Below are 56,774 nucleotides of genomic sequence, written 5' to 3'. Positions count from 1 at the left end.
GCAACCCTGCCGTACGCCTCGAACTTCTGGCCGCTGTTGCCGGGCGTCGTAGTGCTGAGCATCGGCCAGGGCATGACCTGGACGTCGATGTGGATCGTGGCCGGGCAGGGCGTGCCGGCCGCGCAGCAGGGCGTGGCCTCGGGCATGGCCGCCACCGCGCAGCAGATCGGGGGTGCGCTGGGCCTGGCGGTGCTGGTGATGGTGGCCAATGCCGGCGCTGGTGCTCCGGGTTCGCCCAGCGCGCTGGCCGGGCTGGTGCGTGCCGAGTACGGCGCCGCGTTGTTCGCCCTGTTCGGCGTGATCATCGCGCTGGGCCTGCGCCCGGCACCGGTAGACTGCAGTTCCCTCGATGGCCAGGCCAACAACGCATGATCGAACTGCTCGACCTGCAACAGACCCTGCACGCGTTCGCTGCCTGCAACGACGACCATGCGGTGTATCAATCCTTCGGCTGGGTGCATGCCACCGACGGTGACCTGCTGCAGGCGCGCTTCTGGTTGCCACCCGACGAGGAAACCGCCTTCGACGATGACAGTGAGGTGCCGGCCGATGCGCGCGCGCTGGGGCTGTCGACCTACCTCGAACCGGCGACCTTCGCCGACGTGCTTGAGGTGCAGAAGCGGCAGCGTCCCCTGTCCAGCCTGGCCGAGTACGCGCAGGCGCTGGTGCATTACCACGAGTACGATGCGTTCCAGGAAGTGGAAGGCATCGACGAGGCGCTGGGCGAGGCGACTGCCGCAGATCGGGCGGCGGCGCGTGATGCCGGTGTTGGCGCAGGCATCTTTGCTTCGTTCGATCTACAGCTGCTGGCCTGCGCGGACGATCAGCTGAAGGCGACCGCACAGCGTGTGGCCCACCTGCACGAGGTACCAGTGGGTGAGGCGCTGGCACGCTGCCGAGCGTTGCCGCTGTTGCTGGGGCAAGCCCTGGATCGCAACCGCGCGCAGGCCATCAAGGATCAGTTCGAAGCCATCGGCGCGACGGTGCAGGTGCAGGGCTTCAAGGCGTTCGCGTGGATGGACGCGCCTACGCTGCGGTAGCGCCGGGCCATGCCCGGCGGCATTCCGTTGCGCCGCCGCGATGCGGCTCGCCGGGCATGGCCCGGCGCTACCGGGTTTGCTTCACCTAACCGCCAACAACGCCGGCTGCAACGCGCTGAAAATCCGCGCCAGGCGCTCGGCCCAGGCCTGCTGCCCGGCCACATCGGCAATCAGGTCCTGGCGGATCTCCAGTTCCACATGCACCAGGCCACGGCCTTCGCCATGCACTGGCACCGCGTAGTCGCTGGTGCTGCTGACCGAATACGGTTCGTTGTCGCCCACCACCAGGTCGCCCTCATCGCGCAGTGCCTGCAGCAGCGCCTGGGCGAAGCGGGTGTCCTGGTGGTACAGCACGCCGGCGTGCCACGGCCGCGGCGTGCCGTTCATTGCCGGGGTGAAGCTGTGCATCATCACCAGCAGGGTGGGACGGCCGCCATCGCGGCGCGCGTCCAGTTCGGCATCGATGCGCGCGTGGTAGGGCGCATGGATGGCGTCGATGCGCTGCTGCCGCTGTGCCGCCGAGAGCCCGGCGTTGCCCGGTACCACGGTGTGGTCACTCACTTCCGGGATCAGCGTGGGCGAGGCCAGCGGCCGGTTGCAGTCGATCAGCAGCCGCGAATAGGTCTGTTCGATCGCCCAGGCATCCAGCAGCCCAGCCAGCGCGCGGGTGGTGCCGGCGATGCCGATGTCCCAGCCGATGTGGCGGTCCAGTTCCGCCTGCGGCAGGCCCAGGCCGTTCAATGCGCGCGGCACCTGCTGGCCGGCATGGTCGGCCAGCAGCAGGAACGGTGATGCGCCCTGCGCGCGGTGGATCGTGTAGATCGCAGGATCGTCGGCGCCCAGCAGGGCCGGCACTGCATGCAGGCCGGCGTCAGCCACGCGGGCGTCCATCCAGGTGGTGCTCGATCATCCACAGGCCGGCCCAGAGCTTGGCGTCCAGTGCGTAGCCTTCGCCCATCTTCTGCACCAGCCAGGCGGCAGCCTGTGCACGCGGAATCTCATGCACGGTGATGTCTTCGCTGTCATCGCCGCCGCCTTCGCCGATGCGGCGCAGGCCAGTGGCGCGGACGAAGGCGATCTGCTCGCTGCTGGCGCCGGAAGATGTCGGGCCGATCATCAGCACTTCGGCGTGCTCGGCGGTCCAGCCAGTTTCTTCTTCCAGCTCGCGCACGGCCGAGACCTCGATGGACTCGCCCGCGTTGATGTCACCGACCAGGCCGGCCGGCATCTCGATGGTCGCCGACTGCAGCGGCACGCGGAACTGCTCGACGAACAGCACGTTGTCCTCGGGGGTGACGGCGATGATGATCGCCGCCAGGCCGCCGGCATGGGTGCGTTCGCTGTATTCCCAGCTGCCGCGCACGACCATGCGCTGGTACTTGCCTTCGTAGACGACGCGCGGGGCTTCGGTGTTTCTCTGGCTCATGCGGGCTCGCTGGAGGAGGGAAGGGGAGTGTCCGGGCCGGCCGCAGTGGCCGAACCGGGATCGTTCACGCCGGCGGCGCTGAACAGGCGGCGGCGCGTCAGCGGGCCGAAACGCAGCGCCTGGCACAGGCCGCCCAGCAGTTCGGGGTCGGCCGGCTGGCGCAGCAGGCCGGGCTGGCTGCCTTCCAGCGGCGCATCCAGCGCGATGGTGGTCAGCTGCCGCCAGAGCTGGGCGTGATCGCGCTGCTCGCGCAGGCGCACGGCCATCTGTGCGGCACCGCGCAGGCGCAGGAAGGGCACTTCGTCCAGGCGTTCGTACAGCGCGTCCATGCTGCCGAAATGGGCCAGCAGTACCGCGGCCGATTTGGCGCCGACGCCGCTGATCCCGGGAATGTTGTCCACCGCATCGCCACACAGCGCCAGGTAATCGGCGATCTGGTGCGCGTGCACGCCGTGCCGCGCCTTCACCCCGGCCACGTCCCAGCGCTGGTTGCGTGCGTAGTCCCACTGTTCGTCGTGGTCCAGCAGCAGCTGCGACAGGTCCTTGTCGGCGGAGATGATCAGCCCGCGATGGCTGTGCCGGTGCTGGTGCAGGGCACTGCCGATCAGGTCGTCGGCCTCGTAGTCATGGTGCGCCAGCACCACCAGGCCCAGCGCCGCGCACAGCGCCTTGCAGTGCACGAACTGGCGCTTCAGCGCCTCCGGCGCCGGGTCGCGGTTGGCCTTGTAGGCCGCGTACAGGCGGTGGCGGAAACCGCTGTCCAGCGCCTCGTCGAAGGCGATGGCGATGTGCCGGGGGCGCTCGCGCTCGAGCAGGTCGAGCAGGAAGCGGGCGAACCCGTGCACGGCATTGGTCGGCCAGCCCTGGTTGTCCTGGAACTCGTCCGGCAGCGAATGCCAGGCGCGGAACACATAGATGCTGGCATCCACCAGGTACAGCGGCGGCGGCAGCGGTACGGCATTCACGGCGCTCACTGGCCGGTCCAGTCCTGCAGCAGGGCCGCGGCATCGGGGCGCTCGCGCTCGGGTACCTCGGCCTTCGGCGTACCGATATGGATGAAGCCGGCGATGCCTTCGCCCTCGGCCAGGCCCAGGTGGGCATGCACGGCGGGGTCGAAGGCCATCCACGCGGTCAGCCACTGCGCGCCGAAGCCCAGCGCCTGGGCAGCCTGCAGCAGGGCGAAGCAGACGCAGCCGGCGGTCATCAGCTGTTCCTCCCCGGGCACCTTCGGGTCCGGGCGCGGGCTGGCCACCACCACGATCACCAGGGGGGCGTGGCTGAAGCGCTGGCGGTCCTTCTCCAGGACCGCCTCGCCGGCCTGCGGATCGCGCTGGCGGCTGCGTTCGACCAGGAAGTCACCCAGTGCGTGGCGGGCATCGCCGGCGATCTTCAGGAAGCGGAACGGGACGCGTTTGCCGTGGTCGGGCACGCGGACGGCCGACTGCAGCATGCGCAGCAGGGTGGCCGGGTCCGGGCCGGGCTCGCCCAGCTGCCGCGAGGGCACCGAACGGCGGGCGTCGAGGGCGAGCAGGGCAGCGGGGTCGGGCATGGAGTCTGAACCGGTCATCACGGGCTGAAGATTATAGTCGGGGCGGTTGGTGACGCTGTCTGCGTCGCGTTTGCCCTCTGAATATCAAACTGTGATGAACGTCATGCCACTGCCGGGTAACCGGCGAGCGCTTCCCCTCGCCTCGCAGGCCCCGCACGGCTTAGGATATCCGTCTTGCCGGGCCGCCGGTCGTGAGGTTTGAAGTGAGGACTGTTTCACTGTCCGTGACGGGCTGGCCGGCCTACCATCGACGTACCGGTACATGGGGTGTACCGGCCGTCGCGATGTCCATGATGTCTGTCGTACCAGAGAAGGTGGGGAGCCTTCCCGAATGATGAGCGCGCCCACTCCGATGGGATCGCCGGGTCGTGACCCGGCCCAGCTCCAGCTTGCACGGGACGCTGTCCTGCCCGCACTGTGCCAGGCCTTCGGCGCGGCGCTGGCGCGGTTTGACGACGCCCTGTTCGACCGTGCCGGCAATGCCGGCGCGTCGCAGTTGCTGTTCCTGGACGCCATGCGTGAACTGCGTCGGCGCCGGGACGAGATCACGGCGGCCTTTGCCGCCCACCTGGACCAGGCCTGGGCCGCGTTGGCCGCCGGCGATCCGCTGTCCGCCGAAGCCACCCTGTCCGGCCCGGCCGAGGAAGGCCTGAGCCTGATTCCTGAACATGTGCTGGAGTCGCGGCTGGCGGTGCGCAACTTCGCCACCGTGCTGCTGCGCGATTTCAAGCCGGTGCTGGCCCGCCTGGAGCGCCGCCTGGGCTGGCTGGCCGGCGGCATCGAGCTGGACGCCGACCTCGATCCGGTCAGCCCCGAGCATCTGGGCGTGGCCATCCACCAGGCGTTCGCCGGGTGCGAGCTGGCCCCGGAAGTACACCTGGTGCTGATCAAGCTGTGCGAGCGCGACATGCGCGCGCCGGTGGGTCGCATCTACGAGAAGCTGGACGAGCAGTTGGCTGCAGCCGGTGTGATGCCGCAGATGGGCGCCCCGCGGCGGCCGCTGTCGACGGCCCCGGCACAGCAGGCCCCGCACGGGATGGACGATCTGGTCGAACAGCGCCAGGCGCCGGGCTTCGACACCGATTTCAGCGATGAGGAACAGGCCGCACCCGCCTGGGCGCAGCGGTTCGCCGCGCGCTGGTCCGAGCGCCGTGGCCACATGCAGCAGCACCTGGCCGGCGAAGACGGAATGCCTGGCGGTGCGCCCGGTGGTTCCGGCGAAGCCTATTCCGGCCAGCAGGGCATGCTGCTGGAAGCACTGCACGAACTGCTGCAGCAGACCCGGCATGTCCGCGAGGATGCGACGTCGGCCGCGCAGGTGGCCGTGGGCCAGCACCGCCCGCTCAGCCAGCGCGAGATGATGTCGGTGCTGTCGCTGCTGCAGGCCACGCCCAGCGCGACCCTGCGCGCGGCCATCGGCGAGGACGGTGAATCGCTGGCGCAGCGGCTGAAGAGCGAAGTGCTGTCCAACGCCACCCGCCTCGGCGTGGACCCCGGCCAGACCCGGCTGGACCCGCAGGACGAGGATGCGATCGACCTGGTCGGCATGCTGTTCGACGTGATGCTGGACGAACGCGAACTGGAAGGCCGCTCGCGCGAGCTGATCGGCCGCCTGGTGGTGCCCTTCGTCAAGGTCGCCATGCTCGACCGCCGCATGTTCGTGCAGAAGACCCATCCGGCCCGCAAGCTGCTCAATTCGCTGGCCGAGGCCTGCGAAGGCAACACCGGCGAAAGCCAGGCCGAGCGCATGCTGATGGCCAAGGTCGAGGAGATCATCGAGCGCCTGGTCGCCGAGTTCAACGAGAACCTGGCGATCTTCCTGACCCTGGAAGAAGAATTCCGCGATTTCCTGCTGCAGCATCGCCGCCGCGTGGAAATCGCCGAGCGCCGCGCCGCCGAAACGCAGCGCGGCCAGGAAAAACTGGAAATGGCCCGCAACCGTGCCGGCGCCGAACTGGACCGCCGCATCGGCGATGCCACCCTGCCGCCGGCCATCGCCGGGTTCCTGCGCCAGCCGTGGCAGCACCACCTGACCCTGGCGCTGCTGCGCGAGGGCGAGGAAGGGGCGTCCGTGGCCGAGGCGCTGAGCCTGGGCGACGGCCTGCTGGAGGAAGTGGCCGAGGCGCGCCGGCACATCGTCGGCAAGCCGTGGCTGCAGGCCTGGCAGCCGGTGCTGGCCAAGGTGTTTGCCAGTGTCGGCGTGCATGGTGATGCGGCCTCGGCCGCCATCGATGCGCTGCACGGCACCCTGCAGGGCATCGCCGAATCGCGCCCGGAACTGCAGCGCGCGCTGCCGGAACTGCCGCAGGTCGCGCTGCCGACCGCACCGGTGCCCGAAGCGAGCGCGGTGGAACTGGCCGGGCAGGTCGAGACCGATGATTTCGACAATGCCGACGCCGACCGCTTCCGCCGCATGGAAATCGGCAACTGGCTGGACTTCGTCGACAAGGACGGCAAGGTCCAGGCCGGCAAGCTGTCCTGGATCAGCCCGATCTCCTCGCGCCTGCTGTTCGTCAACCGTCGTGGCGTGCGCTTCTGCGTGGCGTCGCCGGAAGAACTGGCGGTGATGGTGCGGCTGGGCCGCCTGCGCGCCCACGTCGACGATGGCGCCTTCGACAGCGCCATGCAGGGCGTGATCGACCGCCTGGACCCGGGTAACGCCACCCTGCACTGAGGGGTGGCTGCCTGCTAGGATCGGGAAAACTCACCGATCAGCGGGGACCTGCATGGCCGTGGCGTTGCTGGGGATGAAGGAGACCGCGCCGGGCGAACGGCGCGTGGCACTGACGCCGGAAACGGCGCGCAAGCTCGGGGCCTTGGGCATCACCGTCTGGTACGAAGCCGGCGCCGGACTGGCCGCAGGCTTCCCCGATGCCGCCTACGACGATGCGGGCGCGCGCGCCTTCGACGCCGGTCGCTGGAACGAGATCGACATCCTGCTGTGCGTGCAGGCGCCACCGGCTGCGGTGCTGGCCCAGCTCAAGCCCGGTGCCAGCGTGGTCGGCCTGCTCACACCGGCCAGCGACCCGTCGCTGGCGGCGCTGGCCGGCGATGACCGCCTGCTGTTGTTCCCGCTGCAGCAGCTGCCGCGTACCACGCGTGCGCAGGCCATGGACGTGCTCAGTTCGCAGGCCGGCATGGCCGGCTACAAGGCCGCGCTGATCGCCGCCGAGCGTGCGCCGCGCTTCTTCCCGATGCTGACGACGGCGGCCGGTACCGTGCGCCCGGCCAAGGTGCTGGTGATCGGCGCCGGCGTGGCCGGCCTGCAGGCCATCGCCACCGTGCGCCGCCTGGGCGCGCAGGTGGAAGGCTTCGACGTGCGGCCTGAAACCCGCGAACAGATCCAGTCGCTGGGCGCGCGCTTCCTCGACCTGGGGGTCAGCGCGGCGGGCGAGGGCGGCTATGCGCGTGCATTGACCGACGAGGAGCGGGCCGAGCAGCAGCGCCGCCTGGCCGACCACCTGCGCAGCGTGGACGTGGTGATCTGCACCGCAGCGGTGCCGGGCCGGCCGGCGCCCACCATCGTCACCGCGGCAATGGTCGAGGGCATGGCGGTGGGCAGTGTGATCGTCGACCTGGCCGCCGAGAGCGGCGGCAACTGCGCCCTGACCCAGCCCGGCCAGTGCATCGAACACCAGGGCGTGACCATTGATGGCCCTTTGAATCTGGCCAGCCGCGGCGCCACCCAGGCCAGCGAGATGTACGCGCGCAACCTGCTCAACTTCGTCACCCTGTTCGTGCAGGGTGGCCAGCTCGGGTTTGATTGGGAAGACGAACTGCTGGCGAAGACGCGCTGGCAGGCATGAAACGGTAGCGCCGGGCCATGCCCGGCGAGCGCAGCGGCCCGCGCAGGATCCGCCGGGCATGGCCCGGCGCTACCCCTTTACCGCGGCTTCGCCGGCGGCGGATTCTCCCGCACCCATTCCTTGCGCTGTTCCGGCGTCATCTGCGACCAGCGCTCGCGCAGTGCATCGCGCTGGGCCGGGCTCAGCGTGCGCATCTGGCCGAACAGCGCGCGCGCCTGCTCGCGCTGTTCCGGGCTCATGTGCTCGAAACGGCGCAGGCCACGGCGGGCCTTGTCGCGTTCTTCCGGGCTCATCGACTGCCAGCGTTGGCCGTGCGACAGCATGCGCTGGCGTTGTCCGGCATCGGCGCCGTTCCAGCGGTCGCGCAGCGGCGCCAGCAGCGCCTCGCGCTGGGCCGGGCTCAACTGTTCCCAGTTGGGCAGCACAGGGCCCGGTGCGGCGGCGGGCGCAGTGGTCTGTGCCAGCAGCGGCGCAGCCGGCAGCAGGACCAGGGCGAACAGCAGGGGCAGGGTGGGGCGTCGCAGCATGGTTCTCACTCCATCGCCAGGTCGGTGTCGCCCAGCCACAGGTACATGTCGGGATTCTCGTCGTACAGCGCGCTGTTGTCTTCCACCGCGGCAAGCGTCGGTGCCGGGGCCGGGCCCGTGTGCGTGCCCGGGCCCGGGCCGGTGAACTGCACGCCGATGCCCAGCGCCATCACCAGCGAACACGCGCTGGCCAGCCACCAGCGCCAGCGGCCCCGGTGCGCCGCATGGGCGCCATGGCGGGCCTGGCGCAGCCGCGCCAGGGTAGCCGGCGACAGCGACTGCAGCGACTGCGCGTGCAGGCTGCGCAGGGCGTCATCGGAAGGCAGGGAGCGGTTCACGGATGGTTCTCCAGGTAATCCTGCAGCGCCTGTCGGGCGCGTGCCAGATGGGTCTTTACCGCGCCTTCGCTGCAGCCCATGGCGCGGGCGGTGGTGGCCCCGTCCAGGTCCTGCAGCACGCGCAGGGTGAAGGCTTCGCGCTGGCGGGCGGGCAGCGTGCGCAGCGCCTGCACCAGTTGCTGGTACTGCTGGTGCTGCTCGTGTGCCTGCGCCGGGTCCGGGCCGGGGTCGGCCCAGTCGATGTCGGCGCCGTCGGCATCGTGGTTGTCGCGCCAGAACGGCAGGCGGAAGCGGCGCCGGCGCTGCAGGTCGATCACCCGCCGGCGCAGGATGCTCCAGAACAGCGGCGACCATTCGGCGGCCGGCTTGTCGGCGTAGTCCAGCATGCGCAGCAGGGCGTCCTGCACCGCGTCCAGGGCATCCTCGCGCTGGCGCAGGCCGGCCTCGGCGAAACGGAAGGCGCGCGGGCCGACGCTGGCCAGGAACGCTTCCAGCGACGCCGGCAGGGCATCGGCATCGGCGGTCTGGGGGAGAGGGCTGCTCACCAGCACAGGGTACGGTTCCTCACTCGGGGTCACCATCGACAACGCGTGAGCACGGCTTTGGTTGACCGGGGTGCGCGCGGGGTTCAGCCCGTGGTTATGATGGGGCGACGAAGACAGAGCGGGAGGCGTTGCCGATGAGTGACGGGTTCGTGGCGCTGTACATCTTCATGCTGGCCGCAATCGCCGGTCACGTGATCATTTCGCGGGTGCCGGTCATCCTGCATACCCCGCTGATGTCGGGTTCCAACTTCATCCACGGCATCGTGCTGATCGGCGCGATGGTGGTGCTGGGCCACGCGCAGACACCGCTGGAGAAGGCGCTGGGCTTCCTGGCCGTGGTGCTGGGTGCCGGCAACGCCGCCGGTGGCTACGTGGTCACCGCGCGCATGCTGGAAATGTTCAAGCCGAGCGCGCCCAAGGGCGACAAGGACGAACCGAAGGAGCCGCAGGCTTGAACATCAGCACCGTCGAACTGCTCGATTGGCTGGTCAAGGCCAGCTACCTGGTGGCCGCCACCCTGTTCCTGCTCGGCCTGCAGCGCATGGCCTCGCCGCTGACCGCACGCAGCGGCATCCGCTGGGCCGGGCTGGGCATGCTGCTGGCCACGGTGGCCACCTTCTTCCTGCCCGAACTGCACAACGTGCCGCTGATCCTGGTGGCGCTGCTGCTCGGCGCCGGCCTGGCCTGGTGGTCGGCCGGCAAGGTCGCCATCACCGACATGCCGCAGATGGTGGCCCTCTACAACGGCATGGGTGGTGGCTCGGCTGCGGCCATCGGTGCGGTGGAGCTGCTGCGTTATGCCTTCCTGGCCAACCGCGATACCAGCCACTGGAGTGCGCAGGCGCTGGCCGACCTGGCCGCGCGCCAGCCTTCGGCCACCGTGCTGCTGCTGGCGGTGGTCGGCGCGGCCATCGGTGCGGTGTCGCTGTCCGGCTCGGTCATCGCCTGGGCCAAGCTGGATGGGCGCCTGGACAAGCGCGTGACCTGGCCCGGCCAGCAGGCGCTGAACCTGCTGGTGGCGCTGGCCGTGGTGGTCCTGGCGATCATCGCCGCCAGCACGCTCAGCACCTGGTCCATCGTCGCCTTCTTCGTGCTGGCGCTGGCCCTGGGCGTGCTGATGACCCTGCCCATCGGCGGCGCCGACATGCCGGTGGTGATCTCGCTGTACAACGCGTTCACCGGCCTGGCGGTGTCCTTCGAAGGCTACGTGCTGGGCAACGAGGCACTGATCATCGCCGGCATGATGGTCGGCGCGGCCGGCATCCTGCTGACCCGGCTGATGGCCAAGGCGATGAACCGGCCGATCCGCAACGTGCTGTTCTCCAACTTCGGCGGCGGCGCCGGCGGTGAAGCGCAGGCGATCACCGGTTCGCAGAAGCCGATCGAAGCAGCCGACGTGGCGGCGATGATGGCCTTCGCCGAGCGCGTGGTGATCGTGCCGGGCTACGGCATGGCCGTCGCCCAGGCACAGCACAAGATCTGGGAACTGGCGCAGCGGCTGGGCCAGCGCGGGGTGAAGGTGAAGTTCGCCATCCACCCGGTGGCCGGGCGCATGCCCGGGCACATGAACGTGCTGCTGGCCGAAGCCGGCGTGCCCTACGACCTGATCGCCGACATGGACGACATCAACCCCGAGTTCGCCAACACCGACGTGGTGCTGGTGATCGGTGCCAATGATGTGGTCAATCCGGTGGCGCGCACCGATCCGGCCAGCCCGATCTACGGCATGCCGGTGCTGGACGTGGTCAATGCGCGCAACGTGGTGGTGATCAAGCGCGGCAAGGGCACCGGCTTTGCCGGCATCGAGAATGCGCTGTTCTACGCCGACAACACCCGCATGCTGTACGGCGATGGTGCCGAGGCCGCGGCCTCGCTGGTGAGCGAACTGAAGGCGCTCGACGGCGGGCATTGAGGCTGCACCGGTAGCGCCGGGCCATGCCCGGCGGACGGCTGCGGGGGGGCGCTGCGCTCGCCGGGCATGGCCCGGCGCTACCGGCATCCGTGTGATCAGCGCGCCAGCCAGGCGCCGACGAGCACGCCCACCGCCAGCCAGATCCATTCCATGGCGCCGTTGGCCAGGCTGGTCAGGGTCCAGGCCAGGTGCGGGCCCATCCGCAACACGGCATCCATCGGGTTCAGCCCCATCGAGCCACCCATCCAGACGCTGGCGATGCACCAGTAGGCCACCGCGCTCACCAGCGCTGTGCCCAGCACCACCAGCGCGACGCGCAGCCGGCCCGGGCCCAGCGTGCCCAGGCGCAGCATGAACGTGAGTTCCAGGGCGGTCACCACCGCCATCCAGCCGACCTGGCGGCCGGTCATCAAGGCCACCAGCACCCAGACCATCGGGGCGACAACCAGGCCCAGCAGCAACATGAAGGGCCAAAGCCAGGTGACGGTCCTGGCACGCGCGGCATTGGAGGACATCGAAGCTCCCTGAAGGACACCCACAGGATACTGTGGTTTGCCGCAGTGCACCGGCGGGGGCAGGGCGGCTGGGCTAGAATGCCGTCTTGCGTGGCTTCGGCCGCGGCCCCATATCGGTCCCCATGTATTCCCGTAGCAGCGAACCTGTCCACTTCGAACGCGATTGCGAGGCCGTGATGGTCCCGCAGGGCGACACCGTGACCCTGCCCGCCGGCAGCTATGGCTATATCACCCAGGCACTGGGCGGCAGCTATTCGGTGTTCGTCGAAGGCAACCTGTTCCGTATCGCCGGCAAGGACGGCGACGCCATCGGCAAGGAGGCGCCGGCCCCGCTGGAGCTGCCCGCCGATGCCACCGATGAACAGGTGGAACAGCTGGTATGGCAGCAGCTGCGCACCTGCTTCGACCCGGAAATTCCGGTCAACATCGTCGAACTGGGCCTGGTCTACGAAGTCGAGATCAAGCACCTGGACGAAGGCCAGCGCGAGATCGACGTGAAGATGACCCTGACCGCCCCCGGCTGCGGCATGGGCGACATCCTGGTCGACGACGTGCGCAGCAAGCTCGAGATGATCCCCACCGTGGCCCAGGCCGACGTCGACCTGGTGTTCGACCCGCCGTGGAACCAGCACATGATGTCCGAGGCCGCCCGGCTCGAAACCGGCATGCTTTGACCCACGGCCCGCTGTCCGGCGGGCCCGGCACTACCCGCAACCAGAACAGGAATCCTCCGGTGTCCCAGTCCATTCCCAGCTTCGCCGTCACCCGTTCGGACCACCCGCGCAGCGCTGAAGAGCGCGCCCAGATCCTGGAGAAGCCGGGCTTCGGCCTGCACTTCACCGATCACATGGTGGAAGTGCGCTGGGACAAGGACACCGGCTGGCACAACGCCAACGTGCGTGCCTACGGTCCGCTGCAGCTGGACCCGGCCGCCGCCGTCCTGCATTACGGCCAGGAAATCTTCGAAGGCATCAAGGCCTACCGCCACGCCGACGGTTCGATCTGGACCTTCCGCCCCGATGCCAACGGCCGCCGCCTGCAGCGTTCGGCGCAGCGCCTGGCGCTGCCGGAACTGCCGGTGGAGATCTTCGTCGAATCGCTGAAGCAGCTGATCGCGCTGGACAGCGCCTGGGTGCCGTCGGCCGACGAATCCAGCCTGTACTTCCGTCCGTTCATGATCGGCGACGAAGCCTTCCTCGGCGTGCGCGGCGCGCACAAGGCCGGCTACTACGTCATCGCCAGCCCGGCCGGCCCGTACTTCGCCAAGGGCGTCGCCCCGGTGTCGATCTGGCTGTCCACCGAATACGCGCGTGCGGCCAAGGGCGGCACCGGCGCTGCCAAGTGCGGTGGCAACTACGCCGCCTCGCTGCTGCCGCAGCAGAAGGCACAGGCGCAGGGCTGCTCGCAGGTGCTGTTCCTTGATCCGGTCGAAGGCAAGTACCTGGAAGAACTGGGCGGCATGAACGTTTTCCTGGTCTACAAGGACGGCACCCTGGTCACCCCGGAATTGTCCGGCAGCATCCTCGAGGGCATCACCCGCGAGAGCATCCTGCAGCTGGCCCGCGACCGCGGCATGAAGGTCGAAGAGCGCAAGGTCACCATCGACGAGTGGAAGAACGGCGTGGCCTCCGGCGACATCGCCGAAGTGTTCGCCTGCGGTACCGCCGCGGTGGTCACCCCGATCGGCCAGCTCAAGGGCGAGGGCTTCTCGGTGGGCGACATCAACGCTCCAGCCGGCGAAGTGACCATGTCGCTGCGCAAGGAACTGACCGACATCCAGTACGGCCGCCAGCCGGACCGCCACAACTGGCTGGTCAAGCTGGGCTGATCCGCCCGCACCAGGTCTGTAGAGCCGAGCCCACGCTCGGCTGCCGTACCCGGAAAGCCCGTCCCCGCGACGGGCTTTCTGCGTTTCAGGAACCATCCCCGGCAGCCAGCCTGCCGATGTCGGCAAAGACATGACGGGACAGTCAAAGTCCCGTTCATGTCCGTATAGGGCGGGTGAAAGTTCCTTCACCTTCACAAACCCTACACCCATCACGTCTCAGATCAGACATTTCATGTTCCTGAAAAGACGCTGAAAATCTTGTGGAGTCCGTTTCGGGCCATTAGCGTCAACAGCACGGCGGGTCGCAGGGGAATCCGCTGACTGACCGGACTTCGAGCCATGCGTGCACACCTCCATCGCGCGCTCGGGCCGGTGCTTCTGCCGATTCCGGCATTCACACCACTAGAAAGGGAAATTCCGATGTCCCAGGTTTCGCAACTGCGTCTGCGCAGGTCGTGGGTGGTTCTCAGTGCGTCCGTCGTCACCTCCCTGCTGCTGGCCGCCCCGGCCTTCGCTGGCGATGTCCAGCTCAGCGGGTTGAAGTCCGCGCCGGTGCACCAGCAATTCATCGTCAAGTACAAGGACGGCAGCCAGCTGGTGGCCAACACCACCGCACTGGCCTCCTCGCTGAAGACGGCCGCCGCCGGCCTGCCCAGCGCCCAGGGGCGCGCCCTTGGCCTGCAGCAGATCCGCCGCCTGGCCACCGGTCCGAGCGTGGTGCGCTCCGACCGCGCGCTGGACCAGGCCGAATCCGAGCTGCTGATGCGCAAGCTCGCCGCCGACCCGAACGTCGAGTACGTGGAAGTCGACCAGATCATGCGTGCCACGCTGACCCCGAACGATGCCCGCCTGAGCGAGCAGTGGGGCTTCGGCACGTCCAACGCCTCGATCAACGTGCGCCCGGCCTGGGACAAGGCCACCGGCACCGGCGTGGTCGTGGCCGTCATCGATACCGGCATCACCAGCCACCCGGATCTGAACGCCAACATCCTGCCCGGCTACGACTTCATCAGCGATGCCGCGATGGCGCGCGATGGCGGCGGCCGCGACAACAACCCGAACGACGAGGGTGACTGGTACGCCGCCAACGAGTGCGGCGCCGGTTATCCGGCCTCCAGCTCCAGCTGGCACGGCACCCATGTGGCCGGCACCATCGCCGCGGTGACCAACAACAGCACCGGCGTGGCCGGTACCGCCTACAACGCCAAGGTCGTGCCGGTGCGCGTGCTCGGCAAGTGCGGCGGCTACACCTCGGACATCGTCGACGCCATCACCTGGGCCTCCGGTGGCACGGTCAGCGGCGTGCCGGCCAACGCCAACCCGGCGGAGGTCATCAACATGTCGCTGGGTGGCGGCGGCAGCTGCTCGACCACCTACCAGAACGCCATCAACGGCGCAGTCGGCCGTGGCACCACCGTGGTGGTGGCCGCCGGCAACGAGTCGGCCAACGTTTCCACCTCGGTGCCGGCCAACTGCGCCAACGTCGTGGCTGTCGCTGCGACCACCTCGACCGGCGCCAAGGCCAGCTTCTCCAACTACGGCACCGGCATCGACATCTCCGCACCAGGCGCGAACATCCTCTCCACCCTCAACACCGGCACCACGGTGCCGGCCAGCGCAACCTACGCCTCCTACAACGGCACCTCGATGGCGGCGCCGCACGTGGCCGGCGTGGTCGCGCTGATGCAGTCGGTGGCACCCTCGCCGCTGAGCCCGGCGCAGGTGGAGAGCATCATCAAGAGCACCGCACGTCCCTTGCCGGGCGCCTGCTCGGGCGGCTGCGGCGCAGGCATCATCGATGCCGATGCAGCGGTCACCGCGGCCATCAACGGTACCGGCGGCGGCAACCCGAACCCGGGTGGCACCGTGCTGCAGAACAACGTGCCGGTGACCGGCCTGGGGGCCTCCAGCGGTGCTTCGCTCAGCTACACGGTGCAGGTGCCGGCCGGCCGCTCGCAACTGCGCGTGGCGATCAGCGGCGGCAGCGGTGATGCCGACCTGTACGTGCGCCAGGGCAGCGCCCCGACCGACACGACCTATACCTGCCGCCCGTACCTGAGCGGCAACAACGAAACCTGCACCATCAACAACCCCGCCGCCGGCACCTGGCATGTCCGGGTGAAGGGTTACAGCACCTTCTCGGGCGTCAGCCTCAACGCCCAGTACTGAGCCCAAGTCCCTCTCCAAGGGCACGCCCCGGCTTCGGCCGGGGTGTTTTTCTGGGGCCGAACCCACGCTCGGCTGTCAGGGAGCTGCCGAGCATGGGCTCGGCACTACAGGTTCGTCAGACCGACTCGAACCGGTTGGCCGCCACGTTCTTGCGCACATGCTGCGGATCGAAGATGCGGCCGTTCATCGCGATGTACACACCGGTCGGCAGCGACTGCACCGCACCGATCGCACAGCCGATGTTGAACTCCGCATCCGAGCCACGGAAGCGTGCCGGGCTCAGCGCGCCGGTCATCACGATGGTCTTGTCCGGGATCGTCGCCAGCACCTGGCCGGTCTGCACCATCGAATCAGTGCCATGGGTGACCAGCACGTGCCGGGTCGCCTGCGCGGCGATGGTCGCGCGGATCAGCTCGCGGTCGTCGTCGTTGATGTGCAGCGAATCCTTGCGCAGGATCGGAATCACGTTGAAGCGGAAGGTCACACCGAGCTCCCGCAGGATCATGCCGATCTGCGGATCACCGATCTGGTAGTCCGACTTGTCGTCGAAGTAGATCTTGTCGATCGTGCCGCCGGTGGTGACGACCAGGAGCTCTTCCATCATGTGCATGCGCGAAACCAGGACAGGTACAGCGGCGCGGGGCCGGGAACACAGATGATAAGGCCCGGCGGCCGCAGCGTCAGCGTCGCTTGCTGAAGCGGGCGCGCAACCCCGGCAGGCTGGCGGCGAAGATGACCAGCAAAGCCAGGGCCGTCTCGATCAACGCCAGCCAGCGGGTCTCCGGGTGGCTCCATGCACTCATCACGCCATGGCTGAACCAGCCCAGGGCCAGCACCGAGGCCCAGAAACCGGCCTTGCGCCAGCCCAGGCGCAGGGCGATGGCCAGCGCCAGTGGCGGTGCGGTGAACACCAGCTGGGTGGCCAGCCAGTGCTTGTCATTGATGAACCAGCCCACGTACAGCGCCGCCAGGCCCAGCAGGGCCAGCAGCAGGACCGTGCGCGGCGCGGTATTCATCGGGCCAGCCGCTGTGCGATGTCGGCCACCCGGCGGCCCAGCGCGCGGGCCAGGACGGCCTCGTCGTCGGTCGGTTGCGGGTCGTCCGCTGCACCGGCCACATGGCTGGCGCCATAAGGCGTACCGCCACTGGTGGTATGGCTCAGCGCCGGTTCGGTGAAGGGAATGCCGACGATCAGGCAGCCGTGGTGCAGCAGCGGCACCTGCATCGACAGCAGGGTCGATTCCTGGCCGCCGTGCATCGAGGCGGTGGAGGTGAACACACCGGCAGGCTTGCCGGCCAGGGTGCCGTTGACCCACTCCGCGCCCAGACCATCGAGGAAATGCTTGACCGGTGCGGCCATGTTGCCGAAGCGCGTCGGGCTGCCGAGCAGCACGCCCTGGCAGTCGGCCAGGTCCTGCACGCTCACGTAGGGCGCGCCGTCATCGGGTACCGGCGGCTGCGCGGTCTGGGTCACTGCGGCCACCGGCGGCACCGTGCGCAGGCGCGCGGTCATGCCCGGCACTTCGCCGATGCCCCGCGCGATCTGGCGCGCCAGCCGTGCCACCGAACCGCCCCGGCTGTAGTAAAGCACCAGAATCTCGCCCATCGCGTGCAGGTCTCCTCATCGTGTGGATGCCAGTATGGCTATCCTGCATCGATTCCGCATCGGGTACCCTTTCGCCGATGGAACCTCTGGATACGCTCAACCTGTGGATGGAGCGCGCGCGGGATCGCGCACGGGCCGCCAGCTTCGGTCGCTTCCTCTGGCGCCGCTTCCTCGACGATCGCCTGTTCCAGGCGGCCGCGGCGCTGGCCTACACCACCGTGTTCGCGCTGGTGCCGCTGGCGATCGTGGTCTTCGGGGTGCTGTCGGCATTCCCGGTGTTCGACCGCTGGAGCGACCAGCTCAGCGACTACGTGTTCTCCAACTTCGTGCCCAGCGCCGCGCGCGCGGCGGAGGGCTACCTGCGGCAGTTCTCGGCCAGTGCCGGCCAGCTCACCGCCGCCGGCTTCATCGCCCTGGTGGTTTCGCTGCTGATCACCCTCAACAGCGTCGAGGAAACCTTCAACCAGATCTGGCGGGTGGGCAGCACGCGGCCCAAGCTGACCCGCTTCCTGGTCTACTGGACCGTGCTGACCCTGGGCGCCATGCTCGCGGCCGCTTCGCTGGCAGTGTCGGCGCGGGTGTTCGCGATGCCGCTGTTCGGCACCCAGGAAGGGCGCTGGCTGGCCGACCTGTCGCTGCGGCTGGCGCCGGTGCTGATCGAGTTCGTCTGCATCATGCTGATGTTCCGCGTGGTACCGCACCACACGGTGAAGTGGCGGCATGCGATTCCCGGCGCGGTGCTGGCGGCGGTATTGCTTGAGCTGATCAAGTGGGGCATCGGTGCCTACCTGGGCAGCTTCCAGTCCTACCAGAAGCTCTACGGCACGGTTGCCTTCGTGCCGATCCTGCTGCTGTGGATCTACCTGTGCTGGGTGGCGGTGCTGCTGGGGGCTTCGCTGGCCTCGTCGATGGCCGCCTTCCGCTACCAGCCAGTGGAGCTGCGCCTGCCGCAGGGCTTCGAGTTCTACGGCCTGCTGCGCCTGCTCGGGCGCTTCCACCATGCGCGCGGCAAGGGCCGCGGCCTGGCCGACGATGAGATCCTGCGGCTGGAGCCGATGCTGACCGATTCGCTGCTGCAGGACCTGGCCTGCAACCTGCAGGACATCGGCCTGCTGCGCCGCGACGAGCGTGGCGAGTGGCTGCTGGCGCGCGACCTGGACCAGGTCAGCCTGGCCGACCTCTACGAATGCACCCAGTTGCGCATCCCGGTGTCCGAGCAGCACCTGCCGTACCGCGATGACAGCCTGGGCCAGGCCGCGCTGGCCGCCCTGGACGAACTTCGCCTGCCGCTGCGCGAGCGCCTCAAGCGCCGTGTCAGCGACATCTACCCTGATTCCGGAGACACACCATGATCCGCACGCCCTTGTTGAAGGCCCTGCCGCTTGCCCTGCTGCTGGCCCTGGCCGCCTGCAAGCCCGCGCAGGAACCGACCCCGGCCAGCAGCACGCCGCCGGCCCAGGCACCGGCGCCCGCGCCCCCGGCAGCTGCGGAAGGTACCGACGAGAACCCGGCCGAGCGCACCACGGCCGAGTTCCCGGCGTTGAAGATGAAGGCCATCGACGGCAGCGAGTACGACCTGGCCGCGCACCGCGGCAAGTGGGTGGTGGTGAATTTCTGGGCGACGTGGTGTGCACCGTGCCGCAAGGAGATGCCGGAGCTGTCGGCGTTGCATGCGATGCGCAGCAACGTCGAGGTGGTGGGCCTGGCCTACGAGGACATCGAGACGCCGGAGATGCAGGCGTTTCTGGCCAAGCATCCGGTGACCTATCCGATCGTGGTGGTCGACCCGTTCGACCCGCCGGCCGACTTCGCGATCCCGCGCGGCCTGCCGCTGACCCACCTGATCGACCCGAAGGGCAAGGTCGCGCACACGTTCCTGGGGCCGGTGACCGCTGCTGACATCGAACAGCAGATCGCTGCTGCAAAGTAGGTTTTTTGTTTGCAGGGCTTGCAGCCCTGCACCTGCGGTAGTGCCGGCCGCTGGCCGGCAACCTCAACAGCAGAAGCTGGCATTCCGTGGGTTGGCGGGGTGGGTCCGGTTGAGGGGGACGCCGTAAACCCATCCATGGGGGCTTGGTCGCGGCATCCATGCCGCTCACACCCCCTCAACCGGACCCACCCCGCCTTCGACAGTTCTCCGCGATCTGTCGGAACGGCGTTCTGCTCTGGTGGGTGCCGACCGTTGGTCGGCACGGTAGATCCACGCCATGCGTGGATGAATTCATTCGATGTCTGACAGATGTGCCGACCAACGGTCGGCACCCACCAACAGCAGCAGTTGCCAGTAGAGCCACGCCATGCGTGGATGAATTCATTCGATATCTGACAGATGTGCCGACCAACGGTCGGCACCCACCAACAGCAGCCGTTGCCCACCGCCCCGCCAACCCACGGATCGCCCGCTTTTGACGTTGACGTTGACGTTGCCTTGGCTTCGGCAGGTGCAGGGCGCAGCCCTGCCGAACCACCCTTAATCCTGCACCGGGAAATCCTCGATCGGCCGCAGCACGTCGTAGTGCTCCACATGCAGCTTGCCTTTCAACTTCGGCAGATCCAGCACCGGTTCATCCACCCGCGTATCCGGCAACCGGTCAAGCAGGTTGCGCACCAGCGACAACCGCCCCAGCCGCTGGTCGTTGAAATCCACCAGCGTCCACGGCGCCGCCTCGCGATGCGTCGCCCGCAGCATCGCCTCGCGTGCCTCGGTGTAGGCGCTGTACTTGCTGCGTGATTTCAGGTCCACCGGCGACAGTTTCCAACCCTTCAGCGGATCGCTGTGGCGTTCGGCGAAACGCTTTTCCTGCTGCGCCTGGTCCACGCACAGCCAGTACTTGAACAGCAGGATGCCGTCGTCCACCAGCAACTGCTCGAACACCGGCGCCTGGTGCAGGAACTGCTGGTATTCGGCCTCGCTGCAGTAGCCCATCACCCGTTCCACGCCAGCGCGGTTGTACCAGCTGCGGTCCATCAGCACGATCTCGCCCGCCGCCGGCAGATGGCTGGCGTAGCGCTGGAAATACCACTGCGTCGATTCACGGTCGGTCGGCTTCGGCAGCGCCACCACCCGGCATTGGCGCGGGTTGAGGTGTTGGCTGATCGCCTGGATCGCGCCGCCTTTGCCGGCGGTATCGCGGCCCTCGAACAGCACCAGCAGGCGTTGCCCGCTGTGCTGCACCCAGCGCGCCATCGCGGTCAGTTCCAGCTGCAGCGGCTGCAGCAGTTCGTCGTACTCCTTGCGCTTGAGCTTGCCCATCGTTGCACCACGCTGGAAGGAAGCCCGAGCGTAGCGCAGCGGTCGCCCAGGGCGTGTCGACGAGGGATGACCGGCGTCCGGCCTTACTCCGCCGGTTCCTCAGGCAGCCGGCCGGTCCCCTGTACCAGCAGATCGCCGGGCAGCAGTTCCAGCCGTACATCGTCCAGCTGCATGACCTGGCCATTGGCCGGCTGGCCTTCCTCGTCCAGTTCAAACACTCCAAAACTGCCGAACGCATCGCCTGCCCATGGCAGCACCGTCACCTGTGCGCGCCCGTCGATCGCGTGCTGTGCGCACAGCTGCAGGCAGGCCATCGCACGATCCAGCTGCCGCTTGCGCTCCAGCAGGGCAGGCGTGCCCGGGCTGTGCCGCAGCCCGTCGATGGTTTCGCGTTGAGCGGCCTGCAGCAGGGGCAGTACCTGGTCGAAGGCGGTGCGGTCGTTCACTGTGCGCCCAGCCAGCCCTGCTCGCCCGCCAGCTGCTGCAGCAACGCGGACAGATCGGTGGCGAAGCCGTCCATGTCGAACACGCCGCTGCGCCCGCGTGCCTGCGCCAGCTCGGCGCGCAGTGCGGCCAGCGCGGCCGGGTCGTTGCCCAGTGCGCTGGCGGTGGCGATGAAGGCGGCATCATCGGCCACGTTCATGTGCGTCAGGCCGAGATGATGGTTGAGGCTGCCGGCCACGCGTGCGGCGAAGGTGTCGCCGGGGCAGGTCAGTACCGGGCAGCCGGCCCACAGCGCATCCGACGCGGTGGTGTGGGCGTTGTACGGATGCGTGTCCAGGAACAGGTCGGCCAGCGCGTAGCGGGCCAGGTACTGCGGGTGGGGCAGCTTCGCCATGAACACCAGCCGTGCCGGATCCACGCCGGCGGCCTGCGCGGCCGCACGCAGGCGCGCATCGGCCTGGCCCGGGCCGGACAGCAGCCACAGCACGCTGCCGGGCACCGCCTGCAGCACCGCGAAGGCACGGCCGGCGCTGCGCGGGTTCAACTTGTAGCTGTTGTTGAAGCAGCAGAACACCACGCCCCGCTCGGGCAGGCCGCACTCGGCCCGGGTCGGCGCGGGCTGCAGCACGCGCGTGTTGTCCGACGGCTGGAACGCGCGCGGCAGGCGCAGCACGCGCTCGCTGTAGTGCGGTTCCAGCGCCGGCGGCAGGGCGAACGCATCGCCGACCACCGCATCCAGCCACGGCGCGCCGGACGTGCCGGGGTAGGCCAGCCAGTTCAACTGCAGCGGGGCAGGGCGCATGGCCAGCACTTCCGGCGTGCCGCCACCGCCCCAGCCACGCAGGTCGAACAGTACGTCGATGCCCTGCGCACGGATCTGCGCAGCGGTCTCGGCATGGCGCTGGCCGGCCACCTCGTGCAGCCGCACCGCGGACTGCAGGCGCTGGCGGATGCGGCTGCCGTCATTGCGGTTCAGCGCGAACAGGTGCAGCTGCAGCGCCGGGTCCGCCTGCAGGTGTTCCAGCAGTGCCACGGTCAGCAGGCCGGTGGGGTGCGCGCCGAACCCATTGGAGAGGAAGCCGATGCGCAGCGGCCCCCGTGCACGCACGGGCACGGCCGGCAGCGGGCGCACGGCGGCGGCCACCGCTGCGGCACGCGCACGCGCGCAGGCCAGCTGCTCGGCGGCGCTGGCATCCTCGCTGAGGAAAGCGAAGGGCTCGACCACGCCCTGGCCGCTGGCAACCGCGGCGCGTACCTGTGCGGCCAGCGCGTCCACGTCCTGCCAGTCACACAGGCGGCGCTGCCAGGCGAGGCGCTGCGCGGCGATGTACGGCTCGCCCGGCAGCAGCGCGTGTGCGCGGCGGTAGGCGGCCGCTGCGCCCTCGGCGTCGTCGGCATCTTCCAGTGCATGGCCCAGCCACAGGGCGATGCCCGGATGCTCCGGTGCCAGCGCGGAGGCCTGGCCGAGCAGCGTCGCCGCGTCGGCGTGGGCACCGGCCATCCAGGCCACCCGGCCCAGCCGGGCCAGTGCCTCGGGATGGTTCGGCCGCAGCTGCAGGGCGCGGCGCGCGGCGCGTTCGCCGGCGCCGATGTCGCCGGCTTCCAGTTCCAGGTCGGCCAGCATCACCCAGGCGATGAAGTCACCGGGCTGGCGTGCCAGCGCCTGCTGCAGTTGCTGCCGTTGCTGCCAGGCCGACATCGGCTCAGCCCGCCGACAGCTGCGCCAGCGCATCCACCTGATGCTCGTGGCTCAGGCGCTGCAGCAGGGCGTCGAGGTCGCCGGACAGGATGTTGGGCAGGTCGTACAGGGTCAGGCCTTCCACGCGGTGGTCGGTGATCCGCCCCTGCGGGAAGTTGTAGGTGCGGATGCGCTGGCTGCGGTCGCCGCTGCCCACCTGCAGGCGCCGCGATTCGGCCTGCGCCGCGTCCTGGCGCTGGCGCTCGGCATCCAGCAGCTGCGCCTTCAGGCGCTTCATCGCCTTGTCGCGGTTGGCGTGCTGGCTGCGCTCGGTCTGGCATTCCACCACCACGCCGGTCGGCACGTGGGTGATGCGGATGGCCGATTCGGTCTTGTTGACGTGCTGGCCGCCGGCGCCGGACGAACGGAAGGTGTCCACCCGCAGGTCGGCCGGATTGATGACGATGTCATCCACCTCGTCGGCCTCGGGAATGATCGCCACGGTAGCGGCCGAGGTGTGGATGCGGCCCTGCGATTCGGTGGCCGGCACGCGCTGCACGCGGTGCGTGCCCGATTCGAACTTCAGGCGCGAGAACGCGCCGCGGCCGACCACGCGTGCCACCACTTCCTTGTAGCCGCCATGTTCGCCCGGGTTGTCCGATTCGATTTCGACCTTCCAGCCCTGGCGCTCGGCATAGCGGGCGTACATGCGGAACAGGTCGCCGGCGAAGATCGCGGCTTCGTCGCCGCCGGTGCCGGCGCGCACTTCCAGGAACAGGTTGCCCTCGTCGCGCGGGTCGCGCGGCACCAGCAGCAGGGCCAGTTCCTCTTCCAGTTCCTGCAGCCGGGCCTGGGCAGCGGCGATTTCCTCGTCGGCCAGCTCGCGCAGGTCAGGGTCGGCACGCATGCCTTCGGCGGCGGCCAGGTCGGCCTTGGCGCGGGCTTCGTCGGCCAGTGCGGTGGCGACCGGTTCAAGTTGGGCGAATTCGCGCGAAAGATCGCGGAAACGGGTGTTGTCGGCGACCACGTCGGGTTCGGCGAGCAGGCGTTCCAGTTCTTCGCGGCGCTCGGCCAGCGCTTCCAGCTTACGGCGCAGGGTCGGCGTCATCGGGTCTCACGGGTGGGTGGCGGTAGCCCGGCGTGGCCGGGAACAGGCGCTCGGCGGCGCGGGTCAGGTCGGCATCGCCACTGAGCGCGGCCGCGCGCAGGGCGGCGGTCGGCGGGTGCAGCAGGCGGTTGGTCAGGCCATGGGCCAGCAGTTCCAGCACTTCGTCGGCCGGCTTGCCATTGGCCAGCTGCTGCCGCGCACGTTCCAGCAGTTCGGCGCGGGTGGCCTCGCCGAAGGCGCGCAGCTGCCGCAGCGGGGCCTGGTGGGCGCTGGCCTGCAGGGTTTCGACGAAACGCGACACCTGCAGGTCGATGATCGCTTCGGCCTCGGCGGCAGCCTCGCGGCGGCCGCGGCGGTTGTCTTCCACCGCGCGCTCAAGGTCGTCCACGGTGTACAGGAACGCATCGTTGAGCGTGCCGACCTCGGCCTCGATGTCGCGCGGCACGGCCAGGTCGAACAGCAGCATCGGCTTGTGCCGGCGCGCGCGCAGGGCCTTGGCCACCATCTCGCGGTGGATGACCGGCTCGCGTGCGGCAGTGGCCGAGAACACCACGTCGGCTTCGGCCAGGTGGCGTTCCAGTTCGGTCAGCGGCAGCGCCACGCCGCCATGGCGGGTGGCCAGCTCCTGCGCATGGGCCAGGGTGCGGTTGGCGATCAGCAGGCGGCGCACCTTGCCTTCGCTCAGGTGCCGTGCAGCCAGCTCGATGGTCTCGCCGGCGCCGACCAGCAGCACCGTCGAATCATCCAGCCGGGCAAACGCGTTCTGCGCCAGGCGCACGGCCGCAGAGGCGACCGACACCGGGTTGGCGCCCACCTGGGTATCGGTGCGTGCGCGCTTGGCCACCGAGAAGGTCTGCTGGAACAGCCGGTCCAGGCGCTGGCCGAGCAGGCCGTGATCGCGCGCGGTGGACCAGGCGTCCTTCACCTGGCCCAGGATCTGCGGCTCGCCCAGCACCATTGAATCGAGCCCGGTGGCGACCCGGAACAGGTGGCGCACCGCATCGGCATCGGCATGCTTGTACAGGTAGCCCTGCAGGTCGCCGGCCTGGCTGTGCAGCCACTGGTCCAGCGCCTGCGGCGAATCGGCCACCGCGTACAGCTCGGTGCGGTTGCAGGTGGAAAGCAGGACCGCCTCGGCGATCTGCGGGGTATCGCGCAGCGAACCGAGCGCGCGCGGCAGCGCGTCACCGGCGAAGGCCGCGCGTTCGCGCAGCTCCACCGGTGCGGTCTGGTGATTCAGTCCGAGCACCCACAGGGTCATTGTTCAGTTGCTTGCGATAAGCTGCTGGCCATTGGACGACATTTTAAGGCCCCGATGCCGACGATGCCCGCATTGATTCGCATCCCCAGTGTTCTGCTGCTGTCCCTGGCCTGCAGCCAGGTGCTGGCGGCGGCGCCGGCCAAGGCCCCTGCGCGGGTCCCGGCCAGCGAAGAACTGGCCCTGGAACCGGTGATGGCCGGTGAATTCGCCCTGCAGGCCGGCAAGCTGGCCGATGCCGCGCACTGGTACCTGCAGGCGGCCGAGCAGACCGCCGGCGATGCCGGGTTGGCCGAACGGGCCACCCGCATCTCCATGCTGGCCAACGATGACGCCAGCGCCGTCAAGGGCCTGGCCCTGTGGGAGAAGCGCGCCCCCAGCTCGCTGTCCATGCGCAGCGCCGCCGGTGCACTGGCGATGCGCCAGGGCAACGTGAAGGCCGCGCGGACCGAACTGCAGGTGCTGCTGGCCGACCCTGACGAAACGGCCTGGAAGTTCGCGCTGGCCGCCTTGATCGGCGGTGGCCGCGACCCGGCCGTGCCGGCGCAGGTGCTGGGCGAACTGGTCGATGCCAACGCCATTCCGCCGAAGATCGAAGCCTGGCAGGAATTCGGCCGGCTGGCCCTGCGCATGGAAAAGCCCGAGCTGGCCCGGCGCATGATCGACGAAGTGGTCAAGCGCTTCCCGGACGAGCCGCGGGTGGCCCTGCTGCGCGCCAGCCAGTTGCAGCAGGCCGGTCAGACCGCGCAGGCGCTGGCCCTGTTGCAGGGCGTTGAGCCGAAGACCCGGCAGGACCCTGAGCTGCGCAACGCCGTGGCCATCGCCTATGACAGCCTGGGCCAGCCGGCCGCCGCCGAGCGGGTGCTGGCCGTGGGCCCGCAGAACGTGCAGACCTGGGGCATGCGTGCCTCGCTGCTGGCCAAGCAGGGTGACACGGCGGCGCTGTCGGGCCTCTACAACGAGCTGTCGCGCCAGGCCGCCAAGCCTGATCCGGCGCAGCGCCTGCTGCTGGGCAAGATTGCCGAGTACCTCAAGCGCTACCCCGAGGCGGTCAACTGGTACCACAGCGTTCCCGGCGGCGACGAACTGAGCGAGGCGCGCCTGCGCGCGGCCAATGCGCAGGGCCTGGCCGGCCGCCAGTCGCTGGCGCTGGACGAGGTGCACGCCATCCAGTCCGATGCCAGCGTGGATGACGACGTGCGCCGCGACGCCTACCTGCTGGAAGCCGAGCTGCGCCAGCGTGCCAATGACCTGCCCGGCGAACTGGATGCGCTGGCCCGGGGCCTGGCTGCCTACCCGGACGAGAACGCCCTGCTGTACGCCCGTGCACTGGCCTGGGAACGCCGGGACGACATCGCCCGCGCCGAGGCCGACCTGCGCAAGGTGCTGGTGACCGACCCGGAGAACGTGCCGGCGCTGAACGCCCTGGGCTACACCCTGGCCGACCGCACCAAGCGCTACCAGGAAGCCCTGGAACTGATCGACCGCGCGCGGGTGGCCGAGCCGGACAACCCGGCCATCGTCGACAGCTACGGCTGGGTGCTGTATCGCCTGGGCCGCAACGAGGAAGCCCTGGTGCAGCTGCGCCGGGCCTGGACCCTGTCCCGCGACCCGGAGATCGCCGCCCACGTGGGCGAGGTGCTGTGGGTGCTCGGCAAGCACGACGAGGCCCGCCACTTCTTCGAGGAGGCGGCCAAGCTCGACCCTGAAAACCGCGCGCTGCTGCGCGCCCGCGAGAAATTCAATCCATGAGTGTTTCCATGATCCGGCCGCTGCTGCTGGTGGCCGTGACCCTGGCGGTGAGCGCCTGTACCAGCGTGGGCACGCAGAAGACGCCGGCCCCGGACGTGGTCTACACCGTGTCGCCGGCCGCCGAGCGCGCCGAGGAAGCCCGCGTGCAGGCCCTGCGCGCCCAGCCCGATTACAGCTTCCAGGGCCGCGTCGCGGTCAGCAAAGGAAAGAACGGGGGCAGCGGCCGCATCGACTGGGTCCAGCAGGGCAGCGAGTACCGCATCCAGCTGAGTGCGCCGGTCACCCGCCAGAGCTGGACCCTGCAGGGGGATTCGGTGCAGGGCGGGGCGCGCCTGGACGGGCTGGGCGATGGCCCCCGCGCCGGCGATGACGCGCGCCAGCTGCTGCTCGATGCCACCGGTTGGGATATCCCGGTCAATGAACTGTCCGACTGGACCCGTGGCCTGGTGCTGCGCGGGTCCGGCGAAAGCAGCGTGGAGCGGGATGCCGAGGGCCGTCCGCGGCGCATGCAGCAGGCCGGCTGGCTGATCCAGTACCTGGACTGGTACCCGGCGCAGGAAGGAAGCCCGGCACTGCCGCGGCGGATCGAGGCCAGCCGCGAGGACGCCAAGGTGCGCCTGCTGGTCGACCAGTGGGGCGCCGACGCGCCATGACCGCGCAGATTGACGCCGATGGCTGGTCCTGGTGGCCGGCCCCGGCCAAGCTGAACCTGTTCCTGCACATCACCGGCCGTCGCGCCGATGGCTACCACGAGCTGCAGACCGTGTTCCGCCTGCTGGACTGGGGCGACCGGATCGGCCTGCGCCTGCGCGCCGATGGCCAGGTGCGGCGGCAGGGCAACGGCCTGGCTGGCGTTGCCGAAGCCGACGACCTCGCTGTGCGTGCGGCTGTGCTTCTTAAAAGCGTTGCCAATGTCGGCCAAGGTGCTGACATCATCGTTGAAAAACGCGTTCCGGCCGGTGGGGGCTTCGGTGGGGGCTCGTCCGACGCTGCCACCGTACTGGTGGTCCTGAACCGGCTCTGGCAGGCCGGCCTGGACGAGGACGCGCTGGCGGCGCTGGGCCTGCGCCTGGGCGCCGACGTGCCGGTCTTCGTGCGCGGCCACAACGCCTGGGCCGAGGGCGTGGGCGAGCGGCTGCAGCCGGTCACGCTGGCGCCGGCCTGGTACGTCATCGTCGAGCCGGGCGTTCATGTGCCGACCCCGGCCCTGTTCGCTGACCCGGATTTGACGCGCGACTGCCCAAAGGCGAAAATAGGCGACTTCGCTTCCGGCGCTCTGGTCGGAAACGTGTTCGAGCCGGTGCTGCGCCGTCGCGAGCCTGCCGTAGAGGCGGTGCTTGCCGCGTTGAGCAGCATAGGCCAGGCGCGTTTGACCGGGTCCGGAAGTGGTTGTTTCGTCGAGTTCGATTCGCAGGCTGCCGCAGAGCAGGGGCGAGCGGAATTGCCGAAGGAGTTGCGGGCAAGGGTGGCCGCGGGCGTTGCACGTTCGCCACTGCTGGATGCACTCGAGCAACACTGATTCATCAATGCAGGGGCGTCGCCAAGAGGCCCAAGGCACCAGGTTTTGATCCTGGCATTCGGAGGTTCGAATCCTCCCGCCCCTGCCAATGCGGCTGCGTCCGCGCCATCCAGCGCATCACTGCGCGGGACGTGGAAACAGTCGCGGTGTTGTAAGCAGCAGGGGCCGCAGCGGTCCTTGCCGCTACCGGATCCCCGCCACTCGTCCCCGCCCGAGACAATCATGATGCAAGAGTCCCCGAACCTGCTGGTCTTTTCCGGCAACGCCAACAAACGTCTGGCGCAGAACATCTGCAAGGAACTGGGAGTCCGTCCGGGCAAGGCGCTGGTCTCGCACTTCTCCGACGGTGAAGTGCAGGTCGAGATCGAAGAGAACGTCCGCAAGCAGGACGTCTTCGTGATCCAGCCGACCTCGGCGCCGAGCGCGGAGAACCTGATGGAACTGCTGGTGCTGATCGACGCGCTCAAGCGCGCATCGGTGGCCAGCGTGACCGCCGTGGTGCCGTACTTCGGCTACTCGCGACAGGATCGCCGCATGCGTTCCTCGCGCGTGCCGATCACCGCCAAGCTGGCGGCCAAGATGTTCAGCACCGCTGGCGCTGATCGCGTGCTGACCGTCGACCTGCACGCCGACCAGATCCAGGGCTTCTTCGATATCCCGGTGGACAACGTGTATGCGTCCCCGCTGCTGCTGGCCGACATCTGGCGCGCCTACGGCACCGAGAACCTGATCGTCGTCTCGCCGGACGTGGGTGGCGTGGTCCGCGCCCGTGCGGTGGCCAAGCGCCTGGATGACGCCGACCTGGCGATCATCGACAAGCGCCGCCCGCGCGCCAACGTCTCCACCGTGATGAACATCATCGGTGACGTCGAAGGCAAGACCTGCGTCATGGTCGATGACATTGTCGATACCGCCGGCACCCTGTGCGCCGCTGCCGCTGCCCTCAAGGCGCGCGGTGCGCTCAAGGTCGCCGCCTACTGCACCCACGCGGTGCTGTCGGGCCCGGCAGTGGACAACATCACCAATTCCCAGCTCGACGAGCTGGTGGTGACCGACACCATCCCGCTGAAGGACGCGGCGCGGGTGTGCAGCAAGATCCGCCAGCTGAGCGTGGCGGAAATGCTGGCCGAAACGATGCGCCGCATCGCCTTCGGCGAGTCGGTCAGCTCGCTGTACGTCGATTGAGTTTTTCGCCCCCGCCGGCAACGGTGGGGGCATACCCCGGATGCTTCTGGTCGCGGAAGCATCTTCAACCGCCACGCCGCAAGGCGCGGCAACAACCTGAGTAGTCGAAAATGTCGAAGACCCATGAAATCAAGGTCACCAAGCGTGAACTGCAGCGTAAGGGTGCGAGCCGCCGCCTGCGTCACGCTGGTGTGATCCCGGCCATCGTGTACGGCGGCAACGCCGAGCCGGTCGCCATCAGCCTGGACCACAACGAAATCTGGCTGGCCCAGCAGAACGAGTGGTTCTATGCCTCGATCCTGGACCTGAACCTGGACGGCCAGGTGCAGAAGGTCCTGCTGCGTGACATGCAGCGCCACCCGTACAAGCAGCTGATCATGCACCTGGACTTCCAGCGCGTGAACGAGAACGAAGCCCTGACCGCTTCGGTCCCGCTGCACTTCATCAACGAAGACACCTCGCCGGCTGGCAAGGCTGCCGACGTCGTGGTCACCCACGAACTGAAGGAAGTCACCATCAGCTGCCTGCCGAAGGACCTGCCGGAGTCGATCGAAGTCGACCTGGGCGGCCTGAACGCTGGCGACGTGGTGTACCTGTCCAACATCAAGCTGCCGAAGGGCGTGGAAATCCCGGCCCTGGCGCTGGGCAAGGACCACGACGACGCCATCGTCACCGCCAAGCACGGCAAGGAAGACGCTGCCGACGCTGAAGCACCGGCTGCCGAGTAATACAGTGGCGGTGCCTGCCTCCGGGCAGGCACCGTTCTGGAAGGAACCATGGCAGGACTGCGACTGATCGTCGGTCTGGGCAATCCCGGATCGGAACACGCCCGGACCCGGCACAATGCCGGGTTTCATTTCGTTGAGGCCCTGGCTGAAAAAGCCGGTGCACGCTGGAACGTGGACAGCAAGCTGTTCGGCGAGACCGCCAAGGTCGAGATCGCCGGGCAGACGGTCTGGCTGCTGAAGCCCGCCACCTTCATGAACCTCAGCGGCAAGTCGGTCACCGCCGCACAGCGGTTCTGGAAGATCGAGCCGGAAGAAACCCTGCTGGCCCACGATGAACTGGACCTGCCGCCCGGTGCGGTACGGCTGAAGTTCGACGGCGGCCACGGCGGCCAGAACGGCTTGCGTGACACCATGCGCCTGCTCGGCCACGGCAAGTTCCATCGCCTGCGCGTAGGCATCGGCCATCCCGGCCACAAGGACCGCGTGGTGGGCTGGGTGCTCGGTCGTCCCTCCAAGGACGATGACGTGCTCATCGCACGCGCCATCGACGATGCCATCGACGTGCTGCCGCTGGCAGTACAGGGCGATTTCAACGAAGCAATGAAGCGGCTGCACACCCCGAAATAACCGGTAGGTACCGACCGTTGGTCGGCCAGGCCGGTAGGTACCGACCGATGGTCGGCCAGGCCGGTAGGTACCGACCGATGGTCGGTACGGAGAATGATTGGAAAAACGGCGGCCACGCCGCTGTTTCCCCAATCACTTTCACCCCAGAGAGCTGTCACCATGGGTATCAAATGCGGCATCGTCGGCCTGCCCAACGTCGGCAAGTCGACCCTGTTCAACGCGCTGACCAAGGCGGGCATCGCCGCGGCGAACTTCCCGTTCTGCACCATCGAACCGAACGTCGGCATCGTGCCGGTGCCGGACCCGCGCCTGGGTGAGCTGGCGGCGATCATCAACCCGCAGAAGGTCATCCCGACCGCGGTGGAGTTCGTCGACATCGCCGGCCTGGTGGCCGGTGCGGCCAGCGGCGAAGGCCTGGGCAACAAGTTCCTGGCGCACATCCGCGAAGTCGATGCGATCACCCACGTGGTGCGGTGCTTCGAGAACGCCGACGTCATCCACGTCAACAACAAGGTCGACCCGATCTCGGACATCGAAACCATCGATACCGAGCTGGCCCTGGCCGACCTGGACAGCGTCGAGAAGGCCCTGAACCGCGCCGAGCGCGCCGCCAAGGGTGGCGACAAGGAAGCGGCCGCGCGCAAGCCGGTGCTGGCCAAGCTGCAGGCGGCCCTGGCCGACGGCAAGTCCGGTCGTTCGGTTGGCCTGGACGAGGAAGAGAAGGCGCTGGTCCGTGACCTGTTCCTGCTGACCCTGAAGCCGGTGATGTACATCGCCAACGTGCTGGAAGACGGCTTCGAGAACAACCCGCACCTGGACGCCGTGCGCGCCCACGCCGCCGCCGAAGGCGCGCAGGTGGTGCCGGTGTCGGCCGCGATCGAAGAAGAGCTGTCCCAGCTCGACGACGAAGACCGCGACACCTTCCTGGCCGACCTGGGCCTGAGCGAGCCGGGCCTGAACCGCGTGATCAACGCGGCCTACAGCCTGCTGGGCCTGCAGACCTACTTCACCGCTGGCGTGAAGGAAGTCCGTGCGTGGACCGTGCGCAAGGGCGCCACCGCCCCGCAGGCCGCCGCGGTCATCCACACCGACTTCGAGAAGGGCTTCATCCGCGCCGAAACCATCGCGTATGACGACTTCATCAAGTACAAGGGCGAAGCAGGTGCCAAGGAAGCCGGTCGCCTGCGCCTGGAAGGCAAGGAATACCGCGTGCAGGAAGGCGACGTGCTGCACTTCCGCTTCAACGTCTGATCCAGCGCCAACGGATCGACCCCGGACGCCCCGCCTCGAGCGGGGCGTTCGCGTTTCCGGCATCGGTTTCTGCGCTGGACAAAAAATGACCACGCTTCGGAACGCCTGCGGTGCAAGGCTCGCACGCACTTGTCCACACCAAACCCCCACCGCTTTCCACGCGGGGTGTGGAAAACCCAGCCTGCCACTGTAGAGCCGAGCCCATGCTCGGCTGATGGCAGCAGGAGCCGAGCATGGGCTCGGCTCTACAGAAGCTGGCCCGCGCGGCGTGGACAAAATTTCACCACGCTGGGAAACGCCTGCGGCATAACGCTCGCACCCACTTGTCCACATCAAGTTCCCATCGCTTTCCACGTGCCGTGTGGAAAACAACCGGGGACGTGGACAAAAAATCACCACGCCTGGAAACGCCTGTGGTGCAATGCTCGCGGCCACTTGTCCACACCAAGTTCCCATCGCTTTCCACGTGCGGTGTGCATAAACAACGAGGCCCGCCAATGGCGGGCCTCGTCGTCCACTTCCTGCGAAACCGCGCTTACAGCGCGCTGCCGCCGAACTTGTGGGTGTACTGCAGGTTGATCGTGCGGCCCACGCTGTCGAACCAGGACACGTCGTAGTACGGGTAGGCCGTATACGTGGCGTCCTTCGGCGGCATCTTGTTGAACACGTTGACCACCGACAGCGACAGGCGCGAGTGGTCGTCGAAGCGGTACTGCACCGAGGCGTTGTAGCGGTAGGTCGCCTTGATGTACGGGCTGTCGCCGCTGTCCTCGTCGAACACCTGGTCGTAGCTGTCCGAGTTCGGCAGCTTGCCCAGGCGCGAGCCGTACACGGTCGCCGACCACGCGTCCTTCTCCCAGGTCACGCTGACGCTGGTCTTGGTGCGCGGGATGTCGAAGCCGCTGTTCACCGCGAACTGGTCTTCGATGGGGTCACCCGGGTAGCGCTGGAAATCATGCTTCTTCACCCAGGTATGGGTGCCGTTGAAGATGAAGTCGCCGGCGCCGGTCTGCAGGCGGTAGCGCAGGCCCACGTCGATGCCCGAGGTCGACTCGCGTGCCACGTTGATCGGGTTCACGTACACGCCGTACAGGCGGCCGTCGGCAGTGCGGGTCACCCGCGCCAGCGCGTCCACGCAGGTGGGCGAGGTGATGTCGGCGTCGCCCAGGCGGCAGTTCGCTTCGCTGGCCAGGATCGTGCGCACGTCCATGTCCTGCACCTGCTTGCGCATGTCGATGTCGAACCAGTCCACCGACAGGTCCAGGCCGGCAGCCGGCGACCAGACGAAGCCTGCGCTCCACGAGGTGCTGGTCTCCGGGTCGAGTTCGCGGTTGCCGCTGCGGCTGCGGATCACGTTGCGCTCGTAGTCGGAGCAGTCATCGGCGTCGTCGGCACGGCAGCTGTACAGATCTTCTGCCGTGGTCTCGTCGTTGCCCGGGCCGGCGAACACGTAGTGCAGGTCCGGCGCGCGGAAGGCGGTGCCGTAGGAACCGCGCACCAGCAGGCTGTCCACGGGGCGCCATTCCAGGCCGCCGCTCCAGGTCGCCTTGCCGATGGTGTGGCCCGAGTAGCGGTACTGGTCGTAGCGGCCAGCCACGCTCAGGCTCAGCGTGTCGTGCAGCGGCAGGCGCAGCTCGGCGGCGGTCGCCCAGCGGTTGCGCGAACCCTTGCCGTCCGAATCCTTCCAGCTGTAGTAGTAGTACTCGGTCGCCAGCGGGTCGGGATTCAGTGCATAGGCCTGCTGGCCCACTTCCACCGTCGCGGCGAAACCGGCGTCGCCGCCAGGCAGCGCGAACAGCGAGCCGTTGGTCAGGGTGAGGGCGGCCGTCTCGGTGCGCGATTTCGGCGTGTAGGTCGTGCGCGCGGCGATCGACTCGTATTCGGCGCGGGTCAGCGGCCGGTACAGGCGCGAGGGGGCGGCGTTGTAGATCGGGAAGCCATCATCGTCCTCGCCCAGCTGCGGGCCCAGGAACAGGTCGTTGGCCTTGGCGGCAATGATCTGCGGCCAGCTGATCCGCGACTGGTACTGCGAATGGCTCAGCGCCGCTTCGTAGTCCCAGTTGCCCGCCAGGTTGCCCTTGAAGCCGGTGGTCACGCTGAAGGTCTTCTGCGTGCTGCGCACCATGGCGTTGCGCAGGCCACCCATTTCCTCGGGCGAGAACTGGCGCTGCCAGAATTCGATCTCGTCGGTGGCCTCGTTGTTGAAGTAGCCCGACTCGTCGCCATCGGCCGCCATGCGTCCCCACGAGGTGACGTCGCGCATCAGCGCCAGCGTGTGGTAGCCCATCTGCACGTCGGCAAACCACTGCTGGCCGTTGTCGAAGTCATAGCTCAGCGAGGCGTAGCCGTTGGCACCGCGGCGCTTGCTGAGGATGGTGCCGTAGCCGATCGACGCATCACTGCCGCAGTAGTAGCCATAGCGCGGGCGGAAGGCATGGTAGGTGCTGCCCTGGTTCTGCCCGGCCAGCGCTTCGCAGGTGGCCGCGCCCGGGTCCAGGTAGTCATCGTTGTAGTCGGTACGCAGGTAGGCGCGGCGCGCGATGCGCGAGCCTTCGGTCGGCCCGTCCTGGGTCGAATCCTGGATGTCGCGCTCATAGGCCCACAGCGGCGTCTGCGACTGCAGCTCCACGCTGTAGACCGCATTGAAGTTGCCCTTGCTGAAGCCGCTGGACAGGCTCATGTCGAACGACTCGCCGCCGCCTTCGCTGGTGGTGCCCATGCGCACGTCGACCGTGGTGCCGTCGGCCTTCTTCTTCAGGATGAAGTTGACCACGCCAGCGATCGCATCCGAGCCGTAGATGGCCGACGCGCTGCCGGTCAGCACTTCGATGCGGTCGATCATGCCCAGCGGGATGTTGGACACGTCGGTGAAGTTGCTGCGGCCCTGGAAGGGCATCGGGAAATCGGCGATGCGGCGGCCGTTGACCAGCACCAGGGTGTGGTTCGGGCCCAGCCCGCGCAGGTCGACCTGCTGTGCGCCCGGCGAGAAGTCGGCGCCGCTGGAGGACTGCTGGCTCTGGGTCTCGCCGCCGTTCTGGGTCATCGCACGCAGCACGTCAGGCACCGTGGTGAAGCCGCTGGAGCGGATCTCCTCGGCATTGATCACCGTGATCGGTGCCGGGCCTTCCACCTGCGCGCGCGGGATGCGCGAACCGGTTACCTGGACTGCATCAAGTTGCTGCACCGAAGAGGAGCCGGGGCTCTGGGCCGCTGCCGAGGCAGCAACACCCATCAACGCCAGCTGGATCGACCACGCCATCGCCTGTCTACGCATGAGAAATATCTCGGGAATGAAGCCGGCCCGCAGAGGAGGGGCCCTGTCCCCCATTCACAATCCGGAATGGGCGCGCGCATTTAACGCCTTTTTTACGCTCTTGACTACAGGTCTTTCATCTGGCAAAGAGTGAAAACGATTGCAAGCCGATTCTGTTCAGGGAGATCAACCATGAGCGCCCTTGTCCGCCGCATCTGCTCAAGCCTCTTGCTGGGGATGGTGCTGGCCCTGATGGCCCCGCTGGCATCAGCGCAGGACCCCCGCGACCTGCAGTCCCCCGGCTTCGATTATTACGAGATTGGCGACCTGGATGCACCCCGGCCCGGCCCGCGCGCGCCGGCGATGATGCTGATGGGGGGCGGTGAGTGGGTACCCGAAGCCTTCCAGTGGTGGCTGCGCCAGGCCGGCAACGGCCGCGTGCTGATCCTGCGCGCATCGGGCCGCGACGAACTGCAGGAGCGCCTGTACCGCGACATCGGCGGTACCACCGCCGTGCAGACCCTGGTGTTCGACAACCGCCGCGGTGCCGACGATCCGGCGGTGCTGCGCGTGGTGGCCGCCGCCGATGCCATCTTCATCGCCGGCGGCGACCAGTCGCGCTACATCCGCTTCTGGAAGGGCACGGCGCTCAATCGTGCCCTCAATGCGCACGTGCGGGCCGGCAAGCCGATTGCCGGCACCAGTGCCGGCCTGGCGATCCTCGGCGGCTATGCCTATGGCGCGCTGGACGGCGGCAGCATCACCTCGGCCGGCGCGCTGGCCGACCCGATGGGCAGCGCGGTGACCCTCGACAGCGGCTTCCTGCACATGCCCTACCTGCAGCGCGTGGTCACCGACACCCACTTCGACAAGCGCGACCGCCTCGGCCGCCTGATCGTGTTCGTTGCCCGCGCCGCCCGCGAGAGTGGTGATCCGGACATGGTCGGCATCGGTGTGGACGAGGACACGGCCCTGTGCGTGGAGCCCGACGGCCAGGCCCAGGTCTACAGCGCCGATGGCGAAGGCAAGGTCTGGGTGGTCAGTCCCGGCCGCGACGCCGACCGCCTGGTGGAGGGCGAGCCGCTGCAGTTCCACGCGGTGCCGGTAACCGTGGTCGCCAGTGGTGGCCGCCTGCGCCTGGATGACTTCCAGGCCGACGTCGACTACCAGGCCATGGCCGACATCACCGACGGCCAGATCGAAGTCATCCGCCGGTAGTGCCGGCCGCTGGCCGGCACCTCCCCTGCATGCACCATTGGCAAGGCGCTGCCGGCCAGCGGCCGGCACTACCAGCAGTGCCCATTTCCTGAACCTTCCTGGAGACGTACCCGATGAAACTGCGCCTGGCGCTGTCCGCCCTGCTGTCCCTGCCCCTGCTCGCGCAGGGAGCGCCGTCTACTTCACCGCTGCTGGTCATCCATGGCGGGGCGGGGGTCGAGCGCAAGGATCTGTCGCCGGCCGAGGAGAAGGCTGCGCGCGCGGCGTTGAAGGCGGCGCTGCTGAAGGGGCATGCGGAACTGGCGGCGGGTCGTCCGGCGCTGGCGGCGGTCACTGCGGCGATCACCGTGCTCGAGGACGATCCGACCTTCAATGCCGGCAAGGGTGCGGTATTCACCCATGACGGCCGCAACGAACTGGATGCCGCGCTGATGGATGGCGCCACCCAGGCGGCCGGCGCGGTGGCCGGCGTGCAGCGCGTACGCAACCCGATCCAGCTGGCGCAGCGGGTCATGCAGAAATCGCCGCACGTGATGATGGTCGGGCAGGGCGCCGAGGCATTCGCGGTGGAGCAGGGTGTCAGCCTGGTCGATCCCTCGTACTTCCGCACCGACAAGCGCTGGCAGCAGCTGCAGCGCGCACTGAAGGAAGAGGCCAGCGGCCAGGCCCATGCCGATCTGGAGACGGCAAAGCACTTCGGTACCGTCGGTGCGGTCGCACTGGATGCGCAGGGCCATCTTGCGGCCGGCACGTCCACCGGCGGCATGACCAACAAGCGCTACGGGCGCGTGGGTGATTCGCCGATCATCGGTGCCGGCACCTGGGCCGATGCGCGTTGCGCGGTGTCGGGCACCGGTTGGGGCGAGTACTACATCCGCACTGCGGCCGCGCACGAGATCTGCGCGCGCATGCGCTACCAGGGGCAGACGCCGGAGCAGGCTGGCAAGGGCGTCATCAACGACACCATCCCGAAGATGGGGGGCGACGGTGGGGCGATCGTGCTTTCCGCAGACGGAAAAGCAGCCACGCCGTTCAACACGCAGGGCATGTATCGGGGCTGGATCGGCGCCGACGGAGTGCCTCATGTCGCAATTTTCGCCAACGAGACCCTGGTGCTGCCAGGGCAATAACGTTGCGTATCAATGGGTTTGCGACAACGTGTGAAAAAAATGGAAAAAAGCGTTGACAGCCCCCCGTCCCATCAGCAGAATAAGCGGCTCACCACCACACACCGCAACGCTTCGGCGGCAACGGCATGGGGTGGTAAGGAGGGATACCCAAGCGGCCAACGGGGGCAGACTGTAAATCTGCTGGCTTACGCCTTCGGTGGTTCGAATCCACCTCCCTCCACCAGATTCACGTTGTGGCACATTCCCGGTGCGGGAGTAGTTCAATGGTAGAACCTCAGCCTTCCAAGCTGATGGTGCGGGTTCGATTCCCGTCTCCCGCTCCATTGAATGAACTTTGAATATTATCGAGTTCATGCCATAATGCAAAACTCGCTCACATAGCTCAGTCGGTAGAGCACTTCCTTGGTAAGGAAGAGGTCGAAGGTTCGATTCCTTTTGTGAGCACCATCTTAAGCACCACACCAGACGAATTCGAGATAAGCAGCCATGGCCAAGGGTAAGTTCGAGCGCACCAAGCCGCACGTCAACGTCGGCACCATCGGTCACGTCGACCACGGCAAGACCACGCTGACCGCCGCACTGACCAAGATCGGTGCCGAGCGTTTCGGCGGCGAGTTCAAGGACTACTCGGCCATTGACGCCGCTCCGGAAGAGAAGGCTCGTGGTATCACGATCTCGACCGCGCACGTCGAATACGAATCCACCACCCGTCACTACGCCCACGTCGATTGCCCGGGCCACGCTGACTACGTCAAGAACATGATCACCGGTGCCGCCCAGATGGACGGCGCGATCCTGGTGTGCTCGGCCGCTGACGGCCCGATGCCGCAGACCCGCGAGCACATCCTGCTGTCGCGTCAGGTCGGCGTGCCGTACATCGTCGTGTTCCTGAACAAGGCCGACATGGTTGACGATGCCGAGCTGCTGGAACTGGTCGAAATGGAAGTCCGCGAGCTGCTGAGCAAGTACGACTTCCCGGGCGACGACACCCCGATCATCTCGGGTTCGGCCCGCCTGGCGCTGGAAGGCGACCAGAGCGACATCGGCGTGCCGGCCGTGATCAAGCTGGTCGATGCTCTCGACAGCTGGATCCCGACCCCGGAGCGTGACGTCGACAAGCCGTTCCTGATGCCGGTGGAAGACGTGTTCTCGATCTCGGGCCGCGGCACCGTGGTGACCGGTCGTATCGAGCGCGGCGTGATCAAGGTCGGCGAAGAAATCGAAATCGTCGGCATCCGTCCGGTTCAGAAGACCACCGTGACCGGCGTCGAAATGTTCCGCAAGCTGCTGGACCAGGGCCAGGCAGGCGACAACGCCGGTCTGCTGCTGCGCGGCACCAAGCGTGACGACGTCGAGCGTGGCCAGGTCCTGGCCAAGCCGGGTTCGATCAAGCCGCACACCAAGTTCGACGCCGAAGTCTACGTGCTGTCGAAGGACGAAGGCGGCCGTCACACCCCGTTCTTCAAGGGCTACCGTCCGCAGTTCTACTTCCGTACCACCGACATCACCGGTGCGGTTGAGCTGCCGGAAGGTGTCGAGATGGTGATGCCGGGCGACAACATCAAGATGGTTGTCACCCTGATCAACCCGGTCGCCATGGACGCCGGCCTGCGCTTCGCAATCCGCGAAGGTGGCCGTACTGTCGGCGCCGGTGTGGTCTCCACCATCATCGAGTAAGCCTGCAAAGCCGGCGGTTGCATAGCGCTGCCGGTCGCGCGAGTGGCGGGCCGGGAACCTCGGTCCGCCTTCGCCGTCTAAGGGAAGGCAAGTTTCAATCTGTACGCCAGTAGCTCAATTGGCAGAGCAGCGGTCTCCAAAACCGCAGGTTGGGGGTTCGAGTCCCTCCTGGCGTGCCATCTGCCCACCTTATCCAGCGGTTCGGCCGCTAAAGCAGACATAGCCTGATGAATAGCAAGATCGAACACTCCAAGGACACCTCCACCCAGGGTGGGGATATCGTCAAGTACGCCCTCGCCACCCTGCTGGTGCTGGCTGGTCTGTTCGTCTGGTTCTGGTTCTCCGCTGACTCCGGTCGCGCTGCCCAGCTGGGCGCGTGGACGGGTCAGCTGCGTGCGTTGGCCGTTGTCGTGGGTCTGGCCGGTGGTATCGGCGTGTTCCTGCTGACCGGCAAGGGTCGTGATACCCGCGAATTCCTCTCCGAGTCGCGCTTCGAGCTGCGCAAGGTGGTCTGGCCGACGCGCCAGGAAGCCACCCGCATGACCTGGGTCGTGATGGTTGTGGTGATCATCCTCAGCCTGCTGCTGGGTGGATTCGATTACGTCATTCAGCGGCTGGTCCAGCTGTTCCTGACCCGCTAAGGAGATTTGCATGAAGCGTTGGTACGTCGTTCACGCCTATTCGGGCTTCGAGAAGTCGGTTGCGCAGGCCCTGCGTGATCGCATCGCCCGTGACGGCATGGAAGAGCGCTTCGGCGATGTCCTGGTCCCGACCGAAGAAGTGGTCGAGATGCGCGCTGGCCAGAAGCGCCGTTCGGAGCGCAAGTTCTTCCCGGGTTACGTGCTGGTCCAGATCGAGACCCACGAAGAGGCCGGCATCCCGCGCATCGACAACGAAAGCTGGCACCTGGTCAAGGAAACCCCGCGCGTCATGGGCTTCATCGGCGGCACCGCCGATCGCCCGCTGCCGATCGCCGATTCCGAGGCCGAGGCCATCCTGAACCGCGTTCAGGAAGGTGTCGAGAAGCCGCGTCCGAAGGTGCTGTTCGAGCCGGGCCAGATGGTCCGCGTCACCGACGGCCCGTTCAACGATTTCAATGGCGTCGTCGAAGAAGTCAACTACGAGAAGAGCCGTCTGCGCGTCTCGGTGCTGATCTTCGGTCGTGCCACCCCGGTCGAGCTCGAGTTCGGCCAGGTCGAAAAGGCCGTCTGACCTGTCGGTAGAGTCGAGCTTGCTCGACTTTGCAGATCAGTCGAGCAAGCTCGACTCTACGGAACCAGGAACCGGGCACAGCCCGGTTTCATTCGTTTACGTGCCGCTTCAGGCATGTGAAGAAAAAACCTGTTATAGTGCGCGGCTCCCCGCTGGGAAGCCAGCAGGATGAGGCCGCCGCAAGGTGGCCTTCAGCATGATTTCAAAACGCGATGCCGGGACGCGTGATTCCCGGTCCGATGGGGAGCCTGTTGTCGCAAGGCGCTAGCACCCGGAGAGCATACTCATGGCAAAGAAAGTTGTCGGTTACATCAAGCTGCAGGTGAAGGCCGGTCAGGCCAACCCCTCGCCGCCGGTCGGTCCTGCGCTGGGTCAGCGCGGCCTGAACATCATGGAATTCTGCAAGGCGTTCAACGCTGCCACGCAGAAGCTCGAGCCGGGTCTGCCGGTTCCGGTGATCATCACGGCCTACTCGGACCGTACGTTCACCTTCATCACCAAGAGCACCCCGGCCACCACCCTGCTGAAGAAGGCCGCTGGCATCTCGTCGGGCTCCAAGCGCCCGAACACCGAGAAGGTCGGCAAGGTCACCCGTAAGCAGCTGGAAGAGATCGCCAAGGCGAAGGAACCGGATCTGACTGCCGCCGATCTGGACGCCGCCGTGCGTACCATCGCTGGCTCTGCCCGTTCCATGGGCCTCGTGGTGGAGGGTTAATCAGATGGCACAGAACAAGCGCGAAAAGGCCATCAAGGCCGCCGTTGTCCCGGGCAAGTCGTACGCCTTCGAAGACGCGATCAACATCCTGAAGACCGCCACCAAGGCCAAGTTCGTCGAGTCGATCGACGTTGCTGTGCGCCTGGGCGTTGATGCGAAGAAGTCCGACCAGCAGGTCCGTGGCTCCACCGTGCTGCCGGCGGGTACCGGCAAGTCGGTCCGCGTCGCTGTCTTCGCTCCGGCCGGTGCCAAGGCTGACGAAGCCCTGGCCGCTGGCGCCGAAGCCGTCGGTATGGACGACCTGGCCGAGAAGATGCAGGCCGGCGATCTGAACTACGACGTCGTCATCGCGACCCCGGACGCGATGCGCGTCGTCGGTAAGCTGGGCACCGTGCTGGGCCCGCGCGGCCTGATGCCGAACCCGAAGGTCGGCACCGTTTCCCCGAACCCGGGTGAAGCCGTGAAGAACGCCAAGTCGGGCCAGGTCCGTTACCGCACCGACAAGGCCGGTATCATCCACTGCACCATCGGCAAGGCCGACTTCGCCGAAGACGCGCTGAAGTCGAACCTGACCGCGCTGCTGGTGGACCTGATCAAGGCCAAGCCGGCCACCTCGAAGGGCACCTACCTGCAGAAGGTTTCGGTCAGCTCGACGATGGGCCCGGGCGTCACCGTCGACCAGTCGTCGCTGACCCTGAAGTAATTGTTTCAAGCGGTCACGGTACCCTCGGGCACCGTGACCGTGACATTTGAAGGCATCGCCAGCCGTACATCGCTGGTGGTAGCCGTCAAAGACCGCAGGCGCGGTCGTGGCAATACCGGCGACGGGCACGGAAGCTCGATATGGCAGGGAGTCGCCGCCGGAGCAGCAATGACCGCTTAATCGATTCTTCGGAATCAACCTGCGTAGATGGTGCCCTTCTGGAGTTTTTCTGGTTCACGCACGTCTGGGATCTTCCCCGATTGCACTCCAGGTCTGGAACGGCCCACCCCCGGAACATCATTCCGATGTTCCCGGCGTCCAGGACGGATGCCGCACAGGACCGCACACGGCAGGAGCCGTAAGCGGAGTTCAATTGGAGGAGTGCAATGGCTCTCAATCTGTCCCAGAAGCAAGAAGTAGTCGCCGAGCTGGCAGACGTCGCCGCCAAGGCCCACTCCTTGATCGCAGCCGAATACGCTGGCACCACGGTCGCCCAGATGACCGCGATGCGCAAGCAGGCTCGTGAAACCGGTGTTTTCTTGAAGGTTGTCAAGAACACCCTGGCTTCGCGTGCCGTTGAAGGCACCGAGTTCGCAGTCGCACAGGACCAGATGGTTGGTCCGCTGCTGTACGCGTTCTCGCTCGAGGAGCCCGGCGCAGCCGGTCGCCTGATCAAGGAAGCCGCCAAGGGCAACGACAAGCTGAAGGCTAAGGTCGTCGCCATCGGTGGTGAAGTGTTCCCGGCGAGCCACGTCGAGGTTCTGGCATCGCTGCCGACCCGCGACCAGGCCCTGGCAATGCTGGCACGCGTCCTGGCCGAACCGGTCACGATGTTCGCCCGCGCCATCAAGGCTATCGGTGACAAGCAGAACGGTGGCGAAGCCGCTGAAGCTGCTGAACCGGCCGCCGAGACCGCCTGAGTTTCGACTATTTAGTGGTTCCTTGCGGAACCTCATCCCAGAAAATCATCCAAAGGTAATTATCATGTCCCTTACCAACGAACAGATCGTCGACGCCATCGCCGAGAAGTCCCTGATGGAAGTGATGGAGCTGGTCAAGGCCATCGAAGAGAAGTTCGGCGTCTCCGCCGCTGCTCCGGTCGCCGCCGCTGTGGCTGGCCCGGCTGCCGTCGTTGAAGAGCAGACCGAATTCGTCGTCACCCTGAAGACCGCTGGCGACAAGAAGGTCGAAGTCATCAAGGCCGTCCGCGCCATCACCGGCCTGGGCCTGAAGGAAGCGAAGGACCTGGCCGAAGCCGGCGGCGTCCTGAAGGACAACGCTTCGAAGGACGAAGCCGAGAAGATGAAGAAGGACCTGGAAGCTGCTGGCGCGACTGTCGAAGTCAAGTAAGCACTTCCCTTGCATCGTCATCGATTCACGGCGATGCAGCCAAGGCTGGGGGCGTAAGCCCCCGGCCTTTGGTCGTTGTTGCGGTGTTGTAGAGTCGACTGTTAGTCGACTGCTGTGAAGGAAGTCGACTAACAGTCGACTCTACCGGTTCAAAAGCAGAAAAAGCCCAACACGGGCTGCGGTCACAACCTCGCCAGCCAGCGCCTCGCGCGGCGGCAGGGCAGTAGATGCAGACGAGTTGGCAGTTGGAAGTAGCGGGAGAAGGCGTGCTGGTGCCGGCAATACCAGCGACTTCCAACTGACAATTTCAAGTTCCCTTCGGGTCGTGGGCGCACGGCCCGCACAACAAGGTGGAAGACCTCATGACGTCCTATTCGTTCACCGAAAAAAAGCGTATCCGCAAGGATTTCGGCAAGCAGCGCTCGATCCTCGAAGTGCCGTTCCTGCTGGCCATCCAGGTGGATTCCTACCGTGATTTCCTGCAGGAAAACATCGATCCGGCCAAGCGCGCCGATTACGGCCTGCACGCTGCGCTGAAGTCGGTCTTCCCGATCGCCAGCTACAGCGGCAATGCCGCCCTGGAATACGTCGGCTACAAGCTCGGCGAGCCGGTCTTCGACGAGCGTGAGTGCCGTCAGCGTGGCATGAGCTACGGTGCGCCGCTGCGCGTGACCGTGCGCCTGGTCATCTACGACCGCGAGTCGTCGACCAAGGCCATCAAGTACGTGAAGGAGCAGGAGGTCTATCTGGGCGAAATCCCGCTGATGACCGAGAACGGCACCTTCATCGTCAACGGCACCGAGCGCGTCATCGTCTCGCAGCTGCACCGTTCGCCGGGCGTGTTCTTCGACCACGACCGTGGCAAGACCCACAGCTCGGGCAAGCTGCTGTACAGCGCCCGCATCATTCCTTACCGCGGTTCCTGGCTGGACTTCGAGTTCGACCCGAAGGACGCGCTGTTCACCCGTATCGACCGTCGCCGCAAGCTGCCGGTGTCGATCCTGCTGCGCGCGCTTGGCTACAGCAACGAAGAGATGCTGGCCGAGTTCTTCGAGATCAACACCTTCCACATCAACCCGGATGAAGGCGTCCAGCTGGAGCTGGTGCCGGAGCGCCTGCGTGGCGAAACCCTGGGCTTCGACCTCGCCGACGGCGACAAGGTCATCGTGGAAGCCGGCAAGCGCATCACCGCGCGCCACATCAAGCAGCTGGAAGCCTCGGGCATCGCCGCCCTGGCCGTGCCGGACGACTACATCGTCGGCCGCATCCTGTCGCACGACGTGGTCGATGCCTCGACCGGCGAACTGCTGGCCCAGGCCAACGACGAGATCAGCGACGAGCAGCTGCAGAACTTCCGCAAGGCCGGCGTCGATGCGGTGGGCACCCTGTGGGTGAACGACCTGGATCGTGGCCCGTACCTGTCCAACACCCTGCGCATCGATCCGACCAAGACCCAGCTGGAAGCCCTGGTCGAAATCTACCGCATGATGCGTCCGGGCGAGCCGCCGACCAAGGATGCCGCGCAGAACCTGTTCCACAACCTGTTCTTCACCTTCGAGCGCTACGACCTGTCCGCGGTCGGCCGCATGAAGTTCAACCGTCGCGTGGGCCGCAAGGAAACCACCGGCGAAGCCGTGCTGTACGACAGCAAGTACTTTGGTGAGCGCAACGACGAAGAGTCCAAGCGCCTGGTCGGCGCCCACGGCGACAGCTCCGACATCCTGGACGTGATCAAGGTCCTGACCGAGATCCGCAATGGTCGCGGCGTGGTCGATGACATCGATCACCTGGGCAACCGTCGCGTGCGTTCGGTCGGCGAAATGGCCGAGAACGTGTTCCGCGTCGGCCTGGTCCGCGTCGAGCGCGCGGTCAAGGAACGCCTGTCGATGGCCGAGTCGGAAGGCCTGACCCCGCAGGAGCTGATCAACGCCAAGCCGGTCGCCGCTGCCATCAAGGAGTTCTTCGGCTCCTCGCAGCTGTCGCAGTTCATGGATCAGAACAACCCGCTGTCGGAAGTGACCCACAAGCGTCGCGTCTCGGCCCTCGGCCCGGGCGGCCTGACCCGTGAGCGCGCCGGCTTCGAAGTGCGCGACGTGCACCCGACCCATTACGGCCGCGTCTGCACCATCGAAACGCCGGAAGGCCCGAACATCGGCCTGATCAACTCGCTGGCCGTGTACGCCCGCACCAACAAGTACGGTTTCCTCGAGACCCCGTACCGCAAGGTCGTGGACGGCAAGGTGTACGACGAAGTCGAATTCCTGTCGGCCATCGAAGAAAACGAGTACGTCATTGCGCAGGCCAACGCCCTGACCAATGCCGACAGCGTGCTGACCGAGCAGTTCGTTCCCTGCCGTTTCCAGGGCGAATCGCTGCTGAAGCCGCCGGCGGAAGTCCACTTCATGGACGTCTCGCCGATGCAGACCGTGTCGATCGCGGCCGCGCTGGTTCCGTTCCTGGAGCACGATGACGCAAACCGCGCACTGATGGGCGCGAACATGCAGCGTCAGGCCGTGCCGACCCTGCGTGCGCAGAAGCCGCTGGTCGGTACCGGCATCGAGCGCGCCGTGGCGCGTGACTCCGGTGTGACCGTCAACGCCCGTCGTGGTGGCGAGATCGTGCAGATCGACGCCGCTCGCATCGTGGTCAAGGTGGTCGAGGAAGAAATCGTCGGTGCCACCGACGCCGGCGTCGACATCTACAACCTGGTCAAGTACACCCGCTCGAACCAGAACACCTGCATCAACCAGCGTCCGCTGGTCCAGGTGGGTGACATCATCGCCCGCGGCGACGTGCTGGCCGACGGTCCGTCCACCGACATCGGCGAACTGGCCCTGGGCCAGAACATGCTGATCGCGTTCATGCCGTGGAACGGCTACAACTTCGAAGACTCCATCCTGCTCTCCGAGCGCGTGGTGGAAGAGGATCGCTACACCACGATCCACATCGAAGAGCTGACCTGCGTCGCGCGTGACACCAAGCTGGGGCCGGAGGAAATCTCCGCCGACATCCCGAACGTTTCCGAGCAGGCGCTGAACCGCCTGGACGAAAGCGGCGTGGTGTACATCGGTGCGGAAGTTCGTGCCGGCGACATCATGGTCGGCAAGGTCACCCCGAAGGGCGAAAGCCAGCTGACCCCGGAAGAGAAGCTGCTGCGCGCGATCTTCGGCGAGAAGGCTTCGGACGTTAAGGACAGCTCGCTGCGCGTTCCGCCGGGCATGGACGGCACCGTCATCGACGTGCAGGTCTTCACCCGCGACGGCATCGAGAAGGACAAGCGCGCCCGCCAGATCGAAGAGTCTGAAATCAAGCGCGTCAAGAAGGACTTCGACGACCAGTTCCGCATCCTCGAAGCCGCCATCTACATGCGTCTGCGTTCGCAGATCGTGGGCAAGGTGGTCAACGGTGGTGCCGGCCTGAAGAAGGGCGACGTCATCTCCGACGCCTACCTGGACGGCCTGAAGAAGGCTGACTGGTTCGCCCTGCGCATGAAGGACGAGGACGCTTCGGAAGCCATCGAGCGCGCACAGAAGCAGATCCAGGCGCACGAGAAGGAATTCGAGCGTCGCTTCGCCGACAAGCGCGGCAAGATCACCGCCGGCGACGACCTCGCCCCGGGCGTGCTGAAGATGGTCAAGGTCTTCCTGGCCGTGAAGCGCCGCATCCAGCCGGGCGACAAGATGGCAGGCCGCCACGGCAACAAGGGTGTGGTCTCCAACGTGGTGCCGGTCGAGGACATGCCGTACATGGCCTCGGGTGAAACCGTGGACATCGTGCTGAACCCGCTGGGCGTGCCGTCGCGCATGAACATCGGCCAGATCCTGGAAGTGCACCTGGGCTGGGCAGCCAAGGGCCTGGGTCGCAAGATCCAGGCGATGATGGAAGCCCAGGCTGCGGTTGCCGACCTGCGCAAGTTCCTGGACGACATCTACAACCACGACGACACCAACGTGGCCAACCGTGTCGACCTGTCGCAGTTCAGCGACGAGGAACTGCTGCGTCTGGCCCGTAACCTCACCGACGGCGTGCCGATGGCCACCCCGGTGTTCGACGGCGCCACCGAAGCGGAAATCAAGCGCATGCTGGAACTGGCCGACCTGCCGAGCAGTGGCCAGACCCAGCTGTATGACGGCCGCACCGGTGAAGCGTTCGATCGCCACACCACCGTGGGTTACATGCACTACCTGAAGCTGAACCACCTGGTCGACGACAAGATGCACGCCCGTTCGACCGGTCCGTACTCGCTCGTCACCCAGCAGCCGCTGGGCGGCAAGGCGCAGTTCGGTGGCCAGCGCTTCGGTGAAATGGAAGTCTGGGCGCTGGAAGCCTACGGCGCGGCCTACACCCTGCAGGAAATGCTGACGGTGAAGTCCGATGACGTGCAGGGCCGCAACCAGATGTACAAGAACATCGTCGACGGTGAGCACGAGATGGTCGCGGGCATGCCGGAATCCTTCAACGTCCTCGTGAAGGAAATCCGCTCGCTGGCCATCAACATGGAACTGGAAGACAACTGATCCATGCCGGCGCGGCGGTCCGCCGCCGCGCCGCTGGCAGTCAACTGAAAGCCCATCGACACAGCATTCCTCCTTCTGGAGAACACCATGAAAGACCTGCTCAACCTCTTCAACCAGCAGCGCCAGACGCTGGACTTCGACGCGATCAAGATCGCGCTGGCCTCGCCGGACCTGATCCGTTCGTGGTCCTTCGGCGAAGTGAAGAAGCCGGAAACCATCAACTACCGTACCTTCAAGCCGGAGCGTGACGGCCTGTTCTGCGCCGCCATCTTCGGGCCGGTCAAGGACTACGAGTGCCTGTGCGGCAAGTACAAGCGCATGAAGCACCGCGGCGTGGTCTGCGAAAAGTGCGGCACCGAAGTGACCCTGGCCAAGGTGCGCCGCGAGCGCATGGGCCACATCGACCTGGCCTCGCCGGTCGCGCACATCTGGTTCCTCAAGTCGCTGCCGTCGCGCATCGGCCTGATGCTGGACATGACCCTGCGTGACATCGAGCGCGTGCTGTACTTCGAAGCCTACGTGGTGACCGAGCCGGGCCTGACCGCCCTGGAGCGCCGCCAGCTGCTGACCGAAGAACAGTACCTGACCGCCCGCCAGGAACACGGTGACGACTTCGACGCCGCCATGGGCGCCGAGGCCGTGTACGAACTGCTGCGCACGATCGACCTGCAGTCGGAAATGACCCGCCTGCGCGAGGAAATCGCCGCAACCGGTTCGGAAACCAAGCTCAAGCGCCTCACCAAGCGCATCAAGCTGATCGAAGCCTTCCTGGAATCGGGCAACCGTCCGGAATGGATGGTCATGACCGTGCTGCCGGTGCTGCCGCCGGACCTGCGTCCGCTGGTCCCGCTGGACGGTGGCCGCTTCGCGACCTCCGACCTGAACGACCTGTACCGCCGCGTCATCAACCGCAACAACCGCCTGCGCCGCCTGCTCGAACTGAGCGCGCCGGACATCATCGTGCGCAATGAAAAGCGCATGCTGCAGGAATCGGTCGATGCGCTGCTGGACAACGGCCGTCGCGGCCGTGCCATCACCGGCACCAACAAGCGCCCGCTGAAGTCGCTGGCCGACATGATCAAGGGCAAGCAGGGCCGCTTCCGCCAGAACCTGCTGGGCAAGCGCGTCGACTACTCGGGCCGTTCGGTCATCGTGGTCGGCCCGTACCTGCGCCTGCACCAGTGCGGCCTGCCGAAGAAGATGGCGCTCGAGCTGTTCAAGCCGTTCGTCTTCGCCAAGCTGCAGCGTCGTGGCCTGGCCACCACCATCAAGGCCGCCAAGAAGCTGGTCGAGCGCGAAGAAGCCGAAGTCTGGGACATCCTGGAAGAGGTCATCCGCGAACATCCGGTCATGCTGAACCGTGCGCCGACCCTGCACCGCCTGGGCATCCAGGCGTTCGAGCCGGTGCTGATCGAAGGCAAGGCCATCCAGCTGCACCCGCTGGTCTGCACCGCGTTCAACGCCGACTTCGACGGTGACCAGATGGCCGTCCACGTGCCGCTCTCGCTGGAAGCCCAGCTGGAAGCGCGTGCGCTGATGATGTCGACCAACAACATCCTGTCGCCGGCCAACGGCGAGCCGATCATCGTGCCGTCGCAGGACGTCGTGCTGGGTCTGTACTACATGACCCGCTCGCTGGAAAACAAGAAGGGCGAGGGCATGGCCTTCGCCAACATCGCCGAAGTGAAGCGCGCCTACGACAACCGCGTGGTGGAACTGCACGCACGCGTCAAGGTCCGCATCACCGAAGTGGTTACCGACGAAGAAGGCAACAAGCAGAACAAGACCTCGATCGTGGACACCACGATCGGTCGCGCCCTGCTGGCTGAAATCCTGCCGGAAGGCCTGCCGTTCGCGCTGGCCAACACCGAGCTGACCAAGAAGAACATCAGCCGCCTGATCAACTCCAGCTACCGCCAGCTGGGCCTGAAGGACACGGTCGTGTTCGCCGACAAGCTGATGTACACCGGCTTCGCTTACGCGACCCGCGCCGGCGTCTCCATCGGCATCGACGACATGCTGATCCCGGACGAGAAGAAGGGCATCCTCACCGAGGCCGAAGCCGAAGTGCTGGAAATCCAGGAGCAGTACCAGTCGGGCCTGGTCACCGCCGGCGAGCGCTACAACAAGGTGGTCGACATCTGGTCGCGCACCAATGAGCGCATCGCCAAGGCGATGATGGACACCATCGGTACCGAGAAGGTCGTCAATGCCAAGGGCGAGACCATCGACCAGAAGTCGATGAACTCGCTGTACATCATGGCCGACTCCGGTGCGCGTGGTTCGCAGGCCCAGATCCGTCAGCTGGCCGGTATGCGCGGCCTGATGGCGCGTCCGGACGGCTCGATCATCGAGACGCCCATCAAGGCGAACTTCCGCGAAGGCCTGAACGTGCAGGAGTACTTCAACTCCACCCACGGTGCCCGTAAGGGTCTGGCCGATACCGCACTGAAGACCGCGAACTCGGGTTACCTGACCCGTCGTCTGGTCGACGTCGCGCAGGACGTGGTCATCACCGAGGTGGATTGCGGTACCACCGAAGGCCTGATCATGACCCCGATCGTGGAAGGCGGCGACGTGGTCGAGCCGCTGAAGGATCGCGTGCTGGGTCGCGTGGTTGCCGAGGACGTGTTCCTGCCGGGCAACGACGAAGATCCGATCGTCACCCGCAACACCCTGCTGGACGAAGCCTGGGTCGCCAAGCTGGAAGACGCCGGCGTACAGAGCATCAAGGTGCGTTCGACGATCTCGTGCGAATCGGCCTTCGGTGTCTGCGGTCGCTGCTACGGCCGCGATCTGGCCCGTGGCCACCTGGTCAACATCGGTGAAGCGGTCGGCGTCATCGCTGCCCAGTCCATCGGTGAGCCGGGTACCCAGCTGACCATGCGTACGTTCCACATCGGTGGTGCGGCGTCGCGAGCTGCTGCGGTCGACAACATCACCGTCAAGACCACCGGCTCGGTCAAGTTCAGCAACCTCAAGTCGGTCGAGCACGCCAACGGCTCGCTGGTGGCAGTGTCGCGTTCGGGCGAAATCTCGGTGCTCGATGCCCACGGCCGCGAGCGTGAGCGTTACAAGCTGCCGTACGGTGCGACCATCACCTCGAAGGACGGTGATGCGATCAAGGCTGGCCAGACCGTGGCCAACTGGGATCCGCATAACCACCCGATCGTGTCGGAAGTTGCCGGCTTCATCCGCTTCATCGACTTCGTCGACGGCATCACCGTCATCGAGAAGACCGATGAGCTGACCGGCCTGGCCTCGCGTGAAATCACCGATCCGAAGCGTCGTGGTGCCCAGGCCAAGGACCTGCGCCCGATCGTGCGCATCGTCGACGCCAAGGGCAACGACCTGTCCATCCCGGGCACCGATCTGCCGGCGCAGTACCTGCTGCCGCCGCGTTCGATCGTCAACCTGCAGGACGGCGCCGCAGTGGGCGTGGGCGACGTGGTCGCCAAGATCCCGCAGGAAGCGTCGAAGACCCGCGACATCACCGGTGGTCTGCCGCGCGTGGCCGATCTGTTCGAAGCCCGCAAGCCGAAGGATCCGGCGGTGCTGGCCGAGCGTTCGGGCATCATCAGCTTCGGCAAGGACACCAAGGGCAAGCAGCGCCTGATCATCAAGGACACCGATGGTTCGGAACACGAAGAGCTGATCCCGAAGTACCGCCAGGTCATCGTGTTCGAAGGCGAGCATGTCACCAAGGGTGAAACCATCGTGGACGGCGAGCCGAGCCCGCAGGACATCCTGCGCCTGCTGGGTGTCGAACCGCTGGCTGCCTACCTGGTGAAGGAAATCCAGGACGTGTACCGCCTGCAGGGCGTGAAGATCAACGACAAGCACATCGAGGTCATCACCCGCCAGATGCTGCGCAAGGTCGAGATCACCGACCAGGGCAGCAGCAAGTTCCTGAACGGCGAACAGGTGGAGCGCCAGCGCGTAATCGAGGAGAATGCGCGCCTGTCGACCCGCAACGAGCTGCCGGCGCACTTCGATCCGGTCCTGCTGGGTATCACCAAGGCATCGCTGGCGACCGAATCGTTCATCTCGGCCGCTTCGTTCCAGGAAACCACCCGCGTGCTGACCGAAGCTGCCGTCCGCGGCACCAAGGACAACCTGCGCGGCCTGAAGGAAAACGTCATCGTCGGCCGTCTGATCCCGGCCGGTACCGGTCTGTCGTACCACAGCAGCCGCCGCCGCGGCGCTTCGGGTCTCACCGACTCGGAGATGCAGGCCCTGACCGGCACCCCGGCGGCCGTCGAAGCTCCGGCCGTTGAAGCCGAAGCTGAACAGGCGTCCGGCGAAGAATGAGGTATCAGGTCCGGCCGGTAGAGTCGAGCTTGCTCGACTGCACCGGTCGGCCATTGGGAAAGGGCAGGGGGGATCGTCCGCGATCCTCCCGGCCAACCTGAACGGGGTGCACGGAGGCTCCCCAGTAACGTTCCAGGATCAGGAACGGGCTTGACAGGAGGCGTTTGACTGCTTTCCTGACAGGTTGCTACAATCGTCTGTCTCAGCAGGCCAGAATTTTGGCCTGCTTTAACATTTCCGCATCTCTGGCCGGATTTCCGGCCACCAATCAGAAGAACCTACTGATGGCGACGATCAACCAGCTGGTCCGCAAGCCGCGGCAAGCTACTACGTACAAGAGTGCCTCGCCGGCGCTCGACAAGTGCCCGCAGCGCCGTGGCGTCTGCACGCGCGTTTACACCACCACCCCGAAGAAGCCGAACTCGGCTCTCCGCAAGGTTGCCAAGGTCCGCCTGACCAACCAGGAAGAAGTCATTTCCTACATCGGCGGCGAAGGCCACAACCTGCAGGAGCACTCCGTGGTCCTGATCCGTGGCGGTCGCGTCAAGGATCTGCCGGGTGTGCGTTACCACACCGTTCGTGGCTCGCTCGACGCCGCCGGCGTTGCCAAGCGTCGCCAGGCCCGTTCCAAGTACGGCGCCAAGCGTCCGAAGGCATAAGGAGAGACCACTATGTCGCGTAAGGGTAATACTCCGCAGCGTTCCGTCCTGCCGGATCCGAAGCACGGAAGCGAAACCATCGCCCGTTTCATCAACATGGTCATGCTGAGCGGCAAGAAGTCCGTCGCTGAGAAGATCGTGTACGGTGCCATGGACGTCATCGCCGAGAAGAACGCCAACTCGATCGAGCTGGTGCAGAAGGCTCTGGACAACGTCGCTCCGTCGGTCGAAGTCAAGTCGCGCCGTGTCGGTGGTGCCACCTACCAGGTGCCGGTCGAAGTGCGTGCATCGCGCAAGATGGCTCTGGCCATGCGCTGGCTGATCGACTCCGCGCGCAAGCGTGGTGAGAACACCATGCCGAAGAAGCTGGCTGCTGAACTGATCGACGCCTCGGAAAACCGTGGCGGCGCCATCAAGAAGCGCGAAGAAACCCACCGCATGGCCGAAGCCAACAAGGCCTTCGCCCACTACCGCTGGTGAGTTTGACGGCCTTGTAAAACAGGCAGGGCAGCACCACATCGGTGCTGCCTCGCGGCCCCGGAAGGGCTGCGCCAATCCGAAGGCCGCCGCAAGGCGGCGTTCGGCCATCCGAAATCCAAGAAATCTGAGAGGCTCCCCGTGGCCCGTTCCACTCCCATCGAGCGTTACCGTAACTTCGGCATCATGGCTCACATCGATGCCGGCAAGACCACCACGTCCGAGCGCATCCTGTTCTACACCGGCAAGAGCCACAAGATCGGTGAAGTGCACGACGGCGCCGCCACCATGGACTGGATGGAGCAGGAGCAGGAGCGTGGCATCACGATCCAGTCCGCTGCCACCACCGCGTTCTGGAAGGGCATGGACAAGTCCCTGCCGGAGCACCGCTTCAACATCATCGACACCCCCGGGCACGTCGACTTCACCATCGAAGTCGAGCGTTCGCTGCGCGTGCTCGATGGCGCGGTGTTCGTGCTGTGTGCCGTCGGTGGCGTGCAGCCGCAGTCGGAAACCGTGTGGCGCCAGGCCAACCGTTACAAGGTGCCGCGCATTGCGTTCGTCAACAAGATGGACCGCACCGGCGCCAACTTCTACAAGGTCCGTGACCAGCTGAAGGCCAAGCTCGGCGCTGTCGCCGTGCCGATGCAGCTGCCGATCGGTGCCGAAGACGGCTTCAAGGGCGTCGTCGACCTGCTGAAGATGAAGGCCATCCATTGGGATGAAGCCTCGCAGGGCATGAAGTTCGAGTACGGCGAAATCCCGGCCGACCTGCAGGAAAAGGCTGAAGAAGCCCGTACCTACATGATCGAAACCGCGGCAGAAGCCAGCGAAGAGCTGATGGAAAAGTACCTGGGCGGCGAAGAGCTGGCCGAGGCCGAAATCATCAACGCGCTGCGTACCCGTACCCTGGCTACCGAAATCGTCCCGATGTACTGCGGTTCGGCGTTCAAGAACAAGGGCGTGCAGGCCATGCTCGACGGCGTGATCCAGCTGCTGCCGTCGCCGGTCGACGTGCCGGACGTGACCGGTACCGACGTGGATGACGAAAACGTCGCCATGACCCGCAAGTCCGACGACAAGGCTCCGTTCTCGTCGCTGGCCTTCAAGATCATCACCGACCCGTTCGTCGGCGCGCTGACCTTCTTCCGTGTCTACTCGGGCACCCTGAACGGTGGCGACACCGTCCTGAACTCGGTGAAGGGCAAGAAGGAGCGCATCGGCCGCATCCTGCAGATGCATTCGAACAACCGCGAAGAAATCAAGGAAGTTCTGGCCGGTGACATCGCCGCTGCCGTGGGCCTGAAGGACACCACCACCGGTGACACCCTGTGCTCGATCGACCAGCCGATCATCCTGGAGCGCATGACGTTCCCGGAACCGGTGATCTCGATGGCTGTCGAGCCGAAGACCAAGTCGGACCAGGAAAAGATGGGTCTGGCCCTGGGCCGTCTGGCGCAGGAAGATCCGTCGTTCCGCGTCAAGACCGACGAAGAATCCGGCCAGACCATCATCTCGGGCATGGGCGAGCTGCACCTGGACATCATCGTCGACCGCCTGAAGCGCGAGTTCAACGTTGAAGCCAACGTCGGCGCGCCGCAGGTTGCCTACCGCGAAACCATCACCCTGGCCGACGTCAAGTCGGACTACAAGCACGCCAAGCAGTCCGGTGGTAAGGGTCAGTACGGTCACGTCGTGATCGAGCTGTCGCCGATCACCGCTGAAGACCGCGCCGATGCGAAGATCGCTCCGCTGATCAAGGACGACTTCCTGTTCGTCAATGACATCACCGGCGGCGTGATTCCGAAGGAATTCATTCCTTCGATCGAAAAGGGCCTGCGCGAAACCATCACCAGCGGTCCGCTGGCTGGCTTCCCGGTGGTGGACGTGAAGGTCAAGCTGGTCTTCGGTTCGTACCACGACGTCGACTCCTCGGAAATGGCGTTCAAGCTGGCATCGTCGATGGCCTTCAAGCAGGGCTTCGCCAAGGCCAAGCCGGTGCTGCTGGAGCCGATCATGAAGGTCGAGATCGTGACCCCGGAGGATTACCAGGGTGACGTGATGGGCGACGTGAGCCGTCGTCGCGGCGTGCTGCAGGGTTCCGACACCACCGGTGACGGCTCCGCTTCGATCATCAACGCGATGATCCCGCTGGGTGAAATGTTCGGTTACGCCACTGCGCTGCGTTCGCAGACCCAGGGCCGCGCCACCTTCACCATGGAATTCGACCATTACGAGCCGGCGCCGAACAACATCGCCGAAGCCGTCATGAAGAAGGGCTGAGCCTCGCTCAGCCTCTCCTGAAAACACTTACGACAATCAAGGGATACAACAATGGCAAAGGGTAAGTTCGAGCGCACCAAGCCGCACGTCAACGTCGGCACCATCGGTCACGTCGATCATGGTAAGACCACGCTGACCGCCGCGCTGACCAAGATCGGCGCCGAGCGCTTCGGCGGCGAGTTCAAGGATTACTCGGCGATCGACGCCGCTCCGGAAGAGAAGGCTCGTGGTATCACGATCTCGACCGCGCACGTCGAATACGAATCCACCACCCGTCACTACGCCCACGTCGATTGCCCGGGCCACGCTGACTACGTCAAGAACATGATCACCGGTGCCGCCCAGATGGACGGCGCGATCCTGGTGTGCTCGGCCGCTGACGGCCCGATGCCGCAGACCCGCGAGCACATCCTGCTGTCGCGTCAGGTCGGCGTGCCGTACATCGTCGTGTTCCTGAACAAGGCCGACATGGTTGACGATGCCGAGCTGCTGGAACTGGTCGAAATGGAAGTCCGCGAGCTGCTGAGCAAGTACGACTTCCCGGGCGACGACACCCCGATCATCTCGGGTTCGGCCCGCCTGGCGCTGGAAGGCGACCAGAGCGACATCGGCGTGCCGGCCGTGATCAAGCTGGTCGATGCTCTCGACAGCTGGATCCCGACCCCGGAGCGTGACGTCGACAAGCCGTTCCTGATGCCGGTGGAAGACGTGTTCTCGATCTCGGGCCGCGGCACCGTGGTGACCGGTCGTATCGAGCGCGGCGTGATCAAGGTCGGCGAAGAAATCGAAATCGTCGGCATCCGTCCGGTTCAGAAGACCACCGTGACCGGCGTCGAAATGTTCCGCAAGCTGCTGGACCAGGGCCAGGCAGGCGACAACGCCGGTCTGCTGCTGCGCGGCACCAAGCGTGACGACGTCGAGCGTGGCCAGGTCCTGGCCAAGCCGGGTTCGATCAAGCCGCACACCAAGTTCGACGCCGAAGTCTACGTGCTGTCGAAGGACGAAGGCGGCCGTCACACCCCGTTCTTCAAGGGCTACCGTCCGCAGTTCTACTTCCGTACCACCGACATCACCGGTGCGGTTGAGCTGCCGGAAGGCGTCGAGATGGTGATGCCGGGCGACAACATCAAGATGGTTGTCACCCTGATCAACCCGGTCGCCATGGACGCCGGCCTGCGCTTCGCAATCCGCGAAGGTGGCCGTAC

General features: G+C 66.6%; 50 protein-coding genes and 5 tRNA genes (1 of these 55 running past the window's edge). 38 read left to right on the top strand and 17 right to left on the bottom strand.

Annotation, left to right across the window (positions count from 1 at the left end):
- Both QMZ26_RS13950 and QMZ26_RS13945 read left to right on the top strand, forming a co-directional pair.
- Nucleotides 1–372, top strand: partial view of an MFS transporter gene (locus QMZ26_RS13950; RefSeq protein WP_283221816.1) — the 3' end only. 1,041 nt of this gene lie to the left of the window's left edge; 372 of the gene's 1,413 nt are visible here — the last part of the coding sequence; its start codon lies beyond the left edge, outside the window; it ends in the stop codon at nt 370–372.
- Nucleotides 369–1,040: a hypothetical protein gene (locus QMZ26_RS13945; RefSeq protein ID WP_283221815.1), complete on the top strand. Its 672-nt coding sequence runs from the start codon at nt 369–371 to the stop codon at nt 1,038–1,040. Before QMZ26_RS13950 ends, QMZ26_RS13945 begins: the two co-directional genes overlap by 4 nt.
- 81 nt (nt 1,041–1,121) lie before the next feature.
- Here QMZ26_RS13945 and QMZ26_RS13940 read toward each other — a convergent pair whose 3' ends face one another.
- The 4 genes from QMZ26_RS13940 to QMZ26_RS13925 are packed head-to-tail and all read right to left on the bottom strand — an operon-like array spanning nt 1,122 to nt 4,015.
- A complete protein-coding gene (locus QMZ26_RS13940) occupies nt 1,122–1,919 on the bottom strand; it encodes an N-formylglutamate amidohydrolase (protein ID WP_283221814.1) in 798 nt (265 codons plus the stop codon).
- Nucleotides 1,912–2,466: an NUDIX hydrolase gene (locus tag QMZ26_RS13935; protein ID WP_079220713.1), complete on the bottom strand. Its 555-nt coding sequence runs from the start codon at nt 2,464–2,466 to the stop codon at nt 1,912–1,914. The genes QMZ26_RS13940 and QMZ26_RS13935 overlap by 8 nt, the downstream gene beginning before the upstream one ends.
- Complete coding sequence (locus QMZ26_RS13930; protein ID WP_283221833.1) at nt 2,463–3,452, bottom strand: 5'-3' exonuclease H3TH domain-containing protein; 990 nt, start codon at nt 3,450–3,452, stop codon at nt 2,463–2,465. The genes QMZ26_RS13935 and QMZ26_RS13930 overlap by 4 nt, the downstream gene beginning before the upstream one ends.
- Complete coding sequence (locus tag QMZ26_RS13925; protein WP_079220715.1) at nt 3,437–4,015, bottom strand: nitroreductase; 579 nt, start codon at nt 4,013–4,015, stop codon at nt 3,437–3,439. The genes QMZ26_RS13930 and QMZ26_RS13925 overlap by 16 nt, the downstream gene beginning before the upstream one ends.
- Before the next feature lie 331 nt (nt 4,016–4,346).
- Between QMZ26_RS13925 and QMZ26_RS13920 the strand changes: the two genes are divergently transcribed.
- Together QMZ26_RS13920 and QMZ26_RS13915 are read left to right on the top strand one after the other, a co-directional pair.
- Entirely contained in the window at nt 4,347–6,689 is a 2,343-nt protein-coding gene (locus QMZ26_RS13920; protein WP_283221813.1) for a DUF1631 domain-containing protein, read from the top strand.
- 52 nt (nt 6,690–6,741) lie between these two features.
- Nucleotides 6,742–7,821, top strand: a complete 1,080-nt coding sequence (locus tag QMZ26_RS13915) for an NAD(P) transhydrogenase subunit alpha (protein ID WP_283221812.1) — start codon at nt 6,742–6,744, stop codon at nt 7,819–7,821.
- 77 nt (nt 7,822–7,898) lie between these two features.
- Here the strand turns inward: QMZ26_RS13915 and QMZ26_RS13910 are convergent, their stop codons facing one another.
- The 3 genes from QMZ26_RS13910 to QMZ26_RS13900 are packed head-to-tail and all read right to left on the bottom strand — an operon-like array spanning nt 7,899 to nt 9,267.
- Complete coding sequence (locus QMZ26_RS13910; RefSeq protein ID WP_283221811.1) at nt 7,899–8,348, bottom strand: DUF3106 domain-containing protein; 450 nt, start codon at nt 8,346–8,348, stop codon at nt 7,899–7,901.
- A gap of 5 nt (nt 8,349–8,353) precedes the next feature.
- Nucleotides 8,354–8,686: a hypothetical protein gene (locus tag QMZ26_RS13905; protein WP_283221810.1), complete on the bottom strand. Its 333-nt coding sequence runs from the start codon at nt 8,684–8,686 to the stop codon at nt 8,354–8,356.
- The gene (locus tag QMZ26_RS13900) at nt 8,683–9,267 is read right to left on the bottom strand and encodes an RNA polymerase sigma factor (RefSeq protein WP_283221809.1); all 585 of its coding nucleotides are present in this window, start codon (nt 9,265–9,267) and stop codon (nt 8,683–8,685) included. Before QMZ26_RS13900 ends, QMZ26_RS13905 begins: the two co-directional genes overlap by 4 nt.
- Before the next feature lie 98 nt (nt 9,268–9,365).
- On the opposite strand from QMZ26_RS13900, the gene QMZ26_RS13895 reads away from it, so the two are divergent.
- On the top strand, nt 9,366–9,686 hold the full coding sequence (locus QMZ26_RS13895; RefSeq protein WP_270955146.1) for an NAD(P) transhydrogenase subunit alpha: 321 nt from the start codon (nt 9,366–9,368) through the stop codon (nt 9,684–9,686).
- Entirely contained in the window at nt 9,683–11,143 is a 1,461-nt protein-coding gene (locus tag QMZ26_RS13890) for an NAD(P)(+) transhydrogenase (Re/Si-specific) subunit beta (protein WP_283221808.1), read from the top strand. Before QMZ26_RS13895 ends, QMZ26_RS13890 begins: the two co-directional genes overlap by 4 nt.
- Nucleotides 11,144–11,238: 95 nt before the next feature.
- Here QMZ26_RS13890 and QMZ26_RS13885 read toward each other — a convergent pair whose 3' ends face one another.
- The gene (locus tag QMZ26_RS13885) at nt 11,239–11,658 is read right to left on the bottom strand and encodes a hypothetical protein (RefSeq protein ID WP_283221807.1); all 420 of its coding nucleotides are present in this window, start codon (nt 11,656–11,658) and stop codon (nt 11,239–11,241) included.
- Between the two features lie 122 nt (nt 11,659–11,780).
- Here QMZ26_RS13885 and sufT point away from each other — a divergent pair, with 122 nt between their 5' ends.
- The 3 genes from sufT (at nt 11,781) to QMZ26_RS13870 (ending at nt 15,655) form a co-directional block, all read left to right on the top strand.
- The gene (sufT, locus tag QMZ26_RS13880; RefSeq protein ID WP_079220723.1) at nt 11,781–12,332 is read left to right on the top strand and encodes a putative Fe-S cluster assembly protein SufT; all 552 of its coding nucleotides are present in this window, start codon (nt 11,781–11,783) and stop codon (nt 12,330–12,332) included.
- 59 nt (nt 12,333–12,391) lie between these two features.
- Nucleotides 12,392–13,486, top strand: a complete 1,095-nt coding sequence (locus QMZ26_RS13875; RefSeq protein WP_079220724.1) for a branched-chain amino acid aminotransferase — start codon at nt 12,392–12,394, stop codon at nt 13,484–13,486.
- Nucleotides 13,487–13,906: 420 nt separating this feature from the next.
- A complete protein-coding gene (locus tag QMZ26_RS13870; protein ID WP_283221806.1) occupies nt 13,907–15,655 on the top strand; it encodes a S8 family peptidase in 1,749 nt (582 codons plus the stop codon).
- Between the two features lie 115 nt (nt 15,656–15,770).
- Here QMZ26_RS13870 and QMZ26_RS13865 read toward each other — a convergent pair whose 3' ends face one another.
- From QMZ26_RS13865 to wrbA, 3 genes are all read right to left on the bottom strand, one after another.
- Nucleotides 15,771–16,256, bottom strand: a complete 486-nt coding sequence (locus QMZ26_RS13865; RefSeq protein ID WP_079220726.1) for an asparaginase domain-containing protein — start codon at nt 16,254–16,256, stop codon at nt 15,771–15,773.
- A gap of 79 nt (nt 16,257–16,335) precedes the next feature.
- On the bottom strand, nt 16,336–16,671 hold the full coding sequence (locus QMZ26_RS13860; RefSeq protein ID WP_079220727.1) for a DUF2069 domain-containing protein: 336 nt from the start codon (nt 16,669–16,671) through the stop codon (nt 16,336–16,338).
- A complete protein-coding gene (wrbA, locus tag QMZ26_RS13855; protein ID WP_079220728.1) occupies nt 16,668–17,261 on the bottom strand; it encodes an NAD(P)H:quinone oxidoreductase in 594 nt (197 codons plus the stop codon). The genes QMZ26_RS13860 and wrbA overlap by 4 nt, the downstream gene beginning before the upstream one ends.
- Before the next feature lie 77 nt (nt 17,262–17,338).
- On the opposite strand from wrbA, the gene QMZ26_RS13850 reads away from it, so the two are divergent.
- Entirely contained in the window at nt 17,339–18,613 is a 1,275-nt protein-coding gene (locus tag QMZ26_RS13850; protein ID WP_200733670.1) for a YihY family inner membrane protein, read from the top strand.
- A complete protein-coding gene (locus tag QMZ26_RS13845; protein ID WP_200733671.1) occupies nt 18,610–19,191 on the top strand; it encodes a TlpA disulfide reductase family protein in 582 nt (193 codons plus the stop codon). The genes QMZ26_RS13850 and QMZ26_RS13845 overlap by 4 nt, the downstream gene beginning before the upstream one ends.
- A 540-nt stretch (nt 19,192–19,731) precedes the next feature.
- Here the strand turns inward: QMZ26_RS13845 and ppk2 are convergent.
- From ppk2 to hemA, 5 genes are all read right to left on the bottom strand, one after another.
- On the bottom strand, nt 19,732–20,514 hold the full coding sequence (gene ppk2, locus QMZ26_RS13840; protein WP_108746010.1) for a polyphosphate kinase 2: 783 nt from the start codon (nt 20,512–20,514) through the stop codon (nt 19,732–19,734).
- Between the two features lie 83 nt (nt 20,515–20,597).
- Complete coding sequence (locus QMZ26_RS13835) at nt 20,598–20,960, bottom strand: hypothetical protein (RefSeq protein WP_283221805.1); 363 nt, start codon at nt 20,958–20,960, stop codon at nt 20,598–20,600.
- A complete protein-coding gene (locus QMZ26_RS13830) occupies nt 20,957–22,657 on the bottom strand; it encodes a tetratricopeptide repeat protein (protein WP_283221804.1) in 1,701 nt (566 codons plus the stop codon). Before QMZ26_RS13830 ends, QMZ26_RS13835 begins: the two co-directional genes overlap by 4 nt.
- Before the next feature lie 4 nt (nt 22,658–22,661).
- A complete protein-coding gene (prfA, locus tag QMZ26_RS13825) occupies nt 22,662–23,744 on the bottom strand; it encodes a peptide chain release factor 1 (RefSeq protein WP_108758849.1) in 1,083 nt (360 codons plus the stop codon).
- Complete coding sequence (gene hemA, locus QMZ26_RS13820; protein ID WP_108746014.1) at nt 23,722–25,005, bottom strand: glutamyl-tRNA reductase; 1,284 nt, start codon at nt 25,003–25,005, stop codon at nt 23,722–23,724. Before hemA ends, prfA begins: the two co-directional genes overlap by 23 nt.
- Before the next feature lie 63 nt (nt 25,006–25,068).
- Here hemA and QMZ26_RS13815 point away from each other — a divergent pair, with 63 nt between their 5' ends.
- From QMZ26_RS13815 to ychF, 8 genes are all read left to right on the top strand, one after another.
- The gene (locus QMZ26_RS13815) at nt 25,069–26,754 is read left to right on the top strand and encodes a tetratricopeptide repeat protein (protein ID WP_283221803.1); all 1,686 of its coding nucleotides are present in this window, start codon (nt 25,069–25,071) and stop codon (nt 26,752–26,754) included.
- A complete protein-coding gene (gene lolB, locus QMZ26_RS13810) occupies nt 26,751–27,407 on the top strand; it encodes a lipoprotein insertase outer membrane protein LolB (RefSeq protein ID WP_200734082.1) in 657 nt (218 codons plus the stop codon). Before QMZ26_RS13815 ends, lolB begins: the two co-directional genes overlap by 4 nt.
- Complete coding sequence (gene ispE / locus QMZ26_RS13805) at nt 27,404–28,273, top strand: 4-(cytidine 5'-diphospho)-2-C-methyl-D-erythritol kinase (protein ID WP_283221802.1); 870 nt, start codon at nt 27,404–27,406, stop codon at nt 28,271–28,273. The genes lolB and ispE overlap by 4 nt, the downstream gene beginning before the upstream one ends.
- Before the next feature lie 11 nt (nt 28,274–28,284).
- Nucleotides 28,285–28,361: transfer RNA gene (locus tag QMZ26_RS13800), tRNA-Gln, on the top strand.
- Between the two features lie 137 nt (nt 28,362–28,498).
- Complete coding sequence (locus tag QMZ26_RS13795; RefSeq protein ID WP_025879147.1) at nt 28,499–29,458, top strand: ribose-phosphate diphosphokinase; 960 nt, start codon at nt 28,499–28,501, stop codon at nt 29,456–29,458.
- 110 nt (nt 29,459–29,568) lie between these two features.
- Nucleotides 29,569–30,186, top strand: coding sequence for a 50S ribosomal protein L25/general stress protein Ctc (locus tag QMZ26_RS13790; RefSeq protein ID WP_108746017.1), 618 nt, complete (start codon nt 29,569–29,571; stop codon nt 30,184–30,186).
- Between the two features lie 48 nt (nt 30,187–30,234).
- On the top strand, nt 30,235–30,813 hold the full coding sequence (gene pth / locus QMZ26_RS13785) for an aminoacyl-tRNA hydrolase (protein ID WP_079220740.1): 579 nt from the start codon (nt 30,235–30,237) through the stop codon (nt 30,811–30,813).
- Between the two features lie 159 nt (nt 30,814–30,972).
- Nucleotides 30,973–32,064, top strand: a complete 1,092-nt coding sequence (ychF, locus tag QMZ26_RS13780; RefSeq protein ID WP_079220741.1) for a redox-regulated ATPase YchF — start codon at nt 30,973–30,975, stop codon at nt 32,062–32,064.
- 535 nt (nt 32,065–32,599) lie between these two features.
- On the opposite strand, the gene QMZ26_RS13775 is transcribed toward ychF, so the two are convergent.
- Entirely contained in the window at nt 32,600–35,338 is a 2,739-nt protein-coding gene (locus QMZ26_RS13775) for a TonB-dependent receptor (protein ID WP_283221801.1), read from the bottom strand.
- Nucleotides 35,339–35,554: 216 nt separating this feature from the next.
- On the opposite strand from QMZ26_RS13775, the gene QMZ26_RS13770 reads away from it, so the two are divergent.
- From QMZ26_RS13770 to tuf (QMZ26_RS13680), 19 genes are all read left to right on the top strand, one after another.
- Nucleotides 35,555–36,535 carry a cyanophycinase gene (locus QMZ26_RS13770; RefSeq protein WP_283221832.1) on the top strand — a complete coding sequence of 327 codons (981 nt, stop codon included), beginning with the start codon at nt 35,555–35,557 and terminating at the stop codon, nt 36,533–36,535.
- A 113-nt stretch (nt 36,536–36,648) separates the two neighbouring features.
- On the top strand, nt 36,649–37,665 hold the full coding sequence (locus tag QMZ26_RS13765) for an isoaspartyl peptidase/L-asparaginase (RefSeq protein WP_283221800.1): 1,017 nt from the start codon (nt 36,649–36,651) through the stop codon (nt 37,663–37,665).
- A 137-nt stretch (nt 37,666–37,802) separates the two neighbouring features.
- Nucleotides 37,803–37,888: transfer RNA gene (locus QMZ26_RS13760), tRNA-Tyr, on the top strand.
- Between the two features lie 26 nt (nt 37,889–37,914).
- Nucleotides 37,915–37,988 (top strand) — tRNA-Gly (locus QMZ26_RS13755).
- 48 nt (nt 37,989–38,036) lie between these two features.
- Nucleotides 38,037–38,112: transfer RNA gene (locus QMZ26_RS13750), tRNA-Thr, on the top strand.
- A 39-nt stretch (nt 38,113–38,151) separates the two neighbouring features.
- Nucleotides 38,152–39,342 carry an elongation factor Tu gene (tuf, locus tag QMZ26_RS13745; RefSeq protein ID WP_079220745.1) on the top strand — a complete coding sequence of 397 codons (1,191 nt, stop codon included), beginning with the start codon at nt 38,152–38,154 and terminating at the stop codon, nt 39,340–39,342.
- A gap of 103 nt (nt 39,343–39,445) precedes the next feature.
- Nucleotides 39,446–39,521: transfer RNA gene (locus QMZ26_RS13740), tRNA-Trp, on the top strand.
- Between the two features lie 48 nt (nt 39,522–39,569).
- Entirely contained in the window at nt 39,570–39,983 is a 414-nt protein-coding gene (gene secE, locus QMZ26_RS13735; RefSeq protein ID WP_079220746.1) for a preprotein translocase subunit SecE, read from the top strand.
- A gap of 10 nt (nt 39,984–39,993) precedes the next feature.
- Nucleotides 39,994–40,554 (top strand): transcription termination/antitermination protein NusG, encoded by a 561-nt coding sequence (gene nusG / locus QMZ26_RS13730; protein WP_108748649.1) that lies wholly within the window; start codon nt 39,994–39,996, stop codon nt 40,552–40,554.
- Nucleotides 40,555–40,840: 286 nt separating this feature from the next.
- Entirely contained in the window at nt 40,841–41,269 is a 429-nt protein-coding gene (gene rplK / locus QMZ26_RS13725; protein WP_004145248.1) for a 50S ribosomal protein L11, read from the top strand.
- A gap of 4 nt (nt 41,270–41,273) precedes the next feature.
- Nucleotides 41,274–41,972 carry a 50S ribosomal protein L1 gene (rplA, locus tag QMZ26_RS13720; protein WP_200734418.1) on the top strand — a complete coding sequence of 233 codons (699 nt, stop codon included), beginning with the start codon at nt 41,274–41,276 and terminating at the stop codon, nt 41,970–41,972.
- Between the two features lie 386 nt (nt 41,973–42,358).
- Complete coding sequence (gene rplJ, locus QMZ26_RS13715; protein ID WP_079220748.1) at nt 42,359–42,892, top strand: 50S ribosomal protein L10; 534 nt, start codon at nt 42,359–42,361, stop codon at nt 42,890–42,892.
- Nucleotides 42,893–42,956: 64 nt separating this feature from the next.
- On the top strand, nt 42,957–43,322 hold the full coding sequence (gene rplL, locus QMZ26_RS13710) for a 50S ribosomal protein L7/L12 (protein WP_025879347.1): 366 nt from the start codon (nt 42,957–42,959) through the stop codon (nt 43,320–43,322).
- A 362-nt stretch (nt 43,323–43,684) separates the two neighbouring features.
- The gene (gene rpoB / locus QMZ26_RS13705) at nt 43,685–47,839 is read left to right on the top strand and encodes a DNA-directed RNA polymerase subunit beta (RefSeq protein WP_283221799.1); all 4,155 of its coding nucleotides are present in this window, start codon (nt 43,685–43,687) and stop codon (nt 47,837–47,839) included.
- An 87-nt stretch (nt 47,840–47,926) separates the two neighbouring features.
- Nucleotides 47,927–52,150: a DNA-directed RNA polymerase subunit beta' gene (gene rpoC / locus QMZ26_RS13700; protein WP_079220750.1), complete on the top strand. Its 4,224-nt coding sequence runs from the start codon at nt 47,927–47,929 to the stop codon at nt 52,148–52,150.
- Between the two features lie 284 nt (nt 52,151–52,434).
- Nucleotides 52,435–52,809, top strand: coding sequence for a 30S ribosomal protein S12 (gene rpsL, locus QMZ26_RS13695; RefSeq protein ID WP_004145320.1), 375 nt, complete (start codon nt 52,435–52,437; stop codon nt 52,807–52,809).
- A gap of 12 nt (nt 52,810–52,821) precedes the next feature.
- Nucleotides 52,822–53,289: a 30S ribosomal protein S7 gene (rpsG, locus tag QMZ26_RS13690; protein WP_079220751.1), complete on the top strand. Its 468-nt coding sequence runs from the start codon at nt 52,822–52,824 to the stop codon at nt 53,287–53,289.
- 138 nt (nt 53,290–53,427) lie between these two features.
- Nucleotides 53,428–55,569, top strand: a complete 2,142-nt coding sequence (fusA, locus tag QMZ26_RS13685; protein ID WP_283221798.1) for an elongation factor G — start codon at nt 53,428–53,430, stop codon at nt 55,567–55,569.
- A 51-nt stretch (nt 55,570–55,620) separates the two neighbouring features.
- Nucleotides 55,621–56,774 (top strand): elongation factor Tu (gene tuf / locus QMZ26_RS13680; protein ID WP_283221797.1); only part of this gene is annotated, 1,154 nt, incomplete at its 3' end.

This window comes from Stenotrophomonas sp. PFBMAA-4 (assembly GCF_030053215.1).
Classification (GTDB): Bacteria; Pseudomonadota; Gammaproteobacteria; order Xanthomonadales; family Xanthomonadaceae; genus Stenotrophomonas.
The sequence above is the reverse complement of the archived record's forward strand: the minus strand, read 5'-3'. Positions and strand labels throughout refer to the sequence as shown.

What these genes read in the sequence shown, in the direction of transcription:
- QMZ26_RS13945 (WP_283221815.1), top strand. Translation starts at nt 369, where the DNA reads ATGATCGAACTGCTCGACCTGCAACAGACCCTGCACGCGTTCGCTGCC.
- QMZ26_RS13935 (WP_079220713.1), bottom strand. Translation starts at nt 2,466, where the DNA reads ATGAGCCAGAGAAACACCGAAGCCCCGCGCGTCGTCTACGAAGGCAAG.
- QMZ26_RS13925 (WP_079220715.1), bottom strand. Translation starts at nt 4,015, where the DNA reads ATGCCCGACCCCGCTGCCCTGCTCGCCCTCGACGCCCGCCGTTCGGTG.
- QMZ26_RS13920 (WP_283221813.1), top strand. Translation starts at nt 4,347, where the DNA reads ATGATGAGCGCGCCCACTCCGATGGGATCGCCGGGTCGTGACCCGGCC.
- QMZ26_RS13915 (WP_283221812.1), top strand. Translation starts at nt 6,742, where the DNA reads ATGGCCGTGGCGTTGCTGGGGATGAAGGAGACCGCGCCGGGCGAACGG.
- QMZ26_RS13910 (WP_283221811.1), bottom strand. Translation starts at nt 8,348, where the DNA reads ATGCTGCGACGCCCCACCCTGCCCCTGCTGTTCGCCCTGGTCCTGCTG.
- QMZ26_RS13900 (WP_283221809.1), bottom strand. Translation starts at nt 9,267, where the DNA reads ATGGTGACCCCGAGTGAGGAACCGTACCCTGTGCTGGTGAGCAGCCCT.
- QMZ26_RS13895 (WP_270955146.1), top strand. Translation starts at nt 9,366, where the DNA reads ATGAGTGACGGGTTCGTGGCGCTGTACATCTTCATGCTGGCCGCAATC.
- QMZ26_RS13885 (WP_283221807.1), bottom strand. Translation starts at nt 11,658, where the DNA reads ATGTCCTCCAATGCCGCGCGTGCCAGGACCGTCACCTGGCTTTGGCCC.
- sufT (WP_079220723.1), top strand. Translation starts at nt 11,781, where the DNA reads ATGTATTCCCGTAGCAGCGAACCTGTCCACTTCGAACGCGATTGCGAG.
- QMZ26_RS13870 (WP_283221806.1), top strand. Translation starts at nt 13,907, where the DNA reads ATGTCCCAGGTTTCGCAACTGCGTCTGCGCAGGTCGTGGGTGGTTCTC.
- QMZ26_RS13865 (WP_079220726.1), bottom strand. Translation starts at nt 16,256, where the DNA reads ATGGAAGAGCTCCTGGTCGTCACCACCGGCGGCACGATCGACAAGATC.
- QMZ26_RS13860 (WP_079220727.1), bottom strand. Translation starts at nt 16,671, where the DNA reads ATGAATACCGCGCCGCGCACGGTCCTGCTGCTGGCCCTGCTGGGCCTG.
- wrbA (WP_079220728.1), bottom strand. Translation starts at nt 17,261, where the DNA reads ATGGGCGAGATTCTGGTGCTTTACTACAGCCGGGGCGGTTCGGTGGCA.
- QMZ26_RS13850 (WP_200733670.1), top strand. Translation starts at nt 17,339, where the DNA reads ATGGAACCTCTGGATACGCTCAACCTGTGGATGGAGCGCGCGCGGGAT.
- QMZ26_RS13845 (WP_200733671.1), top strand. Translation starts at nt 18,610, where the DNA reads ATGATCCGCACGCCCTTGTTGAAGGCCCTGCCGCTTGCCCTGCTGCTG.
- ppk2 (WP_108746010.1), bottom strand. Translation starts at nt 20,514, where the DNA reads ATGGGCAAGCTCAAGCGCAAGGAGTACGACGAACTGCTGCAGCCGCTG.
- QMZ26_RS13830 (WP_283221804.1), bottom strand. Translation starts at nt 22,657, where the DNA reads ATGTCGGCCTGGCAGCAACGGCAGCAACTGCAGCAGGCGCTGGCACGC.
- prfA (WP_108758849.1), bottom strand. Translation starts at nt 23,744, where the DNA reads ATGACGCCGACCCTGCGCCGTAAGCTGGAAGCGCTGGCCGAGCGCCGC.
- hemA (WP_108746014.1), bottom strand. Translation starts at nt 25,005, where the DNA reads ATGACCCTGTGGGTGCTCGGACTGAATCACCAGACCGCACCGGTGGAG.
- QMZ26_RS13815 (WP_283221803.1), top strand. Translation starts at nt 25,069, where the DNA reads ATGCCCGCATTGATTCGCATCCCCAGTGTTCTGCTGCTGTCCCTGGCC.
- lolB (WP_200734082.1), top strand. Translation starts at nt 26,751, where the DNA reads ATGAGTGTTTCCATGATCCGGCCGCTGCTGCTGGTGGCCGTGACCCTG.
- ispE (WP_283221802.1), top strand. Translation starts at nt 27,404, where the DNA reads ATGACCGCGCAGATTGACGCCGATGGCTGGTCCTGGTGGCCGGCCCCG.
- QMZ26_RS13795 (WP_025879147.1), top strand. Translation starts at nt 28,499, where the DNA reads ATGCAAGAGTCCCCGAACCTGCTGGTCTTTTCCGGCAACGCCAACAAA.
- QMZ26_RS13790 (WP_108746017.1), top strand. Translation starts at nt 29,569, where the DNA reads ATGTCGAAGACCCATGAAATCAAGGTCACCAAGCGTGAACTGCAGCGT.
- pth (WP_079220740.1), top strand. Translation starts at nt 30,235, where the DNA reads ATGGCAGGACTGCGACTGATCGTCGGTCTGGGCAATCCCGGATCGGAA.
- ychF (WP_079220741.1), top strand. Translation starts at nt 30,973, where the DNA reads ATGGGTATCAAATGCGGCATCGTCGGCCTGCCCAACGTCGGCAAGTCG.
- QMZ26_RS13775 (WP_283221801.1), bottom strand. Translation starts at nt 35,338, where the DNA reads ATGCGTAGACAGGCGATGGCGTGGTCGATCCAGCTGGCGTTGATGGGT.
- QMZ26_RS13770 (WP_283221832.1), top strand. Translation starts at nt 35,555, where the DNA reads ATGGTGCTGGCCCTGATGGCCCCGCTGGCATCAGCGCAGGACCCCCGC.
- QMZ26_RS13765 (WP_283221800.1), top strand. Translation starts at nt 36,649, where the DNA reads ATGAAACTGCGCCTGGCGCTGTCCGCCCTGCTGTCCCTGCCCCTGCTC.
- tuf (WP_079220745.1), top strand. Translation starts at nt 38,152, where the DNA reads ATGGCCAAGGGTAAGTTCGAGCGCACCAAGCCGCACGTCAACGTCGGC.
- secE (WP_079220746.1), top strand. Translation starts at nt 39,570, where the DNA reads ATGAATAGCAAGATCGAACACTCCAAGGACACCTCCACCCAGGGTGGG.
- nusG (WP_108748649.1), top strand. Translation starts at nt 39,994, where the DNA reads ATGAAGCGTTGGTACGTCGTTCACGCCTATTCGGGCTTCGAGAAGTCG.
- rplK (WP_004145248.1), top strand. Translation starts at nt 40,841, where the DNA reads ATGGCAAAGAAAGTTGTCGGTTACATCAAGCTGCAGGTGAAGGCCGGT.
- rplA (WP_200734418.1), top strand. Translation starts at nt 41,274, where the DNA reads ATGGCACAGAACAAGCGCGAAAAGGCCATCAAGGCCGCCGTTGTCCCG.
- rplJ (WP_079220748.1), top strand. Translation starts at nt 42,359, where the DNA reads ATGGCTCTCAATCTGTCCCAGAAGCAAGAAGTAGTCGCCGAGCTGGCA.
- rplL (WP_025879347.1), top strand. Translation starts at nt 42,957, where the DNA reads ATGTCCCTTACCAACGAACAGATCGTCGACGCCATCGCCGAGAAGTCC.
- rpoB (WP_283221799.1), top strand. Translation starts at nt 43,685, where the DNA reads ATGACGTCCTATTCGTTCACCGAAAAAAAGCGTATCCGCAAGGATTTC.
- rpoC (WP_079220750.1), top strand. Translation starts at nt 47,927, where the DNA reads ATGAAAGACCTGCTCAACCTCTTCAACCAGCAGCGCCAGACGCTGGAC.
- rpsL (WP_004145320.1), top strand. Translation starts at nt 52,435, where the DNA reads ATGGCGACGATCAACCAGCTGGTCCGCAAGCCGCGGCAAGCTACTACG.
- rpsG (WP_079220751.1), top strand. Translation starts at nt 52,822, where the DNA reads ATGTCGCGTAAGGGTAATACTCCGCAGCGTTCCGTCCTGCCGGATCCG.